Raw genomic sequence first — 54,262 nt, 5'->3', positions numbered from 1 at the left:
ACACCTGCCGTGCACACCCCAAATCTCAGCGCGTCAGCAAGCGCCGCAGCCCGTAGCTGAACGCATCGACCAGACCCACAAGCAGCAGCATCGCGATCAATATCGTGGCGGTCTTTCCCATGTGGAACAGCCCCATGTGGAAGTACAGGAGCTGCCCCAGGCCGCCCGCCCCCACGACACCCAACACCGCCGCCGCGCGGATGTTGTTTTCCCAGCGGTACAAGGTGTAGCTCGTCAGTTGCGGCAGGACTTGCGGCAACGTGGCGTACAGGAACACCTGGGCGTCGCGCGCCCCTTGTGCCCGCAGCGCCGCGCCGGGGCCGGCGGGAACGTTCTCGAGTGCCTCGGCGAATAGCCGCCCCAGAACGCCCGTGGTGTGAACCGCCAACGCCAGCGTGCCGGCGAAGGGTCCGAGGCCGGCGGCGATCAGCAGCAGGCCGGCCCAGACCAACTCCGGCACGGCGCGCAGCGCGTTGAGCAGCAGCCTTGTCGGCGTACGCGTCCAGGCAGCGTCGTCGACATGCAGCCGGCTGGCCGGCAAGGCCAGCAGCAGCCCGAACACCGCCGCCAGCAGCGTTCCGAGGGCCGACATCGCCAACGTTTCCCAGGTGGCGGCAAGCACCTGCCGCACGAAGGCGGGCTGCATGTCGGGCGGGAAGAATTCACCCGCGAATCGCGCCATGCTGCGCGCCGCCTCCACGGAGAAGAACTGCGCCCATTGCAGGTCCAGTGACCAGAAGCTGGCTACCACGAGCACGATGAGGCCGGCCACGAACCAGCAGGCCTTGCAGCGCGCGTCGAAGAGCGGTGGAGGCAGCTTGTACGGCGGGTTGGCGGCCCGGCGGCGCTGGGTTGTCGTCATGCCAGGGCCTTTCGGAGCCACGTGCTGGCGCGGTCGGCCAGCGCTACCAGGCCGAAGAACACCAGCAGCATGGTCGTCACCTCGCCGCCGGCGAACATCTTCATCGAGCTGTCGAGTTGTTGCCCCAGGCCGCCGGCACCCACGAAGCCGAGCACCACGGAGGAACGGATCGCGCATTCCCAGCGGTACACCGTGTAGGAAATCAGCTCGCCTGCGTTCTGTGGCAGCAAGCCGTAGAAAAAGGCCTGCAGCCGCCCGCAGCCATTGCGCAGCAAGGATTCCGCGGCATGCCGCTCGCCGCTTTCGAGAATCTCGCCGTAGACCTTGCCCAGCATGCCGGCGTAGGTGAGCGCAATGGCGAGCACCCCCGCGGTCGGCCCGAGGCCGACGACGCGCACGAATACCAGCGCCCACACCAGCTCCGGCACGCTGCGAAGGACGACCAGCAGCCAGCGAACGATCTGCCGCACCGCGAAGGGCAGCGGCGCCATGCGGCCACGCAGCGCCGACAGCGACAGCACCCGGGTGGACAGCAGCGTCAGCGGCAAGGCGAGGACCAGCGCGAAGCTCATGCCGGCCGTGGCAATGGCCACGGTTCGCCAGGTCTCGCGCGCGACCAGCGCGAGGAAGTCCGCCGACAGCGCCGGCGGCAGAAAGCTGCGCAGGAACTGCCCGGTGACTTCGCGGCTCCGGGCATCGAAGAGCTGCCAGGGCTTGAATTCGGTGGCCACCAGCAGCGGCCACAGCAGCACCAATACGGCGCTGGTCCAGAAGACGCGGGCCAGCCACGCCGGATCGCGCGTGGGCGGGCCAAGCGCCAGCGTCGGTCGGGCCACGTCGCTCATCGGCAGTGCATGACCACCGCAGGCGGCGCGCCCGCCTGGACGGCCACGGGCTCACCCGGCAACTCGCCCTCGTAGAGCCGATCGAGCCGCTCCTGCGTCACGTCCGCCGTCGGCAGGTCGAAGGCGATCTTGCCGTCCCGCAGGCCGACGATGCGCGGGAACTGGGCCAGCGCCGCGTCGACCTGATGCAGGCTCGTGACGAGCGTGATGCCGCGCTCCTGCGCGCAGGCCACCAGCGTGGCAAGGGCCTGGCGGGCCCGCGCCGGGTCCAGTGAGGACAGGGGCTCGTCCACCAGCCACAGGCGCGCCGGCGCGAGCAGCGCCCGCGCCAGGCCCACGCGCTGGCGTTCGCCGCCGGACAGCCGGTCGACGCGCTCGAACAGCTTGTCGTCCAGATCGAAGCGGGACAAGGCCTCGTAGGCGGCCGGGATATCGCTCGGATAGAACAGCGAACGCAGGCTGGACGCGAGGCCCATGGCCGGCAGGCGCCCGGCCAGCACGGCCGTGACCACACGCTGGCGCGGCGGCAGGGGCGGCACCTGGGGCGCCAGGAACAGCTGCCCACGCAGGCGATGCAGCGCACGGGTCGACAGGCGCCAGGGATGGTGGTCGCCGAGCGCGTAGTCGCCGCTCGCCGGCGGCAACGCGCAGGCCATCACCTGCAGCAGCGTCGTCTTGCCTGCGCCGGAAGGACCGATCACCGCCACGTGCTCGCCGGCGGCCACCTGCAGATCCACGCCGCACAGGGCGGCCGTGCTGCCCGGGCGAGACGCCGGGTGGCGCGCGGCGACCTGGTTGAGCTGCAGCCTCATCGGTCTGTGCCTTGCCCTCCGTTCAAAGAAGACCCGCGCTGTGCGCAGCGGCTTCGATGCCCTTGTAGTTGTCGGCCTTGGTCGGCACGAAGCGGGTCGCGCGCTGCAGCTCGAGGATTTCCTTTCCGGCCGGGTCGTTGCGGTTCAGCGCCAGCAGGGCCTGGGTCAGCTTCTCGCGCGTCGCGGCCGGCATGTCGGCGTGCACGGTCCAGTTGTAGTCGTAGTAGGGTGGCGTCGTGTAGAAGACGAAGACCTTGGCGGGGTCGACGCGCTTGTCGGCGACGAACTTCTCCCACACCGAAATGTTGAGCGCCCCCGCCTGCACCTTGCCGCCCGCCACCGCCGCAATGGTGGCATCGTGGGCGCCGCTGTAGGCAACGCGACGGAAGTCCTTGTCGGGGTCCACGCCGGCCTGCAGCAGGAAACTGCGCGGCATCAGATGGCCCGAGGTGGAGCTTTGCGAGCCGAAGCTCACGTCCTTGCCCTTGAGGTCGGCCAGCTGCTTGATCGCCGGGTCGCTGGTGATGAAGACCGAGCGGAACTTCTCGTCCTCTTCGCGCTGAACGATCGGAATGGCCTTGCCGCCGGAGCGGGCCTGCGCCTGCACGAAGGTGAAGCCACCGAACCAGGCCAGATCGACCTTGCGGTTGGCCAGGGCCTCGACCGCTGCCGCGTAATCGGTGACGGGTGTGAACTCGACCTTCGTGCCCAGCTTGGCCTCCAGGTACTTCATGAGCGGCGCCGCCTTGCGCGCGAGTTCTGTCGGCGACTCGTCGGGAATCGCGGTGACGCGAAAGACCGGCTGCGCGAACGACACTGCGGCGCCCATGAGCAGAGCGGCAGTCAGCAGGCGCCCGATAAGGTGTGTGAAGGTCTTGTGGTTCATGCGTCGATGCTACAGCCGACAGCTGCGAAAGCCCGCCGGCACGTCGTTGCGCTGGGCCATGAAAAAGTTGCGGTAGCGCGGATGGCGCATGCGCGGCTGCGTCATGAACGATGCGCCGCGCAAGACGCGGCGCGTGCCGAACCAGGGCGCCGAGTAGTCGCGATAGGGATGGGGCTCGAAGCCCGGATAGGGCAGGAACGGGCTGGCGGTCCACTCCCAGACCTGGCCCCACGCGAACTCGCTCGGGTGCTCGATGGCCGCGCGCTCCCACTCCGCCTCGGTGGGCAGGCGGCGGCCGGCCCAGCGGCACCAGGCCTGCGCTTCGTGCGCCGTGAGGTGGCAGGCCGGTTGGCGCAGGTCCAGCGCGCGCCAGGTTCCGTGGCGCCACTGCTGCCACGTGGCCCCGTCCCGCCGAAGGTAGCGCGGTGCCAGCGGTCGCTCGGCGGCCATCCAGGCGGCGCCCGCCTCGTCCCACCACTGGGGCTGCTGGTAGCCGCCCGACTCGACGAAGGGCAGGAACTCTGCCCAGCGCATCACCCGGCCGTCGATGGATGTCGCGGGCAGCGCGGCGGTGTGGCTGGCGAGCTCGTTGTCGAATGCGAAGCCCGGGCCCGCGTTCCCCAACTGCCATGGGCCGGCCTCGAACGACAGTTGCCGACCCTCGTCCGGCAGCGCAGCCGCCTGCCAGCGCGGGTCGTCGATCGCCACCCCGAGGCTTTGCGCCATGTACAGCGCGGCCTCGTGATGCATGTCTTCGTGAAACAGCGCGAGCCGGAAGAAGTAGAGCGCGGCGTCGCTGCCCTCGGCCTCGCGCAGCCAGGCAAGTGTGCCCTGGAGCTGCTCCGCCAGATCGCCGCGCGTGCCGTCTGCACCCGGCAGCGGGAGCGACCAGCGCGTGTCGTGCGGCACCTTGCTGGAGTCGTACAAGGCGTCGGATTGCGCGCGCACCCCCGGCAGCCGGGGGGCGTCGGGGTCGGCCGCGGGGCCCACGAAGCGCAGCGGATTGCGGCCGATCCAGAACGCCTGGAACCAGCCGATGTGCCCGAGTTCCCACAGCGGCGGGTTCAGTGTTTCGCGCTGTGGCACGGTCAACTGCGCCAGCGAGCGCTCCAGCGTGGCAAAGGTGGACAGCGTGTCTTCGCGGCTCGCCCGCAGGGCTGCGGCGAGCCAGGCGGCGTCCGTGTCGCGAGGATCCGTCGCGCCTTCGAGCAAGTCCTTCATCGCGTTAACCTTCATGGGTGCGCAAACCCGACATCGTGATCGTGACGCCAGCCTTGGCCGACGCCAACAATGGCAATTGGCAGACCGCCCGACGCTGGGCCGGTATGCTCGCCAAAGCTTACCGCGTGCGCCTGGCCTCGTCCTGGGACGGGGGCGACGAGACCCTGATGATCGCGCTGCATGCGCGCCGTTCCGCAGCCTCGGTGGCGCAGTGGCGCGCCCGCCGCGCGCCGGCGCCGCTGTTCGTTGTGCTCACCGGCACCGACCTGTACCGGGACATCGCCGCCGACGCCTCGGCCCAGGCCTCGCTGCAGAGCGCAGACCGCCTGATCGTGCTCAACCAGCTCGGTGCCCAGGCCCTGCCCCAGGACCTCCGATTCAAGGCCCGCGTCGTGCTGCAATCCTGCGCCGGCCGGCAAAGCCAGGCCAAGACCAGCCGGTACTTGCGCGCGCTGATGGTCGGCCACCTGCGCGCCGAAAAATCGCCCCGGACGTATTTCGACGCGGCGCGCCTGCTGGCCGGCCGGCCCGACATCCTGCTGGACCACGTCGGCGCGGCCCTCGATCCTGCGCTGGGGGAAGAAGCCGCATCGCTGATGGCTGCCTGCCCGCACTACCGCTGGCTGGGCGGCCTGGCGCATGCCCCAACCCGCCGGCGCATCCAGGCCGCCCACCTGCTGGTGCATCCCAGCCGGATGGAAGGCGGCGCGCATGTCGTGATCGAGGCGGTGCGTAGCGGCACCCCGGTCCTGGCTTCGCGCATCGATGGCAATGTGGGGCTGCTGGGCGCGGACTACGAGGGCTACTTTCCGGTGGACAACCCGGCCGCGCTGGCAACCCGGCTCCGGCAGCTTCAGGGCGAGCCGGCTATGCTTGAACACCTGCAGCAGCAGTGCCATGCGCGCGCTGCGCTGTTCGATCCGGCGCAGGAGTCCGCAACCCTGCATGCGCTGATTGGCGAGATCCTTGGTTCGCCGAATTCGCCGCCGCCAATGACCACACGAGACCACCCATCATGAATGCACCCGACACCCAGCTCCCAGAACCCCGCCTGACTTCGCTGTCCCACGGCGGAGGCTGCGGCTGCAAGATTGCGCCGGCGGTGTTGTCCGAGATCCTCAAGGGCACCGCGGCCATGCCCATCCCCAAGGAACTGCTGGTGGGCATCGAAACCGCCGACGACGCCGCCGTCTACAAACTCAACGACGACCAGGCGCTGATCGCCACCACCGATTTCTTCATGCCGATCGTCGACGACCCGCACGACTTCGGCCGCATCGCCGCCACCAACGCAATCAGCGACGTGTACGCGATGGGCGGGCGGCCCATCATGGCGCTGGCGCTGGTGGCCATGCCGGTCAACGTGCTGTCCACGCAGACCATCGGGCGCATCCTCGAGGGTGGCGCATCGGTCTGCCGGGCGGCGGGCATCCCGATCGCCGGCGGCCACACCATCGACTCGGTCGAAGCCATCTACGGCCTGGTGGCCCTGGGCCTGGTGCACCCCGAGCACGTCAAGCGCAACGCCGATGCCCAGCCGGGCGACCTGCTGGTGCTCGGAAAGCCCGTGGGCGTGGGCGTGATGTCCGCCGCGCTGAAGAAGGGCGAGCTCGGCGATGCGGGCTACGCCCAGATGATCGCCACCACGACCCAGCTGAACACCCCGGGCCCCGAACTGGCCGCCCTGCCCGGCGTGCACGCGCTGACCGATGTCACCGGTTTCGGCCTGGCCGGCCACGCGCTGGAGATGGCCCGTGGCGCCCGCTGCGAGCTGCGGCTCGACTGGTCGGCCGTGCCGCTGATGGCCGGCGTGCGCGCGTTGGCGGCACAAGGCTTCGTCACAGGCGCCTCGGGCCGCAACTGGGCCGGCTATGGCACCGACATCGTGTTACCGGCCGGCTTCGCTGCCGAAGACCAGGCGCTATTGACGGATCCGCAGACCAGCGGCGGCCTGCTGGTGTCCTGCGCACCGTCCGCCCTGGACGAGGTGCTGGCGGTTTTCCGCCGCCACGGCTTCGATGACGCCGCCGTGATCGGCGGCATCACCGCGACAAGCAACGCGCCCCGCGTGCTCGTCGCCTGAGGGCCGCGATCAGCTGGCCGAGCAGGTGAAGCTCTCGGCCTTGTTCGGATTGCCCGTTCCGTTGTAGCGCGGAAACTTGGGGTACTCGCAGACCGGGCGTTGCAGCGATGCCGTGGTGCTTTCGCCCTCGAACCTGGAAGCCACGAGCTGGTCGGGTGCCGCCTCCTTTTCCACCCAGGCATCCAGGGCGGCCAGCAGGTCGATCGACAGCGGGCCGGTGCCCGGGCCGTCCAGTTCATGCCCCACCGACGGCGATGTCAGCATGCGGGCGAAGCCGCGCACCTTGGACTCGCCCAGGCTCTGCTTGACCGTCTCGAAGTACTGGGCCGTGCGGTACACCGACACGCAGGCATCGGCCATTCCGTACCAGATGAGCAGCTTGCCGCCCTTGTCCGCAAACGCGGAGATGTCCGGGTCGGTCGTGTCGATCATCTGCGCCAGCCGCAGGTACTCGGCCTGGAACAGGGTGGGATCGTGCTCCAGCAGGCTGGCGTTCTGGTTGTTCTCCACCACCCGCGCCGCCTCCTGCGCGGCCATGAAGTTGAAGGAGTCACGCGCTTCGAAGCTGGAGCCGAACATGTAGACCTGCCAGTCCGACGTTGCCGCCCCGGCGCGGCCGTAGCGCGGATAGCCCCTGGCGCCGCGCGACAGGGTGACGGGGATGTCGTGCGAGGTGTAGATCAGCCGGATCGATTCGATCTGGCCGGCAGTGAGACACGCGGCGTTGTCCGCCCCCGTGCAAAGCAGATCGGTCGGCACGTAGTTGCATGCTTCGACGTTGCCAATGATGCCGTCCTCGAGCCCGTCCAGCGCATCGCACGCCGCCGTCTCGGCCCTGGCATACAGCGCGATCTTTTCCGGGCTGAGCCAGTTCTCCAGCTTGCTGAAGATGTGCTTGAGGACCGTGGGTCCCAGGTTGACCTGGTGCGCCTGCTGCGCAATCGCCGGCTCCATGGCGACGACGCCGTCGTAGTCCTGCGGATAGCGTTGCGTGGACGCCAGGGCCGAACGCCCGCCATTCGAATGGCCCACGTGATAGCGCCGGGCCGGGCGCTTGCCGTAGAACTCCGTCGCAATGGCGGTGCCCACTTCGAGCGCGAAATGGTTGGCATCGAAGGCATGGTTGCGCAAGGCCGCGTCGCTGCGCCCCCACGAGAACCCGGGCGCCTGGTGCCCTGAATCCGAGCTGATCTTGACGTAGGGATCGGCCGTCGCGCCCACGAGCTTCTGATACCACGGGTCGTCCGTGGGGATGAAGCCGTCGAAACCACCGCCGCCGATGGTGAGCGTCTTGCCGTTCCAGAGGGCGCGATCCGGCAGCTCCACCGCCCAGTGGATGGTCGACTCCGGCGAGGACACGATCTGCCCGCGCACGATGCAGACGTCCGGCATGCCTTTGCCCTTGCGCATCTCGGTCTTGTCGATCTTGGCGCCGTGGGGCAAGGTGGCCGACTTGTAGCCTGCGCAGGCGTCGGCCAAAGGCTTGACGGCCTGTGTGATATCGGCGGCACCTGTGCTCGTGCCCCCGCTGCCACCGCCGCATGCGGCGACAGCCAAGGCGGCCAAGGCGGCCAGGGCGCTCAGCGCGGCGGCGTGGAAGCGGCGCGCTGGGCGAGAAGTGGAACGGGTGCGGCCCTGATCGAGGCCCGCGGTCGCTTTTCCGTGGTACATGCGTGATGTCTCCTGCTGTTGTTGTCCGAGCGCAGGATAGGAAGCGAGACCCGCCGTGGGGCCCCTGCAAATGCAGAGGGCAAGGGAAAGCACCAGGCCTTGCGGGGCGTCTCAGGCCCGCTGCAGCGCAGCCACCAGTTCCAGTTTGTTGCGCACGCCCAGCGAGGCGTAGGCGCTGCGCAGGTAGGTGCGCACGGTGGCGGGCGTGAGGCCCAGCGCCGCGGCGATGTCCTTGTGCGAATGCCCGAGCGAATAGAGCATGGCCGCGCTGAGTTCGCGCGGGGCCAGCGCCGGCTTGTGCTGGCCCGAAGCCATGCTGATCAGCACCAGCGATCCGCAAGCCTCCAGCCTGAGCCGGCATGACTTGCCCACCACGACGCTGCCAGGCAGCTTGCCCAGGGACTGCGACAGCGCCGGCGGCAGGGCCGTGCCGGGCCATCGCGGGTAGGCATCGGCCAGGGCAAGGCCCAGGCGCAGGCCCACGAACAGCAGTTGGCCTTGCCGGTCCGCCAGGGCATGGCCATCCCAGGGCTGCCTCATGCTGGCCTTTTTCAGCCGCGCCAGGGTCTGGCGCCAGTGGAACAGAAGATGCGAAACGAACTCGCCGAACAGCACCGCATCCTGCTCGGAGAACATCGGCTGCGTCCGCGGCCGATACACCGCGGCAAAGAACATCAAGCCGCTGTCAGGCAGCTCGACGGTGATCGCCATGCAATGAAAAATGCCGTGCCGCCGGCAGAAGTCCTTGACCGCAAGCGACGCGGACGACGGGTCCGCGGCGCCGCTGTGGCGCACGACCTCGCCCAGCTTGTCGATGGACAGCTGCCCGAACTCATCGACGGTGGAAAGCTCGTTCCACTCCTGCGCAAACGCCTTGCTCAGGCCGATGCTGCCGTGCAGCCAGTTGCGCGGCGCGGCCTGGCCATGGCCGGCGGAAACCTCGCCCCACCATGCCGAATCGAAGGGGACCAGCTTGCGCAGAATCTGCAGCGCGTCGTGCAGCATGTCCTGCGGCTGCGCCTGCCAAGCCAGCTGCGCCATGTCCAGCAAGCTGGCGCTCAGGGCACGCAGCGACGAATGCACCTGCGGGTCGGCCACCCAGGCTCCGCTAGAGCAGCACGATGTCGTACTGCCCCTGCCCCATCGCCTGCTCGGCCTGCAGCGAGATCGGCTTGCCGATGAAGTCCGACAAGCCCGCCAGGTGCTGGCTCTCTTCATCCAGGAAGAGCTCGATCACCTGTGGCGACGAGACGATGCGGAACTCGCGCGGCGTGAACTGGCGCGCCTCGCGCAGGATCTCGCGCAGCACGTCGTAGGCCACGCTGCGCGCCGTCTTCAAGATGCCTTGTCCGCCGCAAGCGGCGCAGGGCTCGCACAGCACGTGGGCCAGCGATTCGCGCGTGCGCTTGCGCGTCATCTCCACCAGGCCCAGCTGCGAAAAACCGCCCGCGGTGGTCTTGACCCGGTCGCGCGCCAGCTGCTTGCGAAACTCCGCCAGCACCTGCTCGCGATGGTCCTCGCGCGACATGTCGATGAAGTCGACGATGATGATCCCGCCCAGGTTGCGCAGGCGCAGCTGCCGGGCAATGGCCTGCGCAGCTTCGAGATTGGTCTTGAAGACGGTGTCATCGAAATTGCGCGCGCCGACGTAGCCGCCGGTGTTCACGTCGATGGTGGTCAAGGCCTCGGTCTGGTCCACCACCAGGTAGCCGCCCGATTTGAGGTCCACCCTGCGGCCGAGCGCGCGCGCGATTTCCTCGTCCACGTTGTACAGGTCGAAGATCGGCCGCTCGCCCTTGTAGAGCTGCAGCTTGGAGGCGGCCGCCGGCATGAACTCGCGGCCGAATTTCTGCAGCGCCTCGAATTGTTCGCGCGAGTCGATGCGGATGTTGGTCGTGTCTTCGCCCGCCAGGTCGCGCAGCACGCGCTGCAACAGGCTCAGGTCCTGGTGCAGCAGCGACATGGGCGGCAGGCGCGTGGACAGGTCACGGATGCGCGACCAGGTCTTGCGCAAGTAGGCGATGTCCTCGGCCAGCTCGGCATCGCTGGCGTCTTCGCCGTTGGTGCGCAGAATGAAGCCGCCCGTGCTCTCCGGCACCACGCCGTTGTTCTCGGCGGCCGCGGCCGAATCGCTCAGCACCTGCATGCGGGAACGCAGCGCGTCGCGCAGGTCCGAAGGAATTTTTTGCGATACGCCGATGTGGTTGTCTTGCGGCAGGAAGACCAGCAGGCGCCCGGCAATGCTGATCTGCGTCGACAGGCGCGCGCCCTTGGTGCCGATCGGGTCCTTGATCACCTGCACCAGGAGCGCCTGGCCTTCGAACACCATGCGCTCGATGGGCACTGCACCGCCGCTGCCGCCACGGTGGTCGCGCTCCGAAGAATTATTTCCGGCCGAGGCCGCGCGCGAGCCCGGCGCAAAGGGCGCAATGATGTCGGCCACGTGCAGGAAGGCGGTGCGCTCCAGGCCGATGTCGATGAAGGCCGACTGCATGCCCGGCAGCACGCGTGACACCTTGCCCAGGTAGACGTTGCCCACCAGACCGCGCTCGAGCGTGCGCTCCACATGCAGTTCCTGCACGGCGCCGTATTCGACGAGCGCCACGCGGGTTTCCTGCGGCGACCAGTTGACCAGAATCTCTTGCATGGGAGGTTTCAAACCCGAAGACCCGCCAGCCGAAGCAGCGTGGCGGTTTCATACATGGGCAGACCCATGATGCCTGAATAGCTGCCGCTGATGTGTTCGATCATGGCCGCGGCACGGCCCTGCACCGCATACGCACCGGCCTTGCCGAGCGGCTCGCCGCTTTCCACGTAGTCATCGATCTGGCGCGCCGTGAGCGGCGCGAAGCGCACGCGCGACACGCTCAGCGCCGCATGCCGGCGCTTGCCGTGCTGCAGCGCGATGGCCGTCAGCACCCGATGCGTGCTGCCCGAAAGAAGGCGCAGCATGCGGCGCGCATCCTTGGCGTCTTCGGGCTTGCCAAGAATCTTCGCGCCCAGGGCGACGGTGGTGTCCGCGCACAGGATGGGCGCCGGCGGCAGGCTTTGTCGCGCGTGGCGTGCCACCGCCGCATCGAGCTTGAGCGCCGTCACGCGCCGCACATAGGCGGCGGGCGCTTCGCGCACGCGCGTGGCTTCCAGTGCTTCGGCGTCTTCGTCGGCGTCGGCCAGCAGCAGCCGGTGCTGCACCCCCAGTTGATCCAGTAGTTGCGCGCGCCGCGGGCTTTGCGACGCGAGGTAGACAAAAGGCAAGCTCATTCGCGGTGGTACGGATGCCCGGCATTCACGGACCAGGCGCGATAGAGCTGCTCGACCAGCAGCACGCGCACCATGGCATGGGGCAAGGTGAGATCGGAAAGGCGGATGCGTTCGTGCGCCGCGGCACGCAGCGCCGGGTCGAGGCCATCGGGCCCGCCGATCACCAGCGCCACGTCGTCGCCCTCGAGCTGCCAGGCCGAAAGGCGCGCGGCCAGTGCCTTGGTGGTCAGCGCGGTGCCGCGCTCGTCGAGCACGACCACGCGCATGCCCTTGGCAATGGCGGCCTCGATGCGCTCGCGCTCGGCGGCGTAAATGGTTTCGAGCGACTTGGAGCCGCGCGGCTCGGTCTTGACGGCGCGCAGCTCGAGCTTGAGTTCAGGAGGAAAGCGCTTGGCGTAATCGTCCCAGGCGGTCTGAGCCCAGTCGGGCACACGCTGCCCAACCGCGACCACCAGGAGCTTCATGCGCTGCGCGAAGGCGCCCTGCGCGCGGCGGTTTTCTTGGCCGGCGCCTTCTTCTTGGCAACGGGTTTGCCCACCACCAGCTTCACCGGACCGGCAGCGACCTTCTTGGCCGGGGCTTTCTTCGCCGCCGGCTTCTTGGCTGCCGCAGTCTTGCTCGCGGCCTTCTTTGCAGCCGGCTTCTTGGCCGCCTGCTCGGCCTCGCGGATCGCGGTCTTGGCCGCGCTGGAGCGGCGCAACGACGGGCTCTTGCCGGCAGCAGCAGGCGCTGCCTTGTCGGCCGAGGCAACGGCGGGCTTGGGCGCGCCCAGTTTCAGGCGCACCGGCTTCTCGCCCCAGATCTCTTCGAGGTGGTAGTACTGGCGGATGGCCGGCTGCATGATGTGCGCCACCGCGGCGCCGCAGTCGACGATGATCCACTCACCGTTCTCTTCGCCCTCGGTGCGCGGCTTGGAAAAGCCCGCCTCGCGCACGGCATCGCGCACGCTAGCGGCCAAGGCCTTGGTCTGGCGGTTGGAGGTGCCGGAGGCGACGATCACCCGCTCGAACAGCGGTGAAAGGCTCTCGGTGTCGAATACCTGGATGTCCTGCGCCTTGACGTCTTCGAGGCCATCGACAATGGCTCTCTGCAGTTTCTGGGTGTCTTTCTTGGCGGCGGATTCAGAGGTCATCAGGTAGAACGGTAGAGATGGTGTAAGTCAATATAGCGCGCAACCGCGGGCGGAACCAGATCGGAAATGTCCATTCCACGCGCCGCTTGCATCCGGATGTCAGTCGCGCTCAGGTCCATGGCCGGCAACTCGATGCGTGCAAAGCGTGCACCGGTCGGCAGGTTTGGCAAGCTCGATGGATCGAACCATGCGTCGGGTCTTGCAGGATCTAGCCGCTGTGCTAGCGAAACGATAGCAATGCCCAGGATCTCCTGCCAACCATGCCAGCTCGGCAAGGCGGCCCCCTGATCGGCGCCCAGGATGAGCAGCAATTGGGCGCCGGGGCGTTCCTGCTGCAGCTCGCGCAGGGTGTCGAGTGTATAGCTTGGGCCGGAGCGGCGGATTTCGCGCTCGTCGATTGCCGTGCCGCGCAGCTCGCCAAAGGCCAGCCGGGCCATCTCCAGCCGATGCACCGCCGGGCTCAGCACGCGCGATTTGTGCCAGGCCTGCCCGGTCGGGATCACGCGCAGCTCATCGAGCGCCAGCTGTTCCAGCGCGCAGCGCGCCAATGCCAGGTGGGCGTTGTGCGGCGGATCGAAGGCGCCGCCGAAGACGCCAATGCGCGGTGCTTTCTTGCGGGCCGGCTTCAGAGCCATTCGCGGCGCACGAGGAAGTCGCTGTACAGGCGCGCCTCGGGCGTGCCGGGCTGCGGCTCGTTGCGATAGGACCAGCTCGCCAACGGCGGCATCGACAAGAGGATCGATTCGGTGCGCCCGCCCGACTGCAGGCCGAAATGCGTGCCACGGTCCCACACCAGGTTGAACTCGACATAGCGGCCGCGCCGATAGAGCTGGAAGGCGCGCTCAGCCTCGCCGTAAGGCGTGTCGCGGCGCTTGTCGACGATGCCGAAGTAGGCCGGCACAAAGGCATCGCCCACCGATCGCAGCATGGCAAAGCTCTCTTCGAAGCCGAGCTCCGCAAAGTCGTCGAAGAAGACGCCGCCCACGCCGCGCTGCTCGTTGCGGTGCTTCAGGTAGAAATACTCGTCGCACCACTTCTTGAAGCGCGGGTACTTGTCTTCTCCAAAGGGCGTGAGCGCGTCGCGGCAGTGCTGGTGGAAATGAACCGCGTCTTCCTCGAAGCCGTAGTAGGGCGTCAAGTCCATGCCGCCGCCGAACCAGCAGACCGGCTCGCCGTCTTCAGGCAGGGCGGCCAGCATGCGCACGTTCATGTGCACCGTGGGCACGTACGGGTTGCGCGGATGAAACACCAGCGAGACACCCATGGCCTCGAAAGGCGCGCCCGCGAGCTCGGGCCGGTGCTGCGTGGCCGAGGGCGGCAGCTTGGGGCCGCGCACCTGCGAGAAGCCGCAACCGGCACGCTCGAAAAGCGGCCCGCCTTCCAGGATGCAGGTCAGGCCACTGCCCTGCAGCGGCTCATGCGCATCCTTGCGCCAGGCATCGCGCACGCAGGGCGTGCCGTCCGCGGCCTCCACGGCCGCCATGATCCGCTGCTGCAGGCCGCGCAGATAGTCGCCGACGGCCGCAGTGCGATCGAGCTGTTGCATCAGCTCCCGGAGCCGCGCGCATGCACGGCCCGATGCCCGATGTCCTTGCGGTATTGCGCGCCGTCGAAGTGGATCTTCGACGCGACCTCGTAGGCACGCTGCTGCGCCTGCTTGACGCCATCGGCCAGCACGGTGACGCACAGCACGCGGCCGCCGCTGGTGCGCAGCTCGCCGCTCTCCAGCGAAGTGCCCGCATGAAACACCACCGCGTCCGGCGTCTCGGCCGGGATGCCGATGATGCGGTCGCCCTTGCGCGGCGACAGCGGGTAGCCATGCGCGGCCATCACCACGCCCATTGCGGTGTGGCGGTCCCACTGCAGCTCGATCTGGTCCAGCGTGCCGTCGGTGGCGTGCCAGAACACCTCGAACAGGTCGGACTTGAGCCGCATCATGATGGGCTGCGTTTCCGGGTCGCCCATGCGGCAGTTGAATTCCAGCGTCTTGGGATGGCCCTGCGCGTCGATCATCAGGCCGGCGTAGAGGAAGCCGGTGAAGGGAATGCCGTCCTTTTCCATGCCGCGCACGGTCGGCAGGATGATTTCGCGCATGGCGCGCGCATGCACCTCGGCCGTCACCACCGGCGCCGGCGAGTAGGCGCCCATGCCGCCCGTGTTGGGGCCCTGGTCGCCGTCGAGCAGGCGCTTGTGGTCCTGGCTGGTGGCCAGGGCGGTGACGTTCTTGCCGTCGCACATGACGATGAAGCTGGCTTCCTCGCCTTGCAAGAATTCTTCGATGACGACGCGCGCGCCGCCATCGTTGTGCGTGACGCCCAGCTTGTTGTCCACCAGCATGAAGTCGATGGCTTCGTGCGCCTCGGTCACCGTGGTGGCCACCACCACGCCCTTGCCGGCCGCCAGGCCGTCGGCCTTGACCACGATCGGTGCGCCCTTGGCGTCCACATAAGCGTGGGCGGCAGCCGGGTCGGAGAAGGTCTCGTATTCGGCCGTGGGAATCTTGTGGCGCTTCATGAAGTCCTTGGAGAAGGCCTTCGAGCTTTCCAACTGCGCCGCCGCCTTGGTCGGGCCGAAGATGCGCAGTCCGTACGACCGGAACTCATCCACCACGCCGGCCGCCAGCGGGCCTTCGGGGCCGACCACGGTGAGCGCGATCTTTTCCTTCTGGGCCCAGGCGCGCAGCGCCGCGGGCTCGGTGATGTCGATGCATTCGTAGCGCGAATCGGCGGCCGTGCCGCCGTTGCCGGGCGCCACGTAGACGCGGCTCACCCGGTTGCCCTGTGCCAGGCGCCACGCCAGCGCGTGCTCCCGGCCCCCTCCCCCAATGACGAGTACCTTCATGTGCGGGCCTTCATGCGTCCAGGGATGCGTTGTGATAAACGTCCTGGACGTCGTCCAGGTCCTCCAGCGCATCGAGGAGCTTTTGCATCTTCGCGGCATCTTCGCCCGCGATGTCGATGGTGTTCTCGGCGCGCATGGTCACTTCGGCCACTTCGGGTTGCAGGCCGGCTGCCTGCAGGGCGTTCTTGACGGCTTCGAAATCGCCGACCGCGGTCAGCACTTCGATGGCGCCGTCGTCATCGGTGATCACGTCTTCGGCGCCGGCTTCCAGCGCCACTTCCATCACCTTGTCTTCGTCGGTGCCCGGGGCAAAGATCAGCTGGCCGCAGTGCTTGAACTGGAAGGCCACCGAACCCTCGGTGCCCATGTTGCCGCCATGCTTGGAGAAGGCATGCCGAACTTCGGCCACGGTACGCACCCGGTTGTCGGTCATGGTGTCGACGATGATGGCGGCACCACCGATGCCGTAGCCCTCGTAGCGGATTTCCTCGTAGGTCACGCCTTCGAGGTTGCCGGTGGCCTTGTCGATGTTGCGCTTGATGGTGTCGGCCGGCAGGTTCACTGCCTTGGCCTTGTCGACCGCCAGCCGAAGCCGGGGGTTGGAACTCAGGTCGCCGCCGCCCGCGCGGGCCGCCACCATGATTTCACGGATGGCGCGGGTCCAGAGCTTGCCGCGCTTTTCGTCCTGACGGCCTTTTCGGTGCTGGATGTTCGCCCATTTACTGTGTCCGGCCATAGGTCCTTCTCTCGATCTCTCACAAAGTCAAAGCAGACCGCGATCTTACTTGGCGGCGCCCATCGCAAGCGGCGCCAGCTTGCGATTTTCACAATGCGCTTTTGAGCATAATCCGCCGATGACGTCCTCGCCCGCCGACGCAAGTCGCAGCCCCAACGCGCTCGCACCCCATACCCCCTTGCCGGGCTACTACAAAGACGAAGCCGAGCACCGCGCCTTCCTCCAGAAGATCTTCGACGACACCGCCCCGGATTACGAACGCATCGAAAGCGTCCTGGCTTTCGGCTCGGGCCGCTGGTATCGCCGCCAGGCACTGCTGCGCGCCGGGCTCGCCGCCGGCGCGCAGGTGCTGGACGTGGGCATCGGCACCGGCATGGTGGCCACCGAGGCATTGGGCATCATTGGGCCCAAGGGAAAACTCGTCGGCGTGGACCCCAGCCCCGGCATGATGGGCCAGGTGCACCTGCCGGGCGTGGAGCTGGTGCAGGGCATGGCCGAAGCACTGCCGCGCCCCGATGCCAGCAGTGACTTTCTCAGCATGGGCTACGCGCTGCGCCACATCGGCGACGTCAGCGCCGCCTTTGCCGAATTTCATCGCGTGCTGCGCCCGGGCGGGCGGCTCGTCATCCTGGAAATCACGAAGCCACGCGGCGCCCTCGGCACCGCCATGCTCAAGACCTACATGCGCAGCGTGGTGCCCGTCATTGCGCTGATTGCCGCGCGTGGCCGCACGACGCCGCGGCTGTGGCGCTATTACTGGGACACCATCGAGGCCTGTATCGCACCTGAGACAGTGCTGCAGGCGCTGCGCCATGCCGGCTTCGTGGACGTGAAGCAACGCCTCGAGCTCGGCATCTTTTCCGAGTACACCGCGAGCAAGGCCCAGTGAGGATCGGCACGCCTGTCGCAGCATCGGCGCTGAGCGTGCAGCGCGCTCCTCTGGCCGGCATTTCGGGCGAGCTCGTCGACGGGCGCTCGCCCCTGGGCGCAATGGGCTATGGCGGCCGCGCCGGTGTGGCGTGGATGAGCGGCGTGAACGCACCCGTGCTGCTGCCGGATGAGGCAGGTGCCACGGCCGACCTGTGGCTGGCGGGCGATCGCGTCGATGCCGGCCGCTCGGGCGGCGTGCACTGGCGCAGCGACGGCCACTGGATGCTGGGCAGCATCGACCTCGAGGAAGGCAGCGAAGGCCTGGAGCAACTGGCCCACAACGCCTACCGCGACCTGTTCCAGGCCCTGCAGGACACCGGCTGCCCGCACCTGCTGCGCATATGGAACTACCTGCCGCGCATCAATGACGATGGCGGCGGCCTGGAGCGCTATCGCCAGTTCAATCTGGGCCGGCAGCAGGCCTTCATCGACGCCGGCCACGGCATCTACGAAGGCTCGCCGGCGGCCTGCGCGCTGGGCGTGCAACGCGGCGCGCTCGGCATCCGCTTCCTGGCGGGCCAGCGCGCGCCGCTGGCGATCGAGAACCCGCGGCAGGTTTCGGCCTACCGCTACCCCAGCGCCTACGGGCCGCGCCCGCCCACCTTCTCGCGCGCTGCGCTGGCCGACATCGGCGGCGGTCAGCTGGCCCTGTTCATCTCGGGCACCGCCAGCATCGTCGGCCACGCCACGGTGCATGCCGGCGACGTGGCCGAGCAGACCCGCGAAACGCTGCGCAACCTGGACGCGGTGATTGCAGCCGCCAACGCGCGCTGCAGCGCCCAGTTCGCGCTGGACGCGCTGGACGCCGTGGCCTACGTGCGTCATCCGGCCCATGCACCGCTGGTGCGCCAGCTGCTCGAAGACGCGCTGGGCTCCGCCGCGCCGACACTGCAGCGCGCCGTCTACCTGGAGGCGGACATTTGCCGCCATGACCTGCTGGTCGAAATAGAGGCACACGCGATTGCCCCCGGCGTGCTGCGCCAATGACAACCCGACCATCCCATGAAGTGTTTGATCCGCAGGGCCCTGTCCCCTTTTCTGGCCCTGGCGCTCTATGCCTTGCTGCTCCTGCTCGGCCTGGTGTCGCTGCTCTGGAACCTGCTCGCCCTGCCCCTTCACCTGCTGCTGCCTGAGCCGACCGGGCGCGCCCTGGGCCGCGCCGTCATCGCGCGCTCCTATCGCCTGTTCTGGGCGGTGGCCTCGGCCAGCGGCATGATGCGCGTGGATGGCGCCTGCCTGGACACTTTGAAGGATGAGCGCGGCCTGATCGTCGTGGCCAACCACCCCACCATGCTCGACGCGCTGCTGCTGGTGGCCCGGCTGCCGCGCAGCGCCTGCATCATGAAGGCCGACCTGATGCGCAACGTCTTCCTGGGCTCGGGCGCACGGCTGGCACGCTACATCCGCAACGATTCGGCACGCGCCATGATCCGGCTGGCGGTGCAGGACCTGCGGCGCGGCGGCCAGCTGGTGATCTTTCCGGAAGGCACGCGCACCATGGAGGCGCCCCTGGATGCCTTCCGTCCCGGCTTCACCTTGATCGCCAAGCTGGCCAAGGCGCCGATCCAGACCGTCTTCATCGACACCGACACGCCCTACCTGCGCAAGGGCTGGCCGATCTGGCGCGTGCCGCCGCTGCCCATCCGCGTGCGGCTGCGGCTGGGCGAGCGCTTCGAGCCGTGCGCCCACAGCGACATGCTGCTGCATGAGCTGGAACAGTACTATCGACGCCATTTGCAAAAGGAAGAGCGCGCGACCGGCGCGACCGCCGCATGCACGAGCCCTCGCGCACCCACCTTGTCCTGATTCCCAGCTACAACACCGGCGATCGCCTGTTTTCCACTGTTGCCGCGGCACGCACGCAATGGAATCCGGTGTGGGTGGTGATCGACGGCAGCACGGACGGCACCGGCGAGCGGCTGCAGGCCATGGCAGCCAGCGACCCGGGCCTTCGCGTTTTCTTGCTGCCCGCCAACCAGGGCAAGGGGGCCGCCGTGCTGCACGGACTGCGCGCGGCGCGCGATGCGGGCTTCTCCCATGCATTGACCATGGATTCGGACGGCCAGCACCCGGCCGAGCTCATTCCCGCCTTCATGGCCCGCTCAGAGGCGCAGCCCGAGGCCATGGTGCTGGGCAAGCCCGTGTTCGACGCCAGCGCACCGCTGCTTCGCGTACGCGGCCGGCGCATCTCCAACGGCTGGACCCAGCTGGAGACACTGTTTGCAGGTATCGGCGATTCGCTCTACGGCTTTCGCGTCTATCCGGTGCTGCCGCTCATCGCATTGATGGAACGCCAGCCCTGGATGCGCCGCTTTGACTTCGACACCGAGGCGGTGGTGCGCCTGGCTTGGCACGGCGTGAAGCCGCTCAACATCGACGCGCCGGTGAAATATCTCAGCGCCGAAGAGGGCGGCGTCTCGCACTTCAACTATGTGCGCGACAACGCCCTGCTCTCCTGGATGCACGCCCGGTTGATGTTCGAGTTCGTGCTGCGCCTGCCGAGCCTGGTCCGGCGGCGCCTGCGCAAGCTGCCGCCCTTTCAGCCCTGAACCTGCGCGCTCAGATCATCCCGCCGTTGATGGAGATCACCTGCCCGGTGATGTAGGCCGCCTCGTCGCTGGCCAGGAAGGCTGCCAGCGCCGCCACTTCTTCCGGCGTGCCGGCGCGCTTGGCTGGAACCAGCTGGTCGATCAGCGCCTTGCCGAAGGCGGCGTCGGCCATGGGCGAGGCGATGATGCCGGGTGCGATGGCATTGACGGTGACGCCGCGCGCCGCCACTTCCAGCGACAGTGCCTTGGTGGCGCTGTTGAGCGCGCCCTTGGCCGCGGCATAGTTGACCTGCCCGCGATTGCCGGTGAGCGCCGCCACCGACGAAATGTTGAGGATGCGGCCCCAGCGGGTGCGCAGCATCGGCAGCAGCAAGGGCTGCGTGACGCGGAAGAAGCCGTTGAGCGACACGTCGATCACCTTGTGCCACTGCTCGGCGCGCATGCCGGGCAGCACCGCGTCGTCGTGCACGCCGGCGTTGTTGACGATGATCTGCACGGGCCCCTCGGTCAGCATCTTTTCGCAGGCCTGGGCGCAGGCCTCGTCGCTGCGCAGGTCGAACACGTGGCACTGCGCCTGCCCGCCTTCCGCGGCAATCGTCGCGGCCAGCGCCTGCACCGCATCGGGCCGCGAATTGGCATGCAGCAGCACGGTTGCGCCACCTTGGGCCAGCCTGCGTGCCATCGCTTGGCCGAGCGCGCCGCTGGCGCCGGTGACGAGTGCGCGTTTTCCATTCCAGCTCATGTTGCGGCTTCCTTCCTGGCAAGGGGCGTGTTGAGGACGACCACGGCGCGGCCCCGCGCCAGGCTGCGGTCGCTGGCGTCGGCCACGCGAAATTCGTAAAGCACCTGGCGCTCGTCGCCCGACAGCCGGGTGGCGTGCACTTGCAATGCGCCTTGCACGTCGTCGAGCCGATCGACGCCGAAGCGCACCTGGCGCACGCTGGCGAGGAAGCCGGCCGAAGGTGCCTGCCCGGCACTGGCCGTGAGGCCGCCGTGCAGGGCCATGGCCTGGGCCGCGTATTCGATGGCATTGGGTGCCAAGAGGCCGCTGGCGGTGCGCAAGGGGTTGCCGGGTGCGCGATGCGTTTGCGTGCTGCAGTGGATGCGCTGCGCGTCCCAGCTTTCCAGCTGCTCGAGCAGGCACATGCTGCCGCGGTGCGGAATGCGCGCCTCGATGCCGGCACGGTCCAGGGTTGCGGGACTGGTCATTTCAGATCGGCCACGAGCAGCACGTTGGCAAAGGGCGTGCCCTGGCTCATCGGCAGGCTGCGCACGACAAAGCCCAGGCGCTCCAGCAGTGCCGTCCAGTCGGCCAGCGGCCGGCCCCAGGTGGGCGGCACACGGTGGCCGCGCACGCGGGTCACGGTGCGGTCGACCCACTGGCTGATGCGGTAGCCGCGTCGGCTGGCGGCGTCGCCCACGCGCAGCAACAGGCGGGCCGGCGTGGCATGGTCGCGCTCGGCGGCGCCTTGCAGCAACGCATGGCGCACGCGTGCCAGCACGCCTTCCTGCGCCTGCAGGTGCACGTAGTGCAGCACGTCCAGGATCACCACCAGGTCGCTGGCGGGCAAGGTGGCGCTGCACATGTCGGCGCAGACGAAAGCCGGCGTCGGCTGCAGATGGCCGACCGCCCGGGTCGCGCGCTCGATGTCGCGCGGCATCAGTTCGACGCCGGTGTAGTGCGCCTGCGCTGGTGTGGCCGACCAGGCAGGCGGCCAATGCAGGCTCGCCTGCATCTCGCTCATGGACGCCAGCAGGCTCGCAAACAAGCCCTGCCCGCAGCCGATGTCGAGCACGCGCCGTTGGCCCGGCGCAATCAGCCCTTGTTCGATCAAACCGCGGAAGACCGGATCGCGGCCCAGCTTGCCGCGCGCGAAATGCCAGGCAAAGCGGCCGGCCTGCCGATAGGGCTGGGTGGCTGCGTCATGCAGCCGCCGCCAGGCGGCGTCCTGTTGGCGGTGCGCTGTCATCATGCGCTCAAGGCCTGCGGCAGGGTGACCGATCGCAGCCCCAGGCCGCGCAGCTGCTCGATCAGGGGCGGCAGCACCTCGAGCACCACCGGGCGCCCCTGGGCCGAGCGCGCCGAGTTGCCGTCATGCAGCAGCAGGATGTCGCCGCCGGCCAGGCCGCGCGTCAGGCGCTCCAGCACCCGCTGCGCATCGGCTTCGCGGGTGTCGTAGCCGCGCCGCGTCCAGCTCACCAGGGCGAGGCCCATGCAATTCAGCACCGGCGCGAGGAAGGGGTTGCGAAAGCCGGCCGGTGCCCGAAAGCAGCTGGGCAGTTGGCCCGTGACCTGCGCCAGGATCGTCTGCGCACGGCCCAGTTCCGCCGCATAGGCACGGGGCCCGAGCAGCGAGAAGTCGTGCCGGTGCCGCGCCGTGTGGTTCTGGATGCTGTGGCCGCGCGCCATGATTTCGCGCGCCAGCGCCGGATGGGCCGCCACGCGATCGGCAATGCAGAAGAAGGTGGCTTTCTGGCCGGCGGCATCCAGCAGATCCAGCACGGCCGGCGTGACCTCGGGGTCAGGACCATCGTCGATGGTGATGGCCACCTCGCCGCGGCCCGCCGCCGCCGCGGGCAGGCGCGAGATATTGCGCCCCAGCAAGGTGCTGCGCGGCATCAGGCCGGCGATGGTGATCACCAGTTGGTTGATCACGATGGCGCCCAGGGCCCAGGGCGCCGCACCCGGCACCAGCAAGGCGCTGCCCAGTGCCAGCACGTGCCAGGCGATGCTGGCGCGCACGAAGGGCGCGACGGGCCGGAGAGTGGCGAAGGCAGCAATATCGGACATGCGGGTGAGGGCGTGTGGCGTGAGGTCGAAACGTGACAGGCGTGATTTTCCCTCAGCCGCGGGCCACCTTTGGCGCACGCACGAATGCGGCCGACAGCAGCAAGGCCAGCAGTGCCCCCGGCGCCACCACGCGGCCGATGGCCGAAAGCGAAGGGATCTGCGACAGCGCGATCAGCCCGAAGGACACGACGGTGGTCAGGTTGGCCAACAGCAGCGAGGCCAGGGTGTCCTCATCGGCCCGGCCGGTCTCGCGCAGCTGGTCGAAAAAGAGCGCGTAGTTGGAGCCCACCGCCACCACCAGCAAAAGCCCCACCAGGTGCAGGATGCCCAGCGGCACGTCGAAGGCCGCCAGCCCGCCCAGGGTGAGCAAGACCGCGAAGGCCAGGGGCTCGCACACCGCCAGCAGGCGACGCCAGGAGCGCAGGTACAGGCCCAGCAGAACCACCACGGCCAGCGCACCCAGCAGCACCTGCACGAAGGCTTCGTTCAGGTAGCGGGCATAGAGGCTGTCCAGTTCCACCTTGACGTCGACCACCTGCGCCGAAGGCAGGTCGGCCAGCGCCTGGCGCAAGCGCTGCGCATCGAAGCTCGCTCCCGAGTGCAGGGAGATCACCGCGCTCCATCCGCCGCCCTCGCGCTGCAGCAGCATCGAATTGACGATGGGCGCCAGCGGCCCGCCCTGCAGATCGGCTCGGCGGATCGGCGGCAGCGACTTGGCCTTGCCAGCTTCCTCGATGAAGGGTTCGAGCCGGGCCGGCGCCAGCGGCAGTCCGCGCAGCGCCTCGGGCAGGCGGGCCCGCAGATCCTGCGCATCGGGTAGGCTGGCCTGGCGCAAGCGCTGCGCCGCCAGGCTGGGCAGCACCCGAGTGACGGCGTCGAAGCCGGCCAGCCCGCCGCTGTCGACCAGGTCCTGCAGTCGCTGGCCGGCCGCTTCCACGGCCTGCAGGGTCGACTCTTCGTCCGCCCCCTGCACGATCACCAAGGTGCGCGCATCGCTGGCGCCCAGGTCGGCGCGCAGTTGTGCATCGAGCGCCTGCGCGCTGGCCGGAACCGGGCTCATGGCACCCAGCCCGGCGCGCCACAGGTGGCCGCGCTGCCAGGCCAAAAGGGCCGCCGCGGCCACGCACAGCGCCAGCAGCAGCCAGCGAAGACGCGGCAGCGCGTGCACCACCCAGCCGGCGATCTGCGCCATGTGCCGGCGCAGCCCCTTGCCGGCGGCGCCGTCGGGGGCGAACACCGGCAGCACGTAGCGGGTGGCCAATGCCGCCGCAACGAGGCCGGCCAGGGAGAACACGCCCAGTTGCGCGAGGCCCGGAAAACCGGAGAACACCAGCGCCGCAAAGCCGCACACCGAGGTCAAGAGCCCCAGCCGAACGGTGGGCCAATGCACGTCACGCCAATGCCGCCAGCCACTGCCAACCGGCGCGCCCGGCACGCTCTGGCGCGCCTGGATCAGGTAGTAGATGGCGTAGTCGATGGTCTCGCCGATCAGGGTGCTGCCAAAGGCGATGGTCAGGCCATGCACATGGCCGAACACCAGGCCGACGGTGGCGGTGCCGGCCACCACGCCGGTTGCCACCGGCAACAGGGCGATCAGCAATGCGCGCGGCGAAGCGAAAGCCAGCAGCAGCAGGCAGCCCACCACGACGCCGCCGACGGCCGCCAGATGGTGGGCCTCGCTTTTGATCTGCGCGCGGCTTTGCACCGAGAAAACCGGCGCCCCGCTGATCAGCAGGTGCGGCGCGTCGACCTTTGAATCCCGCACACCCTGCAGCGCCTGCGCGAACGCCGCGTGCACGCGCGCGATGGCCTGCTCCTGCGCATCGAGGTCGCTGCCGGACGCCTTGGTGGTGGCCAGCACGATCGCGCGCGGCGCATCGCGCGAAGCCCAGACGCCTTGCTCAGTGCGCGGCGCACTGGCCGGGATCAGGCCCTCGGCGATGCGCGCCATTTCGCCCGTGGGGTCGCGCTCCAGCAACGGCTTGAAGGCGTTGCCGGCCGGCGTTCCCAGGAGCGACAAGGTGTCGAGGATGGCGTCGCGCAAACCGGCCGGACTGAAGCGCTCGGGGTTCACGTCGGGCGCCAGCTGGTAGCGGTGCTCGAACAGCCAGCCGCCGGCCGTCGCCCAATCGGCGCTCTCTCCGTTCTGCACCTGCTCGAACAGGCCGCTGGCACGCAGGTCCTTGGCCAGGGCGCGCGAGAGATCGGCCCGCTGCCTGGCGTCGGCGCCTCCCTCGATGCCCACCAGCAGGCTGCGCGACGCGACGCCGCTTTGCAACTGCTCGATCAGCAACTGCTGGCGCGCGTCCGGCTCACCCGGCAGAAAGGCCGACAGGTCGGCGGAAAAACGGGTCTGCGCAATCACCAGCACGCCGGCCAGCAGCAGCGCCAGCCAGACCAGCAAGGTGGCGACGCGGTGGGGGGGCGCGGCAGCGGCCGCGGCGCTCTTGTCCATGCGCGCTCGTGCCTCTATTGCGAAGGCAGCTTGGCGCCGCCGCGCGCCGGCGTGATGGTCATGACGGAACGGTCGCCGCCGACGAACTCCATCTCCACGCCCAGCACCTCGCCCTGGCGCCCCGTCAGGCGCACGCTCTTGACCTGGGCGGCCAGCCGCTCGTCGTTGGGCTGCAGTTCCAGCGACCAATTGGCAGCGCTGCCGCCCAGCTTGCTGCGAAAGTGCCGCTGCAACAGTTGTGCATCGCCGGTCAGGGTGCCGCGCAATGCGTCCACCATGCCCTGCAGCTCCGGCATGCTGTCCAGCGCCAGGGTGCGCGTGCGGCCGGCGCGCGACAGGGTCAGGCTGTTGCCCTCCACCACCATCGATTCGGGTCGCGGCGACACGGTGCGGCGCGCCAGCTTGTCGGGCGCGGTGAAGCTCAAGGTGCCGGCCGAGTCCAGCGGGCCGTCCATGCCGCGCACGAAGCGCTGCTCCACAAAGTTGGCCTCGCCACTCTTCTGGCGCGCCAGCTGCGCCATCAGCTCGGGCAGGTCGAAGGCCCAGGCTGGCATGGCAAACAGCAAGGCCAGGACCAGCAGGGCATGCTCAAGAAAACGCCGGGCCGCCCCAAGTTTTCTTGCGCCCCCCGGGGGCCGGCGCCGGCTCGCCGGGGCCTGGGGGCTCTCACCTCTTGTCTTCAAGCCAGAAATCATGGAAGTTGAACCAGTTGTGCGGATGCTCGCGGCACAGCGCCTCCAGCCGCCGGGCGTAGGCCTCGAGCGCTTCGCGGATCTGCGCCTCGCGCCCGCAGCCAGCCGGGCCTTGGCTGAAGTCCGCCAGCGGCTCGAAACGCACTTCGTAGCGCGCCCCGCCCAGGTACAGCCCGACCATGAAGAACACCTTGCGCTGCAGCAGCGCCGCCAGCCGGAACGGGCCGTCATTGAAGACCGCCTTGCGCCCCAGAAAGGACAGTTCCAGGCTGTCGCCGCGCTGCGTGCCGGCGCCGCCCTCGTCCTGGGCCTGGCGCGGCAGGGTGCGGTCGGCCAGCAGGCCGGCCATGCCGCCCGCGTCCAGCCAGTCGCGCAGCGCAAGCATGGCGCCGGGGCGACCCAGCGCGATCACTTCGGGGCGAAAGCGCGGCTCGCTGATGGCGCCCAGCACCGCGTTGATCTGCTGCGCGTTGTCCGGATACATGAGCATGGCCAAGCGCAGTTGGTCCGGGTCGGCGCTGGTGTAACGGCTGGCGCCCACCGCCTCGAAGCTGCCCATGTGCGCGCCGACGAGAAAGGCGCCGTGCCCCTTGGCGGCTTCCGCATCCAGCGCGGCAGCGCCGGTGACCTGCAGGTCGAACAGCGCCATGCGTCCACGCAGGAAGAACACGCGGTCCAGGATGGTGGAGGCAAAGTAGTGGATCAGCCGATAGCCATCGCGCCAGCTCATCCGCTCCTGGCCGATGGCGCGCTCGAGATAGCGCTTGATGTGGCGGCGCGGCCCCGGCGAGAACAGGAAAAAGTAGAGGACGACGGGGTGCAGTACCAGCCGCGCCACGCGTCGCCCGCAGCGCAGCGCCATCCAGCTGAAGAAGCGCAGCACCAGCATGTTGCTGCGCTCGGGCGTGTTGGCCCAACTGGTGGCGCCAGGCGATGCGTCGACGCCAGCGGGCAGATGCAACGGTGGCCGGCTCATTGCGCGGCCTCCCCGGACGCCACCCAGCGTCCGCTGGCCGCCATCACCTCGCCTTGGCGCACCTCGAAGCGCACGCCGGCGGCGGCGCCCGGCTCGGGCACCAGTTCGATCGTCAGGTGCGCGCCCGGCCCGACCGGCGCCAGGAACTTGGCCGCGGCCAGGCTCGGATGGCGGCCCAGCCGCGCCATCAGCGCCGGCACCTGGGACATGGCTTCCTGCACTTCGGCCAGGATCAGGGCGCCCGGGAGCAAAGGCTGGCCGGGGAAGTGGCCGGCAAAGCTGGGGTGGTCATGCGGCACCTCGCGCGTCAGCCGCACGGTGTCGCCGTCGGCCGCCAACTGGGCCAGCGCGAATTCGCGCAAGGTGCGCACGACCAGCTTGCCGGTAGCCTCGCGCGGCAGTGCCTGCACGTGGACAATGCGCCGCGGCACGAACACAGCCTCCAGCCGCTGGCGCAGGCCGGCGATGATGGCCTCGGAAGTGAGGCCGGGCGCCACCACGAAGGCCACCGGCCGCACCACGGCGTCGGCCACCTCGTCGGGCAGCCAGAAGGCGCCATCCTGCACGCCGGCAATGCTGTTGAGGTGGTAGTTCAGATGCCCCAGCGAGCTGCGCCGGCCGGCCACGTGGATCAGGTCGTTGGCCCGGCCCAGCAGGCGAAAGTGGCGCGCGTCGATCAGCTCCAGCACGTCGGCCATGGCCGTGGGCTCGGGCACGAAGTCGCCTTCGAAAATGAAGCGCTCGCCGGCACCGTCATCCGGTTGCGGCTCACGGTGCACGCGGATCTGGCCGAAGGTCTCCCAGACATCGGTTTGCGTGGTGCGGCGGGTGGCAACCTGGCCGGTCTCCGTGCTGCCGTAGATCTCGATCATCGGGCCGCCCAGCGCCTCTTCGGCCTGCGCCGCCAGCTGCGGCGACAAGGGTGCGGTGGCCGAGAGCATGAAGTCGACCTGGGGCAGCTCGACCCCCGACAGCAGCAGCGTCTTCAGATGAAAAGGCGTGGTCACCAGCGCACGCGGCCGCGGCACCGAGGCCAGCGCGCCCGCGATGTCGGCCGGGAAGAAGGGACGCGCGCTGTCGAAGGCGGCGCCGCCCAGCATCGCCAGCAGCACCGAGGACTCCAGCCCGTAGCTGTGCTGCACCGGCACCGTCGCCACCAGGGTCAAGCCGCCCAGCGAAGGCCGCCCCAGCAGCGCCGACAGGCGCGGCACTGCCGCTGCCACGTCACCGACCAGGGTGCTCCAGCGCTTGGCATGCGCTTGCGGCACGCCGGTCGAGCCGGAGGTGAGCAGGCTCACCGCATGGTGTGATGCCTCGACGGCCGGCACCGGGCACGGGTCGACGGCTTCACCGGCCGGCGCCGACAGGTCGACCAGCAGGCGCTCCAGGCCCGGGGTGGCCAGTGACGGATCGTCCGTCAGCGCATAGCTGCCGCTGCCGGCCTCGTGCAGGCGGGCCAGGGTGTCGGGCCGCGCATCAGGCGGCAGCAGGCTGGCCTGGCCGCGCAGCAGCGCCGCCGCCAGTCCCACGGCAAAGGCGTAACGGTCGGCGCACAGGTTGATGGCCGGCCCCGCGGCCGGCAGCTCGGCGGCCAGGCGATGCACATCGGCAAGGAAGCGGCGCGCGCTCAGGGGCACGCCGCCGCGCCAGGCCAGGGGCGCATCCAGGTCGCGGGGGGCGAGAAGCGGCAGGACCGCCTGGTCCGCCGTGATGTGCGTGGCGCTCATCGGCGAACGGCTTCGTCGGAAGAATGCCGGCCCATGGCGACCCGCACCACGTCGATCAGGCGGGAGCGCTCGAACTCCGGATGCAACCGGTAACGCATGAAGTGCTCGCCCACGAAGAGCGCGACGACGCACACCGGCGTCAGCACGTTGGCCAGCAGCGACCAGGCACCGAAGGGCAGGCTCAGGTAGACCACAACCGAAGCCAGCGCCATCAGCGCGAAGTAGCCCGCCCACAAGGCGGTCACCTTGGCGGTGTAGCGCCGCATGTCGTCGGACAGCGGATGAATGCGCCGGGCGAATTCGCCGATCAGCGACAGGCGGCCTGGCCGCAAGGTGCTGGCGAACCAGGCACACAGCACGGCATTGATGCCCACGTGCTGCAGCACGTACAGGCGGTTCGGGTCACCGGCCTCGCCGCGCGCCACCAGCGCAATGGCCAGTGCGCCCACCGCCAGCGCGCCCACCCCGCCCACGAGGCCAAAACGGCTGGCTGCCAAGCCGAGCACGGCCAGCCACAGCGGCGCGAACAGGGCGGCCAGCGCCCACGGCGCAGCCGCATGATGGAGCATCATCCAGTGCGAAAGGCCGGCGTAGGCCACGCCGGCCACCAGACAGAGGGCCAGGCGCCATTGCGACATGGCGGGTTGCGGCGCGCTCAGGGCGCGCTGCGGTTCTGTGCGACGTGCGCGGCCAGGCTGCGCAGCGACGCGAAGATCTGCTGGTTGCGTTCGTCGTCCGAACGCAACTGGAAGCCGTAGCGGCGCGACACCTCGAGCGCCACCTCCAGGATGTCGATCGAATCCAGACCCAGGCCTTCGCCGTACAGGGGCGCCTCGGGCTCGATATCGGCGGCGGCCACTTCGAGGTTGAGCGCCTCCACCAACAGCACGGCCAGCTCGCGCTCAAGCGGCGTTTGCTGCGGAGCGTTGCCGGAGGCGGACGTAGAAGACTCTGCGGTCAGTGACAAAGGGAAACTCCAACAATATTGAGCGCGCTCGGCGCGACGGATTGCAAATTATAGGGAGGGGCCTTTGGATAGACTGCGACCTTGTCTGAACCCACCATTTCTTCGGAGCTCCCATGGCTGACCCACTCCTGATTGCCCGGCACGGCGAAATCGAATGCGCCCTGCTTCCCGGGCTGGCCAACCGGCACGGGCTGATCACCGGCGCCACGGGCACCGGCAAGACCGTGACCCTGCAAACCATCGCGCAGCAGCTCTCGGGCATCGGCGTGCCGGTCTTCATGGCCGACGTCAAGGGCGACCTCACCGGCATGAGCCAGGCCGGCAGCATCGGCGAGAAGATGGCCGCCACCCTGAAGGAGCGCGGCATCGAGATTCCAGCCTCGCAGGCCTGCCCGGTCACGCTGTGGGACGTGTTCGGCGAACAGGGGCATCCGGTGCGTGCGACCGTCTCCGACATGGGGCCGCTGCTGCTGGGCCGCATGCTGGACCTGAACGAAACGCAGTCCGGCGTGCTCAACCTGGTCTTCAAGATTGCCGACGACAACGGCATGCTGCTGCTGGACCTGAAGGACCTGCGCGCCATGCTGCAGTACGTGGGCGACAACGCCAAGGACTTCACCACGCAGTACGGCAACATCAGCGCCGCCAGCGTGGGCGCGATCCAGCGCGGACTGCTGCAGATCGAGTCGCAAGGCGGCGACAAGTTCTTCGGCGAGCCGATGCTGTCCATCGACGACTTCATGCAGACAACGTCGGGCAAGGGTGTGATCAACATCCTGGCGGCCGACAAGCTGATGAATTCGCCGCGCCTGTACGCCACCTTCCTTCTGTGGATGCTGTCGGAGCTGTTCGAGCAACTGCCGGAAATCGGCGATCCGGACAAGCCCAAGCTGGTGTTCTTTTTCGACGAGGCGCACCTCTTGTTCAACGACGCACCCAAGGCGCTCATCGAGCGCATCGAGCTGGTCGTGCGGCTGGTGCGCTCCAAAGGCGTTGGTGTGTACTTTGTCACACAAAACCCATTGGATATTCCCGACACGGTGCTGGCCCAGCTCGGCAACCGGGTGCAGCACGCGCTGCGCGCCTTTACCCCACGCGACCAGAAAGCGGTAAAGGCCACCGCCACCACCATGCGGCAAAAGCCCGGGCTGGACATCGAGACCGCCATCACCGAGCTGGCGGTGGGCGAGGCGCTGGTGAGTTTCCTCGACGCCAAGGGCCGGCCCAGCGTGACCGAGCGCGTCTACGTGCTGCCGCCGGGCAGCCAGATCGGCCCGATCACGCCGCCACAGCGCCAGCAGCTGATCGCCGGCTCGCTGGTCGCCGGCGTGTACGAAAAGGTGGTGGACCGCGAATCCGCCTACGAAAAACTCAAGAGCCGGGCCGACAGCGCACCAGACGCCCCCGTGGCCGTCGGCGGCAAGCCCGGCGCGGCAGCGTCGGAAGACAGCGGCCTGATGGGTGGCCTGAACGACCTGCTGTTCGGCTCCACCGGCCCGCGCGGCGGCAAGCGCGACGGCCTGGTGCAGACCATGGCCAAGTCGGCCGTGCGCACCATGGGCACCACGGCGGGCCGCGAGATCCTGCGCGGCGTGCTGGGCGGCATCTTCGGCGCCAAGAAGGGGCGCTGAAAGGCCTCGCCCCGGTGCCCCGCCAGCAGCGTCCCCAGCAACTGCCCTGGCTGGCCCCGGGCGAGGCGCTGCCCGACGCGGCCCAGGCCTGGGGACCGCAAGACCCGGTTCCCGGCCTGCTGGCCGCCGGCGGCGCGCTGGACGTGCCCAGCCTGCTGGCGGCCTACCGCGGCGGCATCTTTCCCTGGTTCAGCGAGGGCCAGCCCATCCTGTGGTGGAGTCCCGACCCGCGCATGGTGTTGCAGGTGGCGAAGTTTCGGCTGCACCGCTCGCTGGCCAGGACACTGCGCCGATTTGCTTCGGACGCGCGCTGCGAGATTCGCATCGATCATGACTTCGAGACGGTGATCCATGCTTGTTCGCGGGTGCCGCGCGCGGGCCAGGCGGGCACCTGGATCCTGCCCGAGATGATCGAGGCCTACACCCGGCTGCACCATGCCGGCCATGCGCACAGCGTCGAGACCTGGGTCGACGGCCAACTGGCCGGCGGCCTGTACTGCGTGGGCATCGGACGCGCGGTGTTCGGCGAATCGATGTTTGCGCTGCGCCCCGACGCCTCCAAGATCGCGCTGGCCGCGCTGGTGGCGTTCTGCCGCCACCACGGCGCCCCGCAGATCGACTGCCAGCAGAACACCGCCCATCTGGCCAGCCTGGGGGCGGCCGAAATGCCGCGCGATGCCTTTCTTTCGCGGGTGGCGCGGGCCATCCAAATGCCACCGCCCAAGTGGGAATTTGCGCCCGTATACTGGAACGAACTTTCCTTAGCGCGAGCCTCATAAACGACGTGACGCACCTCAAGGATCTCCCCCTCCAGACCTTGCAGTTCTATGCAACGGCGCCCTACCCTTGCAGCTACCTGCCGGACCGCCTGGCCCGATCGCAGGTTGCAACGCCCAGCCACCTGATCCACAGCGACGCCTATTCCGACCTGGTGCTGAGTGGCTTTCGGCGCAGCGGCATGTTCACCTACCGTCCCTACTGCGATGGCTGCCAGGCCTGCGTGCCGCTGCGGGTGAAGGCGAACGAATTCCAGCCCAGCCGCAGCCAGCGGCGCGCACGCGCCAAGCACGCCAATCTGCAGGCCCGGGTGCTCAAGTTGTGCTTCGTGCCGGAGCACTATCAGCTCTATTTGCGCTACCAGAACGGCCGCCATGCCGGCGGTGGCATGGACCACGACAGCATCGACCAGTACACGCAGTTCCTGCTGCAAAGCCGCGTCAACTCTCGGCTGGTGGAGTTTCGCGAAAGCCTGCCGGACGGCAGCCCGGGCGCGCTGAAGATGGTGTCGATCCTGGACGTGCTGAACGACGGCCTGTCGGCCGTCTACACCTTCTACGAACCCGATTCGGGCGCCGGCTACGGCAACTACAGCGTGCTGTGGCAGATCGAGCAGGCCCGACAACTAGGACTGCCGCACGTGTACCTGGGCTACTGGATCGCAGGCAGCCCCAAGATGAATTACAAGGCGCGCTTTCGCCCCAACGAAGTGCTGATCGGCGGGCGCTGGCAAGCGCATCCCGATTTCACCAAGTAAAATGGCCAGCAGAATTCAGCCTGCTGAGCCATGAAAAAAACACAATCCGACGTCCCCGCCACGCCAGTCATCCAGGTCATCGAGCGCATGTTCTCGCTGATCGACGTGCTGGCATCGCGCGAAGAAGCCATCTCGCTGAAGGAAATCAGCGAAAAGACCGGCTTGCACCCCTCTACCGCGCACCGCATCCTGAATGACCTGGCGGTCGGCCGCTTCGTCGACCGGCCCGAGGCCGGCAGCTATCGCCTGGGCATGCGCCTCCTGGAACTGGGCAACCTGGTGAAGGGGCGCCTGAACGTGCGCGACGCCGCCCTGGCGCCCATGCGCGAACTGCACAAGCTGACGCAGCAGCCGGTCAACCTGAGCATGCGGCAGGGCGACGAGATCGTCTACATCGAGCGCGCCTACAGCGAGCGATCGGGCATGCAGGTGGTGCGCGCCATCGGCGGCCGCGCGCCGCTGCACCTCACCTCCACCGGCAAGCTGTTCCTGGCGTTGGATGATCCCCAGCGGGTGCGCAGCTACGCCACCCGCACCGGCTTGGCCGGCCATACGCGCAACAGCATCACGCAGTTGCCGCTGCTCGAGCGCGAGCTGTCGAAGGCGCGCCAGTACGGCATCGCACGCGACAACGAAGAGCTGGAGCTGGGGGTGCGTTGCATGGCCGCCGGCATCTACGACGACCAGGGCAAGCTGGTGGCCGGCCTGTCGATCTCTGCGCCAGCCGACCGCCTGGACGACGGCTGGCTGCCCAAGCTGCAAGCCACGGCCAACGAGATTTCGGGAGCGCTGGGCTTCAAGTCCAGCGCGGGAATGCCGGCGGCAGCGCCTGCCGCCAGCCCGGCAGCCTGATCAGCCGTTGATGTGCGCGCTGGCCACCGGGGTGTGGCTGGCGGCCGGCGCCATCATGTGGGTGGCTTCCACCCAGCGGCGCACCCGCTCGGCGTCTCCCAGGCGGCTGAGCTTGCCGGCCGAATCCAGGAACACCATGATGACCTTGCGGCCGGCGATCCGCGCCTGCATCACCAGGCACTGGCCCGCTTCCGAGATGTAGCCGGTCTTTTGCAGGCCGATGTCCCAGTCCGGGTTCTTCACCAGGCGGTTGGTGGTGTTGAATTGCAAGGTGCGGCTGCCGACCTCGACCACGCGCTCGGGCGAGGTGGTGAGCTGACGCAGCACGGGATCGCCATAGGCATGGTTCACCAGCAGGGCCAGGTCGCGCGCGCTCGACTGGTTGCCGCTGGACAGGCCGGTGGGCTCGACATAACGAGTGTCGTGCATGCCGATCGAACGCGCCTTGGCGTTCATCATGGCAACGAAGGTGTCGATGCCGCCCGGATAGGTGCGGCCCAGCGCATGGGCGGCGCGGTTCTCGCTGGACATCAGCGCCAAGTGCAGCAGTTCGCCGCGGGTGAGCGAACTGCCGACGCGCAGGCGCGAGCTGCTGTGCTTCTCGGTGTCGACGTCATCCTGGGTGATGGTGATCACCTCTTCGGTGGGCAGATGCGCCTCGCTGATGAGCACGCCTGTCATGAGCTTGGTGATCGAGGCGATGGGCAGCACCGCCTGGTCGTTCTTGCTGAACAGCACCTCGCGCGTGTCCTGATCGACCACCAGGGCGACGCTGGACTTCAGGTCGAGCACGTCGTCGGTGCCGCGCAGGCCCGCCATCTGGCCATAGGACGGGCGCGCTGGCTCGGCCAGCCGCACCACGGAACGGCGCTGCACCGCAACCACCGACTTGCCGCCGCGCTTGCTATAGGTCGCCACAACGTTGCGGCCGCCGCGCGCGCTCTTCACGACGGCGGGCGCCTTGGCGCTCTTGACGACGGTCTTGGACTTGGCAGAAGACGCCTGCTTCTTGGCCGGCACGTCCTTCTTGGACGTTGCGGCCTGGGCAGCAGACAACAAAAAAGCCGCCGCACAAAAGGCGACGGCAAGGGTACGCAGGATCCGCTGGCTTGAAACTCGGCCGGGACTGGCTTCGGGCATTGATGACTCTCCAGCGGCGAAAAACAAGGACCGCAGTTTAACTATCTATAAAAAAACACGCAATATCAGTCACTTGCAACCCCTTCTTCGATCGAATACCAAGGACTACATTTGGTAACTTAACCTTGTGCGGCCACCCGCTCCGCCTGGCTTTGCAGCTTGTTGAGCGCACTTAGGTAGGCCTTGGCCGAAGCCACCACGATGTCGGGATCGGCCCCGACGCCATTGACAACCCGGCCCGCGTTCTGCAGCCGGACGGTGACTTCACCCTGGCTTTCGGTCGAGCCGCTGATGGCATTGACCGAATAGAGCACCATCTCCGCGCCGCTCTTCACGTGCGACTCGATCGCCTTCAAGGACGCATCGACTGGACCGTTGCCATCGGACTCGCCGGTGACCTCCTTGCCTTCCACCGTGAACACGATGCGCGCATGGGGGCGCTCACCGGTTTCGCTGCGCTGGGACAAGGACACGAATGCAAACCGATCACCAACGTGCGAACCGTCCTCGTCGCTGACAAGCGCAAGGATGTCCTCGTCGAAAATTTCGCTCTTGCGGTCGGCCAGCTCCTTGAAGTGGGCGAAGGCGGTGTTGATGTCGGCTTCGCTTTCCATCACCACGCCCAGTTCCTGCAGACGCTGCTTGAAGGCGTTGCGGCCGCTCAGCTTGCCCAGCACGATCTTGTTGTTGCTCCAGCCCACGTCCTCGGCACGCATGATCTCGTAGGTGTCGCGCGCCTTGAGCACGCCATCCTGATGGATGCCCGAGGCATGGGCGAAGGCGTTGGCCCCCACCACCGCCTTGTTGGGCTGCACCACGAAGCCGGTGGTCTGGCTCACCATGCGGCTGGCGGCCAGGATGTGCGAGGTGTCGATGTTCAGGTCCAGCCCGAAGTAGTCGCGCCGGGTCTTCACCGCCATCACGATTTCTTCCAGCGAGCAGTTGCCCGCGCGCTCGCCCAGGCCGTTGATGGTGCACTCCACCTGGCGCGCACCGCCGATCTTCACGCCGGCCAGGGAATTGGCCACCGCCATGCCCAGGTCGTTGTGGCAATGCACCGACCAGATGGCCTTGTCGCTGTTGGGAATGCGCTCGCGCAGCGTCTTGATGAAGTTGCCGTAGAGCTCGGGAATGGCGTAGCCGACGGTGTCGGGGACGTTGATGGTGGTGGCGCCCTCCTGGATCACCGCCTCCAGCACGCGGCACAGGAAATCGACGTCGCTGCGATAGCCGTCTTCCGGGCTGAACTCGATGTCGCCCATCAGGTTGCGGGCAAAGCGTACCGACAGCTTGGCCTGCTCCAGCACCTCCTCGGGCGTCATGCGCAGCTTCTTTTCCATGTGCAGCGGCGAGGTCGCAATGAAGGTGTGGATGCGCCCGCGCGCCGCGCCTTTCAGGGCCTCGGCGGCGCGCGAGATGTCGCGGTCGTTGGCGCGCGAGAGGCCGCACACGGTGGCGTCCTTGATGGCGTTGGCGATCGCCTGCACGGCTTCGAAGTCGCCATTCGAGCTGGCGGGAAAGCCCGCCTCGATCACGTCGACCTTCAGCCGCTCCAACTGGCGGGCGATGCGCAGCTTTTCGTCGCGCGTCATGGAAGCACCGGGCGACTGCTCGCCGTCGCGCAAGGTGGTGTCGAAAATGATCAGCTTGTCGGTCATCGTGTTCTCCTTTGTGGGGCCGCCCGCTCGCACTCGATCAGGCAGATTCGAGGGCGGATTGTGCGCCGTGCGCAGGCTCGGACCGGCCGCGCGTGAGGCCCGAAACGATCGCCTTCAACGAGGCGGAAATGATGTCGGCATCGACAGCCACCCCGAACAGGGTGCGCGATTCATCCACGCGCAGCTCCATGTAGGCCACGGCGCGCGCATCGGCGCCGGTGCCGATCGCATGCTGGTGATAGTCGATCACGCGGATGGCGTGGCCGGTGGCTTGCGACAGCGCACGGATGAAGGCATCGACCGGTCCGTTGCCGCGGCCTTCGATGGCGCGAATTTCACCACCCCAGTCCAGGTCGCCGCGCAGGACCACCGAAGCGCTCTCGCCTTCGCCCTGCTCTTCCAGCACGCGATGCTTGAGTGCGTGCGCCGTCGCCAGGCCGTACTCGCGCTGGAAGATATCCCACAGGTCGGCTGCCGTCATTTCCTTGCCGGCCACGTCCATTTCGCGCTGCACCACCTGGCTGAATTCGATCTGCAGCCGGCGCGGCAACTCGAGGCCGTACTCGCTCTCGAGCAGGTAGGCGATGCCGCCCTTGCCCGACTGGCTGTTGACGCGGATCACCGCCTCGTAGCTGCGGCCCACGTCCTTCGGATCGATCGGCAGGTAGGGCATGTCCCAGATGTCGTCGTCCTTGCGGGCAGAGAAAGCCTTCTTGATGGCGTCCTGGTGCGAGCCCGAGAAGGACGTGTAGACCAGGTCGCCCGCATAGGGGTGGCGCGGATGCACCGGCAACTGGTTGCAGTGCTCGACCGTGGCGCGGATCTCGTCGATGCTGGAGAAGTCGAGTTCGGGCGAGACGCCTTGCGTGTAGAGGTTGAGCGCGACGTTGACCAGGTCAAGGTTGCCGGTGCGCTCGCCGTTGCCAAAGAGGCACCCTTCGATGCGATCGGCCCCGGCCATCAGGGCGAACTCGCCGGCTGCCGTGCCGGTGCCGCGGTCGTTGTGCGGATGCACCGACAGGATGATGCTGTCGCGGCGCGCCAGGTTGCGATGCATCCACTCGATCATGTCGGCGAAGATGTTCGGCGTGGAATGCTCCACCGTCGAAGGCAGGTTGACAATGCACTTGCGCTTCGGCGTCGGCGCCCACACGTCGGTGACCGCGTCGACCACCCGCTTGGAGAAAGCCAGGTCGGTGCCCGAGAACATTTCAGGCGAATACTGGAAGGTCCACTGTGTGGCTGGCTGCCTGGCGGCCATCTCCTGGAACATGCGCGCGTGACTGGCGGCCAGTTCGACGATGCCATCCTCGTCCATGCCCAGCACCACGCGGCGCATGACCGGCGCTACTGCGTTGTACAGGTGAACGATGGCGCGCGGAGCGCCTTGCAAGGCTTCGAACGTGCGTTCGATGAGGTGGTCGCGGGCCTGCGTCAGCACCTGGATCGTGACGTCGTCGGGAATGCGGTCTTCTTCGATCAGCTTGCGCACGAAATCGAACTCGACCTGGGAGGCCGAGGGAAAGCCGACCTCGATCTCCTTGAAGCCGATCTTCACCAGCATCTCGAACATGCGCATCTTGCGCGCCAGATCCATCGGCTCCACCAGCGCCTGGTTGCCGTCGCGCAGGTCGGTCGACAGCCAGATCGGCGCACGGGTCAGGACGGCATCGGGCCAGGTGCGGTCCTTGAGGCCGACCGGAGCGAAGGCGCGGTACTTGCGGCTGGGTTGCTTCAACATCATGTTTCTCTTGGCTGGTGAGGGTGGTGAAACCAGCAACCCCAAAACAAACGGCCCGTTGCTGGTGCTAACGGGCCGTTGGTCGAAAGATTTGCGCGCGCGCTACCGACTCCGCCCGAAGGGGATGATTAGTAGGGCCAGCGAAATCTTTTGCATGGTGGCCGCAACTCTAGCACAAGTTCAGTTATGCAAACCGCGCTCGTCCGGCTCGTCGGTCGAGACGCTGATCACGCTGGTCTGCTGCCCCTTGGCCTTGCGCCAGGCGTAGACCACATAGCCGCTCAGGCCGTAGGCCACGAACAGGCTGAACAGCACCGTGGGCGGATGGATGTTGATGACGGCAATGCCCAGCGCGATCAGCACGATGGCTGCGAAGGGCACGCTGCGCTTCATCTGTATGTCCTTGAAGCTGTAGAAGGGTGCGTTGGTCACCATGGTCAGGCCCGCGTACAGCGTGAAGCCGAAGGTGATCCAGGTGATCTGCTGCCAGCTCAGGTAGAGCACGTCGCTGCCGCGCCGGCCCCACTCGGTCATGAGCCAGATGAAACCCGCCACCAGCGCGGCCGCCGCCGGCGACGGCAGGCCCTGGAACCAGCGCTTGTCGATCACCGCGGTGTTGACGTTGAAGCGTGCCAGCCGCAGCGCGGCGCAGGCGCAGTAGACGAAGGCAGCGATCCAGCCCCAGCGCCCCAGCCCCTTGAGCGACCACTCGTAGGCGATCAGCGCCGGCGCGGCACCGAAGGACACCATGTCGGACAGCGAATCCATCTGCTCGCCGAAGGCACTCTGCGTGTTGGTCATGCGCGCGACGCGGCCGTCCAGGCTGTCGAGCACCATGGCGGCGAACACGCCCAGCGCGGCCTGGTCGAAGCGCCCGTTCATTGCCATCACGATCGCGTAGAAGCCGCCGAAGAGCGCCGCCAGGGTGAACAGGTTCGGCAGGATGTAGATGCCCTTGCGCCGCTTGCGCGGCTCGGGCATCGAGGGGTCGTCCACGTGGGTGTCGTCATGCATGAGGCGGCAAGTGTAGTGCAGCACCAGAACGAAAAAAGGGCCACCGCAGGCGGTGGCCCCTGTGTCGCCGCACCGCCCGCGGGACGGCGCCAGGCGCGATCAGTTGCGGGTCTGGTCGACCAGCTTGTTCTTCTTGATCCAGGGCATCATGGCGCGCAGCTTCTCGCCCACCACCTCGATCTGGTGCTCGGCATTCAGGCGGCGGCGGCTGATCAGCGCGGGCTGACCGGCAGCGGCTTCGAGCACGAAGCTCTTGGCGTATTCGCCGGTCTGGATGTCCTTGAGCACCTGCTTCATGACCTTCTTGGTCTCGTCGGTCACGATGCGAGGGCCGGTGACGTACTCGCCGTATTCGGCGTTGTTCGAGATCGAGTAGTTCATGTTGGCGATGCCGCCTTCATAGATCAGGTCGACGATCAGCTTGAGCTCGTGCAGGCACTCGAAGTAGGCCATCTCGGGCGCGTAGCCGGCTTCCACCAGCGTCTCGAAGCCGGCCTTGATCAGCTCGACGGTGCCGCCGCACAGCACGGCCTGCTCGCCGAACAGGTCGGTCTCGGTTTCTTCGCGGAAGTTGGTCTCGATGATGCCGGCCTTGCCGCCGCCGTTGGCCACGGCATAGGACAGGGCCAGGTCACGCGCCTTGCCGCTCTTGTCCTGGTACACCGCCACCAGGTGGGGCACGCCGCCGCCCTGGGTGTAGGTGTTGCGCACGGTGTGGCCGGGGGCCTTGGGCGCGACCATCCAGACATCGAGGTCGGCGCGCGGCTGCACGAAGCCGTAGTGCACGTTGAAGCCGTGCGCGAAGACCAGCGATGCGCCTTCCTTGATGTTGGGCGCCACGTCGTTCTTGTAGACGCTGGCGATCTGCTCGTCGGGCAAGAGGATCATGACGACGTCGGCCGACTTCACGGCGTCCGCCACCTCGGCGACCTTCAGGCCAGCCTTCTCGACCTTGGGCCAGGAAGCGCCGCCCTTGCGAAGGCCGACGACGACCTTCACGCCACTGTCGTTCAAGTTCTGCGCGTGCGCGTGGCCCTGCGAGCCGTAGCCGATGATCGCGACCGTCTTGCCCTTGATCAGGCTCAGATCCGCGTCCTTGTCGTAGTAAACCTTCATGATTGCTCCTTCGTAATTGCAGTGAATGGCACGAATGCCCTTTAGACGCGCAGGATGCGCTCGCCGCGGCCGATGCCGCTCGGCCCGGTGCGCACGGTTTCGAGAATGGCGGCGCGCTCGATCGCGTCCAGGAACGCGTCGTTCTTGCCCATGTCGCCAGTGAGTTCGATGGTGTAGCTCTTGTCGGTCACGTCGATGATGCGGCCGCGGAAGATGTCCGCCATGCGCTTCATCTCTTCGCGCTCCTTGCCCACCGCACGCACCTTCACCATCATGAGCTCGCGCTCGGTGTAGGCGCCTTCGGTGAGATCGACCACCTTGACCACTTCGATCAAACGATTCAGGTGCTTGGTGATCTGCTCGATGACGTCGTCCGACCCGGTGGTCTGGATCGTCATGCGCGACAGGCTCGGGTCTTCCGTTGGGGCGACGGTGAGCGATTCGATGTTGTAGCCGCGGGCCGAAAACAGGCCCACCACGCGGGAAAGAGCGCCAGGCTCGTTTTCCAGCAGGACAGCGATGATGTGTTTCATGTTTCTCGTGACTCCTCTTTTCGCCGCCCTCCCCCGCGCACGGTAATGCGCGGGCTCGACAAGCAATAGATTCGTCAACCGGTGCGTTGAAGAAAAAAGAAGGAACCGTCCTCGCGCCAGCGAGGCGGCTTATCGTCCGTTACAGGTCCTCGGACCCCATCAGCATTTCCGTGATGCCCTTGCCGGCCTGCACCATCGGGAACACGTTCTCGGTGGGGTCGGTGCGGAAGTCCATGAACACCGTGCGGTCCTTGAGCTTGCGCGCCTCGCGCAGCGCCGGCTCCACGTCCTGAGGACGCTCGATCAGCATGCCGACATGGCCGTAGGCTTCGGCCAGCTTCACGAAGTTGGGCAGCGCGTCCATGTAGCTGTGGCTGTAGCGGCCGGAGTACTCGATCTCCTGCCACTGGCGCACCATGCCCAGGTAGCGGTTGTTCAGCGAGACGATCTTGATCGGCGTGTTGTATTGCAGGCAGGTGGAGAGTTCCTGGATGCACATCTGCACCGAGCCTTCGCCGGTGATGCAGAACACTTCCGAATCTGGCTTTGCGAGCTTGATGCCCATGGCATAGGGAATGCCCACGCCCATGGTGCCCAGGCCGCCCGAATTGATCCAGCGGCGCGGCTCGTCGAAACGGTAGTACTGCGCCGCCCACATCTGGTGCTGGCCCACGTCCGACGTGATGTAGGTGTCGGCATCCTTGGTCATGTTCCACAGCGTCTCGACCACGTGCTGCGGCTTGATGACGTCGGTGTTGCCACGGTCGTACTTCAGGCAGTCGCGGCTGCGCCAGCCTTCGATCGCCTTCCACCAGCCGGACAAAGCCTCGCCGTCGGGACGCATGTCGCTCTCGCGGATCATGGCGATGAGCTCGGTCAGCACGTCCTTCACGTCGCCCACGATCGGGATGTCGACCTTCACGCGCTTGGAAATGCTCGACGGATCGATGTCGACGTGGATGATCTTGCGTTCGTTCTGCGCGAAGTGCTTGGGGTTGCCGATGACGCGGTCATCGAAGCGCGCGCCCACGGCCAGCAGCACGTCGCAGTTCTGCATGGCGTTGTTGGCTTCCAGCGTGCCGTGCATGCCCAGCATGCCCAGAAATTTGCGGTCGCTCGCCGGATAGGCGCCCAGGCCCATCAGCGTGTTGGTCACCGGGTAGCCCAGCATGTCCACCAGCGTGCGCAGCTCCTGCGTGGCATTGCCCAGCAGCACGCCGCCGCCGCTATAGATGTAGGGACGCTTGGCCGTCAACAGCAGTTGCAGGGCCTTGCGGATCTGCCCGCCGTGGCCCTTGCGCACCGGGTTGTACGAGCGCATCTCGACCTTGTCCGGATAGCCGTGGTAGGCCACCTTCTTGAAGGACACGTCCTTGGGCACGTCCACCACCACCGGACCGGGGCGCCCGGTGCGCGCGATGTGGAAGGCCTTTTTCATCGTCAGGGCCAGGTCCTTGGGGTCCTTGACAAGAAAGTTGTGCTTGACGATCGGGCGTGTGATGCCGACGGTGTCGCACTCCTGGAAGGCGTCCAGGCCGATGGCCGGGGTCGGCACCTGGCCCGAGATGATCACCATCGGGATCGAATCCATGTACGCCGTGGCGATGCCGGTCACTGCATTGGTGAGGCCGGGGCCGGAAGTGACCAGCGCCACGCCGACGTCGCCGGTGGCGCGGGCATAGCCGTCCGCTGCGTGCACGGCCGCCTGCTCGTGGCGCACCAGCACGTGCTGAATGGTGTCCTGCTTGTAGAACGCGTCGTAGATGTAGAGCACGGCGCCGCCGGGGTAGCCCCAGACGTACTTGACGCCTTCGGCCTGAAGTGCCTTGATCAGCACTTCGGCGCCCATGAGTTCTTCGCTTTGACTGCCCATTCCGGAGGATGCGGCTGCTGCGGAAGCGAGTTCCGCCTTGGAGATTTCCATGATGAACCTTTGCGTTTTTTCGGGAACGAAAAACCTTGGGTGCCCCTTCGCCAGCTCTTGTGGAGCCGCGTCGAGACTTAAGACCAGAGCCATGGGCGAACCAGATTTTTCGCCGGACTGTGATCCGTTTGCCTTTTGACTTGCAGGGCGGATTATGACACCGTCCGCGCCGCCGGCCGCAGCAAAGGCGTCCACGAACGGCCCTCGGGGCATAATCCGCCGCTGCAAGAAGAGGCCCGCCACCGAGCGCGCGCCAAACAGACAAGACACCACGAGCGCCCCGCGCAACTTTCCCGCTTGGCCACCGAAAAAGAACTTTCCGACTTCCTCAAGAGTGTCGAGCGACGCGCATTCAAGCGTTCGGTCTACCACGTGCGGGACGAAGAAGCAGCGCTCGACATCGTGCAGGACAGCATGATGAAACTGTCCGAGCACTACGGCGACAAGCCGATCGACGAACTGCCGATGCTGTTCCAGCGCATCCTGTCCAACTGCACCCTGGACTGGTTCCGGCGCCAGAAGACCCGGCGGGCTCTCTTCTCCAACATGAGCGATTTCGAGTCGGCGGACGCCGATGGCGAATTCGACCTGCTGGAGAGCCTGGCCACCAACGTCGACACGCGGGTAACCGAGAGCGCTGAAGACACCACCCGCCGGGCCCAGATCCTGCGAGAGATCGAAGTGGAGATCGAGGCGCTGCCGGGCCGTCAACGCGAAGCGTTCCTGTTACGTTACTGGGAGGAGCTGGACGTCGCCGAAACGGCGGCCGCCATGGGCTGTTCAGAGGGCAGCGTCAAGACCCATTGTTCACGCGCCGTTCATGCGTTGAGCCGCGCGCTCAAGGCCAAGGGAATCCAACTGTGAGCACGTTTCAATCATCCGTCTCCCCCGCCGGGGCTGCCGACCAGGAGGCGCGTTTTGGCGCCCGCGTCGCCGCGCGCCTGACGGCCGGCAGCCAGGATCTGCCGCACGACATCGCCGAGCGCCTGCGTGCCGGATGCGTGCAGGCGCTTGCGCGTCGCAAGCTGGTGCAGGCACGCACCGATACGACAACCGTCGGCCGCAGCGGCGCCCTGGTCCTGGGCGGCGGCTGGTGGGGCCGGATCGCCTCCGCCCTGCCCCTGATCGCCCTGGCCGCCGGACTGGTGGCCATCAGCGCGCTGCAGGACGACAACCGCGCCAGCGAGGTGGCTGAGGTCGACGCCGCGCTGCTCACCGGCGACTTGCCGCCCGCCGCCTACACCGACCCCGGGTTTGCCCAGTTCCTCAAGAGCGACGACGGCCTTGCCAACTGACCCCTTGAGCATTCGCCGAGAGCGCCGCGCCGCCGGGAGTTCGTCCACGTTTGGCGCGGCTCTGGCCTGCCTGCTGCTTCTCTCGGGCGCTCTGGCGTCCGGCCCCACGCATTCACAACCCGTTACAGCGCAGGCCGGGTCCAACGGCAACGCAGCGTCGGCTGCCAAGGCTCCCACCGTCTCGCGCCCCCTGTGGAACGAGCTCAGCCCTGACCAGCAGCAGTCGCTGAGCCCGCTGGCCCCGCACTGGAACGGCCTGCATGCGGCGCAAAAGCGCAAGTGGATCGCCCTGTCGCGCAACTACGACAGCATGAGCCCGGACGACCAGGCGCTGCTGCACAGCCGGATGACCGAGTGGGCTGCCCTCAGCCCGCAAGACCGCACCCGGGCCCGGCTGAACTTCGCCGAGGTCAAGCGTCTGGCGCCGCAGGAAGAGCGCAAGGCCAAGTGGGAGGCCTACCAGGCCTTGAGCGACGAAGAAAGGCGCAAGCTCGCCGAGCGCGCCGGCAGCCGGCCGCCCAGCGCCGCCGCGCCCGTGCGCCCTGTTCCAGCCCAGAAGTTGGCGCCGGTGCCCAGCGTGGCCGCAAGCAGCAGCAAGCTGCCACGCATCCAGCTGGCGCCGCCTCCCGCGGCGACATCGTCCGCGCCCGCGAGCGCGACGCCTGCGGCCCTCAAGCCGGTCGAGGCTCCCTGAGCCACTGAACGCCTCGGCAACGATGAATCCCACACTCCCCGAGTCGCCGGCCCAAGGCGCCGCCCGGCCTGAAGCCTTTGCACAGGCACCCGCCCCCGTCACGCTGCAGGCACCCGGCCTGGGGCGCCGCATGGCCTGCTGGCTTTATGAAGGCATGCTGCTCTTTGCCGTGGTCTTCATGGCAGGCTGGCTTTTCAGCACCCTCACGCAGATGCGCAATGCGGTCGACGGCAGCCGCCATCCGATGCTGCAGGGCTTTCTCTTCCTGGTGCTGGGCGTCTACTTCACCTGGTTCTGGTCCAGGGGGCAGACCCTGGCCATGAAGACCTGGGGCATCCGCGTGGTCGACCGCCAGGGGCGTCCACTGAGCCAGCCCAGGGCGCTGCTGCGCTATCTGCTCAGCTGGCTCTGGTTCCTGCCGCCGCTGGCGGGGCTGTCCTTCTTCGAGCTTGGCGCCGGCGAATCGACGGTGATCGTCCTCGGCTGGGTGGCCGTCTGGGCCGTACTCTCGCGCTTCCATCCGCTGCAGCAGTTTTGGCACGACGCCTGGGCCGGCACCCGGCTGGTGCGCGCTGAGCCCGTCGGGCGACATGGCTGAGCGGAAAAGCGCAGCCAACACCCAGCTCGGCCGCGCCGGCCTGGGGCGCATCTGGCATGCCATGCTGATCTCGCTGCACGGCCTGCGCGCGGGCTGGGGCGAGACGGCCTTCCGCCAAGAGACGATCCTGGCGATCCTGATGATCCCCCTGGCCTTCTGGCTGGGCCGCAACTGGGTCGAGACGGCGATCCTGGCCGGCAGTGTGCTGCTGGTCATGATCGTGGAACTGCTCAACACCGCGGTGGAATCCGCCATCGACCGCATCGGTCCCGAGTGGCACGACCTGTCCAAGCAGGCCAAGGACATGGGCAGCGCCGCCGTGCTCCTGGCGCTGCTGCTCGCTGGCGGCGTCTGGCTGGCCGCGTTCTGGCATCGATTCGTCGTCTGAACTTGGCATGATGGGGGCATGAATTCCCCCTCTTCCCCTACCTTCTCGATTTGCGTCTACTGCGGCTCGCGTCCTGGCGCGCGCCCGGAATTTGCCGACAGCGCCCGGGCCGTGGGCCAATGGATCGGCCGGCAAGGCGGCCAGCTGGTCTACGGCGGCGGCCGCACCGGGCTGATGGGCCTGGTGGCCGAGAGCACGCGGGCCGCCGGCGGCCGTGTGGTCGGCGTGATCCCCAAGGCGCTGGTCGACAAGGAACTGGCCAATCCGTTGTGCGACGAGCTGCACGTGGTCGACACCATGCACGAGCGCAAGGCCATGATGGCGCACCGCTCCGACGCCTTCCTGGCCCTGCCCGGCGGCATCGGCACCTTCGAGGAATTGTTCGAGATCTGGACTTGGCGCCAACTCGGCTACCACGACAAGCCGGTCGGCCTGCTCAACGTGGCCGGCTACTACGACGGCATGCTCGGCTTCCTGCGCGACAGCGTGCGCGAAGCTTTCATGGGCGAGTGGCAGATGGACCTGATCCGCACCGGCGAAGAGCCACATGCACTGCTGGAGGCCCTGCGCGAAGACGTCCCGCGCCACGCCAAGGACGACCGACTCGCCGAGAACATCTAGAAAAAGAACCGGGGTGCGGGGCACGCGCCGGTGCGCCTGCTCCCAAACCAGCACACATCGCGGAACCGGCTTTGCCGGGCCGCTGATGGGGTCTCCCCCTCGGGGGGTGGCGAATTACACGCAGCGAAGCGAAGTGAAAAGCCGGGGGGCTGGCCTAAACCGCGGCCTCGTCCTGCTCACCGGTACGGATGCGCACCACGCGCTCCACGTTGGTGACGAAGATCTTGCCGTCGCCGATCTTGCCGGTGCGCGCGGCCCCGACGATGGCATCGACACAGCGCTCGACGTCGCCCTCGTTCACGACGACCTCGATCTTCATCTTGGGCAGGAAATCGACCACGTACTCGGCGCCGCGATAGAGCTCGGTGTGGCCCTTCTGGCGGCCGAAACCCTTGACCTCGGTCACCGTGAGGCCAGTGACGCCGACCTCGGCGAGCGCTTCGCGCACGTCGTCGAGCTTGAAGGGTTTGACGATGGCGGTGATCTGCTTCATTGCGGTGTGCTCCCGGCGGTTTCGTTGAATTTGCTGGTGATAGGGTAACGCCAATCCTTGCCGAAGCTGCGGTGCGTGACCCGAATCCCGACGGGCGCCTGGCGGCGCTTGTACTCGTTGATCTTGATCAGGCGCACCACGCGCTCGACCACGGCGCGCTCGTAGCCCGCGGCAATGATCGCGTCGACGCTCTCGTCGTCTTGCATATAGCGCGCCAGGATGCCGTCCAGGATGTCGTAGGGGGGCAGGCTGTCCTGGTCGGTCTGGTCGGGGCGCAGCTCGGCGCTGGGCGGGCGGGTGATGATGCGTTCGGGAATCGGCTGTGCCCCGGTGCCGTAAGGATCGTTCTCGTTGCGCCAGCGCGCCAGCTCGAACACCGTGGTCTTCAGCAGGTCCTTGATGACGGCAAAGCCACCCGCCATGTCGCCATACAGCGTGCAGTAGCCGGTGGCCATTTCGCTCTTGTTGCCGGTGGTGAGCACGATCGAGCCGAACTTGTTGGACAGGGCCATCAGCAAGGTGCCGCGGATGCGTGCCTGGATGTTCTCTTCCGTCGCGTCCTCGGGCAGGCCCTGGAACTCGCCGGCCAGCGCGCTCTTGAAGGATTCGAAGGTGCCCTTGATGGAGATCTCGTCGTAGCGCACGCCCAGTCGGCTTGCCATCTCGCGGGCGTCGATCCAGCTGATGTCGGCCGTGTAGGGCGAAGGCATCATGACGGCGCGCACCTTGTCCTTGCCCAGCGCGTCCACGGCCACCGCCAGCACCAGCGCGGAATCGATGCCGCCAGACAGGCCCAGGATGGCACCGGGAAAGCCGTTCTTTCCAATGTAGTCGCGCACGCCCAGCACCAGTGCGTCCCACAGCTGCGCCGGCGCGCTGCGGGCCGCAGGCACCTGTTGCGCAACGACGCGCATAAAATCGCCTTGGCGCTCCAGTTCGAGGCAGGCGATTTCTTCCTTGAAGCTTGCGGCTTGCGCGGCCGTCGTACCGTCAGCCTGCAGGGCGAACGAAGCGCCATCGAAGATGACCTCGTCCTGCCCACCCACCAGGTGCGCGTAGATCAGCGGCAAGCCGGCGGCCTGCGCGCGCTCGGCCATGCGCGCCATCCGCTCGCCTTCCTTGCCCACGTGGTAGGGGGAGGCATTGATGACCGCCAGCACCTCGGCACCGGCCCGCTTGGCCAGCTGGGCCGGTTCGTCGAACCAGGCGTCTTCGCAGATCAGGAGGCCTACCGAGACACCGCCCACCTCGAACACGCAGCTGCCCTCGCCCGGCGTGAAGTAGCGCCGCTCGTCGAACACCTGGTAGTTGGGCAGCTCGCGCTTGGCGTAGGTCTCGAGGATGCGGCCCTCGCGGATCACGCTCGCCGCGTTATGGCGCATCTGCACCGCAACGGAGCGGCTACGCACGCTGTGGCCGCTTGGATGGCCGACCACCACCGTCATGCCTTCCAGTTGGGCCAGCTCGCGCGCCACCGTGCGCACCGCTTCGTCGCAGCCGGCGATGAAGGCGGGGCGCAGGAACAGGTCTTCGGCGGCGTAGCCGCAGATCGAAAGTTCGGGCGTGAGCAGCAGACGCGCCCCTTGCGCGTGCGCCGTGCGGGCCGCGTCGATGATCTTGCGGGCGTTGCCGGCAAGATCACCCACCACGAAATTGAGCTGCGCGATGGCGATCTTGAGAGTCATAGACGGGGAAGTGAAGGCTGCAACGATTATGTCATTCGCCCCTTGACCCAAGGCTTTGCGCGGGCACCGGCCACGCGCTCGCGCATGGGCTGCTACGCTTTGCGGCAATGCGCACCGGCCCTTCCGTTTCCCCCAGCCTGCTCGACGCCAAGGCTGCCCGTCCCGCCACCCAGGCCTACCTGCTGCTGGTCTTCACCACCTTGATCTGGGGCGCCAATGCCGTGGCGGCGCGGCTGGCGGTGGGCGAGGTCTCGCCGATGTTCCTGACCTTCATGCGCTGGGGCATCTCCTGCGCGGCGCTGCTGCTTTTCGCGCGCGCACCGATCCAGGCACATTGGCGTGCGCTGCTGCCGCATTGGCGCGCCATCGCGCTGATGGGTGCGTTGGGCTTCACCGGTTTCAACGCGCTGTTCTACGCGGCGGCTCACCACACCACGGCCATCAACATCGCCATCCTGCAGGGCGCCATTCCCGTGCTGGTGCTGATGGGCAGCGTGCTCTTCTACGCCACCCGGGTCGGCGCACTGCAGTGGTTCGGCGTGCTGGTGACGCTGGCGGGCATCGTGGTGGTGGCCTCGCACGGCCAGCTGGCGCAGCTGGCCCGGCTGGACTTCAACATCGGCGACGTCTGGATGATCGTTGCCTGCGTGCTCTATGCGGGCTACACGCTGGGCTTGCGCCGTCGCCCCGAGGTGCCGGCCATCGTGTTCTTTGCCGCCACCGCGCTGGTGGCCTGCCTGGTGTCGCTGCCGCTGGTGGCCACCGAAGTGGCCACGGGCCGGTTTTTCTGGCCCAGCGCCAAGGGATGGGTGCTGATCGCCTTTGTCGGGCTCTTGCCATCTTTCGTGTCGCAAGTGACCTTCATCCAGGCGGTGGGACTGATCGGCCCGGCGCGCGCCGGCGTGTTCCTCAACCTGGTTCCGATCTTCGGGCCGCTGCTGGCGCTTGTGGTGCTCGGCGAGCCTATTTCGCTCTACCACGGCGCGGCATTGGCCCTGGTGCTGGGCGGCATCTACATTGCGGAGCGCCTGGGCGCGCGACGGGTTTGAACATGGCAAAGGCACGCGCAAGCGATCAGGTGGCGCGCGTCCACGCCTCGCCCAACGAGATCGACGCGGCCGCCTGGGACGCCCTGTTGGCCGCACAGGCGTCCCCCTCGCCCTTCATGCGCCATGCCTACCTGAGCGCGCTGGACCAAAGCCTGAGCGCGGTGCCGGCCAGCGGCTGGACGCCGCGCTTCATCACCTTGTGGCAGGGCAGCGCGCTGATGGCTGCCTGCCCGCTCTACATCAAGGACCACTCCTACGGCGAGTACGTGTTCGACTGGGCCTGGGCCAACGCCTACCAGGAGCATGGCCTGGCGTACTACCCCAAGGGCCTGGTCGCGGTGCCCTTCACCCCGGTCCCCGGCACGCGCCTGCTGGCACGCGACGCGGCCAGCCGCGCTGCTCTGGTGCAGGCCCTGCTCGCCTGGTGCGGCCAACAGAAGTTGTCGTCCCTGCACCTGCTGTTCGGTGCCGACGAGGACATCGCCGCCTGCGACGACGCCGGCCTCATGCTGCGCCACACGGTGCAGTTTCACTGGCTCAACCAGGGCTGGGCCGATTTCGACGCCTTCCTGGCCGGCCTGTCGCACGACAAGCGCAAGAAGATCCGGCAGGAGCGCCGCAAGGTGCACGATGCCGGCGTCAACTTCCGCTGGGCGCGTGGCGCGGACATCACGGCGACCGACTGGGCTTTCTTCTATCGCTGCTACGCCCGCACCTATCGCGAGCACGGTAATCCGCCCTACCTGACGCCTGACTTCTTCTTGCGCATGGCCGCGCAGATGCCCGAGGCCTGGTTGCTCTTCATTGCCGAACGCGAGGGACGGCCGATCGCCAGCAGCCTGATCGCACTGTCGCACGACGCGACGGGCGGCACAGCGCCCGAGGCCGCCTATGGCCGCTACTGGGGCGCGCTCGAGCGGGTCGACTGCCTGCATTTCGAGGCCTGCTACTACCAACCGCTGCAATGGTGCATCGAGCACGGGGTCCCGCGCTTCGAAGGCGGCGCCCAGGGCGAGCACAAGATGGCGCGCGCCTTGATGCCGGTACGCACCACCAGCGCGCACTGGCTGGCACATCCGGCCTTTGCCGATGCAGTCGAGCGTTTTCTCGCGCGCGAGGGCGCTGGCATCGACAACTACCTCGACCACCTGAACGAACGCAGTCCCTTCCGGGGCGAAGCCTGAAAGCCAACGAAAAACGCCTCGCGGCAGGAGCCGGCGAGGCGTCGTCTCTTGCGAGCGAAGACTGGCGCGCGCGAACTTACTTCTTGTACGCCGCCACGCCGTCCAGGATCTCCTTCTTGGCAGCCTCGATGCCTTCCCAGCCAAGCACTTTGACCCACTTGCCCTCTTCCAGGTCCTTGTAGTGCTCGAAGAAGTGGCTGATGGCCTTCAGGCGCATCTGGTTCACGTCTTCCACCGATTTCCAGTGGCTGTAGATGGGCAGCACTTTGTCGGTGGGCACGGCCAGCACCTTGCCGTCCACGCCGGCTTCGTCTTCCATCATGAGGATGCCCAGCGGACGGCAGGGCACGACCACGCCGGGATGCAGCGGATAGGGGGTGATCACCAGCACGTCCACCGGATCGCCGTCGCCCGACAGGGTTTGCGGCACGTAGCCGTAGTTGGCCGGGTAGTACATGGCGGTGGTCATGAAGCGGTCGACGAAGATCGCGCCGGATTCCTTGTCCACTTCGTACTTGATGGGGTCAGCGTTCATCGGGATTTCGATGACGACGTTGAAGTTCTCGGGGAGGTTTTTACCGGGGGAGACTTTGTCGAAGGCCATGCTTTTTTCGAGTAGTGGAAAGTGCTAGGGAACTGGGGAGAAACCCGAATTTTACTTTCCGCGTCACGGCAGATTCACACGGTTTCTGTCTTTTGCCTGTAAATTGCCCACGTTGGCCAATCGGCCACCCCTCCAGCGCGAAGGGTGGCTTCGAGGAAGCAACGCGGCGAAGGCTCTGACCCCGTACGCGTTGCGCACCGGAAATTCCGAGCCTTCGTCTCCGTAAGTCACAACGAACTACTGGAGAAGCAAGGCATGACTGGCAACACCCCTCTCGTCCTTGCCATCGTGTGCGGCCTCGCGGCCGTCGCATATGGCATCTGGGCCCGCAGTTGGATTCTCGCCAAGGACCCCGGCAACGCGCGCATGCAGGAGATCGCGGCGGCGATCCAGACCGGCGCGGCGGCCTACCTGGCCAAGCAGTACCGCACCATCGCGATCGTCGGCGTGGTGCTGGCCATCCTGATCGGCATCTTTCTTCATGTGACGACCGCGGTCGGCTTCGTGGTCGGTGCGGTGCTGTCGGGCGCTTGCGGCTTCATCGGCATGAACGTGTCGGTGCGGGCCAACGTGCGCACCGCCCAAGCTGCGACCAAGGGCATCGGGCCGGCATTGGACGTGGCCTTCCGCGGCGGCGCCATCACCGGCATGCTGGTGGTGGGCCTGGGCCTCTTGGGCGTCACGGTTTTTTTCTGGTTCCTGGTGGGCAACGGGCAACTCACGCCGGACAAGAGCCTGGCCAAGCTGCTCGATCCGTTGATCGGCTTTGCCTTCGGCGCCTCGCTCATTTCCATCTTCGCCCGCCTGGGCGGCGGCATCTTCACCAAGGGCGCTGATGTCGGCGCCGACCTGGTGGGCAAGGTCGAGGCCGGCATTCCGGAAGACGACCCGCGCAATCCGGCAGTGATTGCCGACAACGTGGGTGACAACGTCGGCGACTGCGCCGGCATGGCGGCCGACCTGTTCGAAACCTACGCCGTGACCCTGATTGCCACCATGGTGCTGGGCGCCCTGATGGTGGCGGCGGCGCCGATGAATGCGGTGCTCTATCCGCTGGCGCTCGGCGCCGTGTCGATCATTGCCTCGATCATCGGCTGCTTCTTCGTCAAGGCCTCGCCCGGCATGGTCAACGTTATGCCGGCGCTCTACAAGGGCCTGGCGGTGTCGGGCGTGCTGTCGCTGATCGCCTTCTGGTTCGTCACTGCCTGGCTCATTCCCGATCACGCCATCCGCGAGACCGGCAGCCAGCTGCGCCTGTTCGGCGCCTGCTTCGTCGGACTGGCGCTGACAGCCGCGCTGGTATGGATCACCGAGTACTACACCGGCACGCAATTCAAGCCGGTGCAGCATGTGGCCAAGGCCTCCACCACCGGCCACGGCACCAACATCATTGCCGGCCTGGGCGTGTCGATGCGCTCCACCGCCTGGCCGGTGATCTGCGTGTGCATCGCCATCATTGCCTCGTACACGCTGGGTGGCCTGTACGGCATCGCGGTGGCCGCTACCGCGATGCTGAGCATGGCCGGCATCATCGTGGCGCTGGACGCCTACGGTCCGATTACCGACAACGCCGGCGGCATCGCCGAGATGAGCGAGCTGCCCTCCTCCGTGCGCGACATCACCGATCCGCTCGACGCCGTGGGCAACACCACCAAGGCGGTGACCAAGGGCTATGCCATCGGTTCGGCCGGCTTGGCCGCGCTGGTTCTGTTTGCCGACTACACCCACAAGCTGGAGTCCTACGGCAGCGCGATCAGCTTCAACCTGTCCGACCCGCTGGTGATCGTCGGCCTGTTCATCGGCGGCCTGATCCCCTACCTGTTCGGCGCCATGGCCATGGAAGCCGTGGGCCGCGCCGCCGGCGCGGTGGTGGAGGAAGTGCGCCGCCAGTTCCGCGAGATCCCCGGCATCATGGAAGGCACCGGCAAGCCCGAGTACGGCCGCGCGGTGAGCATGCTTACCGGCGCTGCCATCAAGGAAATGATGATTCCCTCGTTGTTGCCGGTGCTGGTGCCGATCGTCGTCGGCCTCGTGCTGGGGCCGAAGGCGCTGGGCGGCTTGCTGATGGGCACCATCGTCACGGGCCTCTTCGTTGCCATCTCCATGTGCACCGGCGGCGGCGCCTGGGACAACGCCAAGAAGTACATCGAGGACGGTAACTTCGGCGGCAAGGGCAGCGAGGCGCACAAGGCGGCCGTCACTGGCGACACGGTGGGCGACCCCTACAAGGACACCGCCGGCCCGGCCGTCAACCCGCTGATCAAGATCATCAACATCGTCGCGCTGCTGATCGTGCCGCTGGTGGTGAAGTTCCATGGCGGCGAGGTCGCCGCCGCGCCGGCTGTCCCTGCGCCCGCCACGATCACCGCGCCCGCCGCAGGCCCCGGCCCGGCCGACACCGGCGCCTCGATCAAGAACGAAGGCGGCGTGGTCAAGATCTACTTCGCCACCGGCAGTGCCGAGGTGGCCAGTGGCGCCAATACCGCGCTGGCCGACATCGTGAAGGCCGTGCAAGGCGGATCGCGCGCCATGGTCAGCGGCTACCACGACGCCAGCGGCGACCCGGCCAAGAATGCCGAACTGGCCAGACAGCGCGCCGTCTCGGTCGTCGCCGTGCTCAAGGCCGCCGGCGTGGCGGAAGACAGGATCGAGCTGGCCAAGCCGCAGCAGACCAGCGCCGACGGCCCGCCGGCCGAGGCCCGGCGTGTCGAAGTCAAGCTGCAGTAAGAAGGAAAAGCCCCATGCCCAGCGCCGCCACGCTTCAGGCCTTCATTGCCGCGGTGGAGAGCGGCGCGCATGCGCAGGCCATCGAGGACTACTACACCGAAGGCGCCACGATGCGCGAGAACCAGGGCGAGCCGCGACGCGGCCGCGATGTCCTGGTCGCGCACGAAAAGGCGGTGCTGGCGCGCACCGCCAAGGTGGTGTCGGAGTGCGTGCAGCCCGTGTTCGTCAACGGCGACCACGTGGTGATCCGATGGATCTTCACCTTCACCGGACTGGACGGCAGCACCCGCCGCATGGAAGAGCTGGCCTGGCAACGCTGGGAAGGCGAGCGCATTGCCCAGGAA

55 protein-coding genes (1 of these 55 only partly in view) are annotated in these 54,262 nt (G+C 67.6%); 20 read left to right on the top strand and 35 right to left on the bottom strand.

Annotated features, from left to right (window positions below; translation table 11 throughout):
* Positions 1–25: 25 nt before the first annotated feature.
* From phnE to senA, 5 genes are read right to left on the bottom strand one after another with little or no spacing between them, the layout of a single operon-like run.
* Positions 26–862, bottom strand: coding sequence for a phosphonate ABC transporter, permease protein PhnE (gene phnE / locus ACIPRI_RS15045; protein ID WP_446622263.1), 837 nt, complete (start codon positions 860–862; stop codon positions 26–28).
* Complete coding sequence (locus ACIPRI_RS15040) at positions 859–1,707, bottom strand: PhnE/PtxC family ABC transporter permease (protein WP_446622262.1); 849 nt, start codon at positions 1,705–1,707, stop codon at positions 859–861. Before ACIPRI_RS15040 ends, phnE begins: the two co-directional genes overlap by 4 nt.
* Positions 1,704–2,519, bottom strand: coding sequence for a phosphonate ABC transporter ATP-binding protein (locus ACIPRI_RS15035; protein WP_446622261.1), 816 nt, complete (start codon positions 2,517–2,519; stop codon positions 1,704–1,706). The genes ACIPRI_RS15040 and ACIPRI_RS15035 overlap by 4 nt, the downstream gene beginning before the upstream one ends.
* 22 nt (positions 2,520–2,541) lie before the next feature.
* Positions 2,542–3,405, bottom strand: coding sequence for a putative selenate ABC transporter substrate-binding protein (locus ACIPRI_RS15030; RefSeq protein ID WP_446622260.1), 864 nt, complete (start codon positions 3,403–3,405; stop codon positions 2,542–2,544).
* Between the two features lie 9 nt (positions 3,406–3,414).
* Positions 3,415–4,626, bottom strand: a complete 1,212-nt coding sequence (senA, locus tag ACIPRI_RS15025) for a selenoneine synthase SenA (protein ID WP_446622259.1) — start codon at positions 4,624–4,626, stop codon at positions 3,415–3,417.
* Between the two features lie 17 nt (positions 4,627–4,643).
* On the opposite strand from senA, the gene senB reads away from it, so the two are divergent.
* Positions 4,644–5,645 (top strand): selenoneine biosynthesis selenosugar synthase SenB, encoded by a 1,002-nt coding sequence (gene senB, locus ACIPRI_RS15020; RefSeq protein ID WP_446622258.1) that lies wholly within the window; start codon positions 4,644–4,646, stop codon positions 5,643–5,645.
* Positions 5,642–6,709 (top strand): selenide, water dikinase SelD, encoded by a 1,068-nt coding sequence (gene selD / locus ACIPRI_RS15015; RefSeq protein WP_446622257.1) that lies wholly within the window; start codon positions 5,642–5,644, stop codon positions 6,707–6,709. Before senB ends, selD begins: the two co-directional genes overlap by 4 nt.
* Before the next feature lie 9 nt (positions 6,710–6,718).
* Here selD and ACIPRI_RS15010 read toward each other — a convergent pair whose 3' ends face one another.
* The 10 genes from ACIPRI_RS15010 to ACIPRI_RS14965 all read right to left on the bottom strand — a co-directional run bounded on the left by ACIPRI_RS15010 (position 6,719) and on the right by ACIPRI_RS14965 (position 16,350).
* Complete coding sequence (locus ACIPRI_RS15010; protein WP_446622256.1) at positions 6,719–8,380, bottom strand: tannase/feruloyl esterase family alpha/beta hydrolase; 1,662 nt, start codon at positions 8,378–8,380, stop codon at positions 6,719–6,721.
* Between the two features lie 111 nt (positions 8,381–8,491).
* Positions 8,492–9,478, bottom strand: coding sequence for a LuxR C-terminal-related transcriptional regulator (locus ACIPRI_RS15005; protein ID WP_446622255.1), 987 nt, complete (start codon positions 9,476–9,478; stop codon positions 8,492–8,494).
* A gap of 10 nt (positions 9,479–9,488) precedes the next feature.
* Positions 9,489–11,027, bottom strand: a complete 1,539-nt coding sequence (gene rng, locus ACIPRI_RS15000; protein ID WP_446622254.1) for a ribonuclease G — start codon at positions 11,025–11,027, stop codon at positions 9,489–9,491.
* An 8-nt stretch (positions 11,028–11,035) separates the two neighbouring features.
* The gene (locus tag ACIPRI_RS14995; protein WP_446622253.1) at positions 11,036–11,641 is read right to left on the bottom strand and encodes a Maf family protein; all 606 of its coding nucleotides are present in this window, start codon (positions 11,639–11,641) and stop codon (positions 11,036–11,038) included.
* Entirely contained in the window at positions 11,638–12,105 is a 468-nt protein-coding gene (gene rlmH / locus ACIPRI_RS14990) for a 23S rRNA (pseudouridine(1915)-N(3))-methyltransferase RlmH (protein ID WP_446622252.1), read from the bottom strand. Before rlmH ends, ACIPRI_RS14995 begins: the two co-directional genes overlap by 4 nt.
* Positions 12,102–12,773 carry a ribosome silencing factor gene (gene rsfS / locus ACIPRI_RS14985; protein ID WP_446622251.1) on the bottom strand — a complete coding sequence of 224 codons (672 nt, stop codon included), beginning with the start codon at positions 12,771–12,773 and terminating at the stop codon, positions 12,102–12,104. The genes rlmH and rsfS overlap by 4 nt, the downstream gene beginning before the upstream one ends.
* The gene (gene nadD, locus ACIPRI_RS14980; RefSeq protein ID WP_446622250.1) at positions 12,773–13,408 is read right to left on the bottom strand and encodes a nicotinate (nicotinamide) nucleotide adenylyltransferase; all 636 of its coding nucleotides are present in this window, start codon (positions 13,406–13,408) and stop codon (positions 12,773–12,775) included. The genes rsfS and nadD overlap by 1 nt, the downstream gene beginning before the upstream one ends.
* On the bottom strand, positions 13,399–14,319 hold the full coding sequence (gene hemF, locus ACIPRI_RS14975; RefSeq protein ID WP_446622249.1) for an oxygen-dependent coproporphyrinogen oxidase: 921 nt from the start codon (positions 14,317–14,319) through the stop codon (positions 13,399–13,401). The genes nadD and hemF overlap by 10 nt, the downstream gene beginning before the upstream one ends.
* Positions 14,319–15,614 carry a phosphoribosylamine--glycine ligase gene (gene purD / locus ACIPRI_RS14970; protein WP_446622248.1) on the bottom strand — a complete coding sequence of 432 codons (1,296 nt, stop codon included), beginning with the start codon at positions 15,612–15,614 and terminating at the stop codon, positions 14,319–14,321. Before purD ends, hemF begins: the two co-directional genes overlap by 1 nt.
* A gap of 10 nt (positions 15,615–15,624) precedes the next feature.
* A complete protein-coding gene (locus ACIPRI_RS14965; RefSeq protein WP_446622247.1) occupies positions 15,625–16,350 on the bottom strand; it encodes a YebC/PmpR family DNA-binding transcriptional regulator in 726 nt (241 codons plus the stop codon).
* Positions 16,351–16,468: 118 nt separating this feature from the next.
* On the opposite strand from ACIPRI_RS14965, the gene ACIPRI_RS14960 reads away from it, so the two are divergent.
* From ACIPRI_RS14960 to ACIPRI_RS14945, 4 genes are read left to right on the top strand one after another with little or no spacing between them, the layout of a single operon-like run.
* Positions 16,469–17,239 (top strand): class I SAM-dependent methyltransferase, encoded by a 771-nt coding sequence (locus ACIPRI_RS14960; RefSeq protein WP_446622246.1) that lies wholly within the window; start codon positions 16,469–16,471, stop codon positions 17,237–17,239.
* Between the two features lie 35 nt (positions 17,240–17,274).
* The gene (locus ACIPRI_RS14955; protein WP_446622245.1) at positions 17,275–18,267 is read left to right on the top strand and encodes a chorismate transformation enzyme, FkbO/Hyg5 family; all 993 of its coding nucleotides are present in this window, start codon (positions 17,275–17,277) and stop codon (positions 18,265–18,267) included.
* A 15-nt stretch (positions 18,268–18,282) separates the two neighbouring features.
* Positions 18,283–19,086 carry a lysophospholipid acyltransferase family protein gene (locus ACIPRI_RS14950; protein WP_446622244.1) on the top strand — a complete coding sequence of 268 codons (804 nt, stop codon included), beginning with the start codon at positions 18,283–18,285 and terminating at the stop codon, positions 19,084–19,086.
* Complete coding sequence (locus ACIPRI_RS14945) at positions 19,053–19,829, top strand: glycosyltransferase family 2 protein (RefSeq protein ID WP_446622243.1); 777 nt, start codon at positions 19,053–19,055, stop codon at positions 19,827–19,829. The genes ACIPRI_RS14950 and ACIPRI_RS14945 overlap by 34 nt, the downstream gene beginning before the upstream one ends.
* Positions 19,830–19,839: 10 nt before the next feature.
* Here the strand turns inward: ACIPRI_RS14945 and fabG are convergent, their stop codons facing one another.
* From fabG to ACIPRI_RS14895, 10 genes are all read right to left on the bottom strand, one after another.
* Positions 19,840–20,571: a 3-oxoacyl-ACP reductase FabG gene (fabG, locus tag ACIPRI_RS14940; RefSeq protein WP_446622242.1), complete on the bottom strand. Its 732-nt coding sequence runs from the start codon at positions 20,569–20,571 to the stop codon at positions 19,840–19,842.
* Positions 20,568–21,038: a hydroxymyristoyl-ACP dehydratase gene (locus ACIPRI_RS14935; protein WP_446622241.1), complete on the bottom strand. Its 471-nt coding sequence runs from the start codon at positions 21,036–21,038 to the stop codon at positions 20,568–20,570. Before ACIPRI_RS14935 ends, fabG begins: the two co-directional genes overlap by 4 nt.
* Positions 21,035–21,799 carry a class I SAM-dependent methyltransferase gene (locus tag ACIPRI_RS14930; protein ID WP_446622452.1) on the bottom strand — a complete coding sequence of 255 codons (765 nt, stop codon included), beginning with the start codon at positions 21,797–21,799 and terminating at the stop codon, positions 21,035–21,037. The genes ACIPRI_RS14935 and ACIPRI_RS14930 overlap by 4 nt, the downstream gene beginning before the upstream one ends.
* The gene (locus ACIPRI_RS14925) at positions 21,799–22,620 is read right to left on the bottom strand and encodes a polysaccharide deacetylase family protein (RefSeq protein WP_446622240.1); all 822 of its coding nucleotides are present in this window, start codon (positions 22,618–22,620) and stop codon (positions 21,799–21,801) included. Before ACIPRI_RS14925 ends, ACIPRI_RS14930 begins: the two co-directional genes overlap by 1 nt.
* Positions 22,621–22,672: 52 nt before the next feature.
* Positions 22,673–25,075 (bottom strand): MMPL family transporter, encoded by a 2,403-nt coding sequence (locus tag ACIPRI_RS14920; RefSeq protein WP_446622239.1) that lies wholly within the window; start codon positions 25,073–25,075, stop codon positions 22,673–22,675.
* Between the two features lie 14 nt (positions 25,076–25,089).
* Positions 25,090–25,629: a LolA-related protein gene (locus ACIPRI_RS14915; RefSeq protein WP_446622238.1), complete on the bottom strand. Its 540-nt coding sequence runs from the start codon at positions 25,627–25,629 to the stop codon at positions 25,090–25,092.
* Positions 25,630–25,741: 112 nt separating this feature from the next.
* Entirely contained in the window at positions 25,742–26,743 is a 1,002-nt protein-coding gene (locus tag ACIPRI_RS14910; RefSeq protein WP_446622237.1) for an LpxL/LpxP family acyltransferase, read from the bottom strand.
* Positions 26,740–28,470, bottom strand: coding sequence for an AMP-binding protein (locus tag ACIPRI_RS14905; protein ID WP_446622236.1), 1,731 nt, complete (start codon positions 28,468–28,470; stop codon positions 26,740–26,742). Before ACIPRI_RS14905 ends, ACIPRI_RS14910 begins: the two co-directional genes overlap by 4 nt.
* A complete protein-coding gene (locus ACIPRI_RS14900) occupies positions 28,467–29,108 on the bottom strand; it encodes a hypothetical protein (RefSeq protein ID WP_446622235.1) in 642 nt (213 codons plus the stop codon). The genes ACIPRI_RS14905 and ACIPRI_RS14900 overlap by 4 nt, the downstream gene beginning before the upstream one ends.
* 17 nt (positions 29,109–29,125) lie before the next feature.
* On the bottom strand, positions 29,126–29,437 hold the full coding sequence (locus ACIPRI_RS14895) for a phosphopantetheine-binding protein (protein WP_446622234.1): 312 nt from the start codon (positions 29,435–29,437) through the stop codon (positions 29,126–29,128).
* Between the two features lie 113 nt (positions 29,438–29,550).
* On the opposite strand from ACIPRI_RS14895, the gene ACIPRI_RS14890 reads away from it, so the two are divergent.
* The 4 genes from ACIPRI_RS14890 to ACIPRI_RS14875 are packed head-to-tail and all read left to right on the top strand — an operon-like array spanning position 29,551 to position 33,454.
* The gene (locus ACIPRI_RS14890) at positions 29,551–31,068 is read left to right on the top strand and encodes a helicase HerA-like C-terminal domain-containing protein (protein ID WP_446622233.1); all 1,518 of its coding nucleotides are present in this window, start codon (positions 29,551–29,553) and stop codon (positions 31,066–31,068) included.
* 14 nt (positions 31,069–31,082) lie between these two features.
* A complete protein-coding gene (aat, locus tag ACIPRI_RS14885; protein ID WP_446622232.1) occupies positions 31,083–31,847 on the top strand; it encodes a leucyl/phenylalanyl-tRNA--protein transferase in 765 nt (254 codons plus the stop codon).
* Between the two features lie 5 nt (positions 31,848–31,852).
* Positions 31,853–32,602: an arginyltransferase gene (locus ACIPRI_RS14880; RefSeq protein ID WP_446622231.1), complete on the top strand. Its 750-nt coding sequence runs from the start codon at positions 31,853–31,855 to the stop codon at positions 32,600–32,602.
* Between the two features lie 30 nt (positions 32,603–32,632).
* Positions 32,633–33,454 carry an IclR family transcriptional regulator gene (locus ACIPRI_RS14875; protein ID WP_446622230.1) on the top strand — a complete coding sequence of 274 codons (822 nt, stop codon included), beginning with the start codon at positions 32,633–32,635 and terminating at the stop codon, positions 33,452–33,454.
* Here the strand turns inward: ACIPRI_RS14875 and ACIPRI_RS14870 are convergent, their stop codons facing one another.
* The 7 genes from ACIPRI_RS14870 to ACIPRI_RS14840 form a co-directional block, all read right to left on the bottom strand.
* Entirely contained in the window at positions 33,455–34,594 is a 1,140-nt protein-coding gene (locus ACIPRI_RS14870; protein WP_446622229.1) for a serine hydrolase, read from the bottom strand.
* Between the two features lie 119 nt (positions 34,595–34,713).
* On the bottom strand, positions 34,714–36,252 hold the full coding sequence (locus ACIPRI_RS14865; protein ID WP_446622228.1) for a 2-isopropylmalate synthase: 1,539 nt from the start codon (positions 36,250–36,252) through the stop codon (positions 34,714–34,716).
* A 37-nt stretch (positions 36,253–36,289) separates the two neighbouring features.
* The gene (leuA, locus tag ACIPRI_RS14860) at positions 36,290–37,993 is read right to left on the bottom strand and encodes a 2-isopropylmalate synthase (RefSeq protein ID WP_446622451.1); all 1,704 of its coding nucleotides are present in this window, start codon (positions 37,991–37,993) and stop codon (positions 36,290–36,292) included.
* Positions 37,994–38,173: 180 nt separating this feature from the next.
* Complete coding sequence (gene pssA / locus ACIPRI_RS14855; RefSeq protein ID WP_446622227.1) at positions 38,174–39,007, bottom strand: CDP-diacylglycerol--serine O-phosphatidyltransferase; 834 nt, start codon at positions 39,005–39,007, stop codon at positions 38,174–38,176.
* A gap of 99 nt (positions 39,008–39,106) precedes the next feature.
* On the bottom strand, positions 39,107–40,123 hold the full coding sequence (ilvC, locus tag ACIPRI_RS14850) for a ketol-acid reductoisomerase (protein ID WP_446622226.1): 1,017 nt from the start codon (positions 40,121–40,123) through the stop codon (positions 39,107–39,109).
* Positions 40,124–40,164: 41 nt separating this feature from the next.
* Entirely contained in the window at positions 40,165–40,656 is a 492-nt protein-coding gene (gene ilvN, locus ACIPRI_RS14845; RefSeq protein ID WP_446622225.1) for an acetolactate synthase small subunit, read from the bottom strand.
* A gap of 139 nt (positions 40,657–40,795) precedes the next feature.
* The gene (locus ACIPRI_RS14840) at positions 40,796–42,580 is read right to left on the bottom strand and encodes an acetolactate synthase 3 catalytic subunit (protein WP_446622224.1); all 1,785 of its coding nucleotides are present in this window, start codon (positions 42,578–42,580) and stop codon (positions 40,796–40,798) included.
* Between the two features lie 297 nt (positions 42,581–42,877).
* On the opposite strand from ACIPRI_RS14840, the gene ACIPRI_RS14835 reads away from it, so the two are divergent.
* From ACIPRI_RS14835 to ACIPRI_RS14810, 6 genes are read left to right on the top strand one after another with little or no spacing between them, the layout of a single operon-like run.
* Entirely contained in the window at positions 42,878–43,444 is a 567-nt protein-coding gene (locus tag ACIPRI_RS14835) for an RNA polymerase sigma factor (RefSeq protein ID WP_446622223.1), read from the top strand.
* On the top strand, positions 43,441–43,875 hold the full coding sequence (locus tag ACIPRI_RS14830) for a DUF3619 family protein (protein WP_446622222.1): 435 nt from the start codon (positions 43,441–43,443) through the stop codon (positions 43,873–43,875). Before ACIPRI_RS14835 ends, ACIPRI_RS14830 begins: the two co-directional genes overlap by 4 nt.
* Positions 43,876–43,879: 4 nt before the next feature.
* Positions 43,880–44,569: a DUF3106 domain-containing protein gene (locus ACIPRI_RS14825; protein ID WP_446622221.1), complete on the top strand. Its 690-nt coding sequence runs from the start codon at positions 43,880–43,882 to the stop codon at positions 44,567–44,569.
* A gap of 22 nt (positions 44,570–44,591) precedes the next feature.
* Positions 44,592–45,167 carry an RDD family protein gene (locus tag ACIPRI_RS14820; RefSeq protein ID WP_446622220.1) on the top strand — a complete coding sequence of 192 codons (576 nt, stop codon included), beginning with the start codon at positions 44,592–44,594 and terminating at the stop codon, positions 45,165–45,167.
* Positions 45,160–45,555, top strand: a complete 396-nt coding sequence (locus ACIPRI_RS14815; protein WP_446622219.1) for a diacylglycerol kinase — start codon at positions 45,160–45,162, stop codon at positions 45,553–45,555. The genes ACIPRI_RS14820 and ACIPRI_RS14815 overlap by 8 nt, the downstream gene beginning before the upstream one ends.
* A gap of 18 nt (positions 45,556–45,573) precedes the next feature.
* Positions 45,574–46,176 carry an LOG family protein gene (locus tag ACIPRI_RS14810; RefSeq protein ID WP_446622218.1) on the top strand — a complete coding sequence of 201 codons (603 nt, stop codon included), beginning with the start codon at positions 45,574–45,576 and terminating at the stop codon, positions 46,174–46,176.
* A gap of 154 nt (positions 46,177–46,330) precedes the next feature.
* On the opposite strand, the gene ACIPRI_RS14805 is transcribed toward ACIPRI_RS14810, so the two are convergent.
* Both ACIPRI_RS14805 and ACIPRI_RS14800 read right to left on the bottom strand, forming a co-directional pair.
* Positions 46,331–46,669, bottom strand: a complete 339-nt coding sequence (locus ACIPRI_RS14805) for a P-II family nitrogen regulator (protein WP_446622217.1) — start codon at positions 46,667–46,669, stop codon at positions 46,331–46,333.
* On the bottom strand, positions 46,666–48,354 hold the full coding sequence (locus ACIPRI_RS14800) for an NAD+ synthase (RefSeq protein ID WP_446622216.1): 1,689 nt from the start codon (positions 48,352–48,354) through the stop codon (positions 46,666–46,668). Before ACIPRI_RS14800 ends, ACIPRI_RS14805 begins: the two co-directional genes overlap by 4 nt.
* A 107-nt stretch (positions 48,355–48,461) precedes the next feature.
* Here ACIPRI_RS14800 and ACIPRI_RS14795 point away from each other — a divergent pair, with 107 nt between their 5' ends.
* Positions 48,462–49,403, top strand: a complete 942-nt coding sequence (locus ACIPRI_RS14795; RefSeq protein ID WP_446622215.1) for a DMT family transporter — start codon at positions 48,462–48,464, stop codon at positions 49,401–49,403.
* 2 nt (positions 49,404–49,405) lie between these two features.
* Entirely contained in the window at positions 49,406–50,587 is a 1,182-nt protein-coding gene (locus ACIPRI_RS14790) for a GNAT family N-acetyltransferase (protein WP_446622214.1), read from the top strand.
* 76 nt (positions 50,588–50,663) lie between these two features.
* Here the strand turns inward: ACIPRI_RS14790 and ppa are convergent, their stop codons facing one another.
* Positions 50,664–51,191 carry an inorganic diphosphatase gene (ppa, locus tag ACIPRI_RS14785; protein ID WP_446622213.1) on the bottom strand — a complete coding sequence of 176 codons (528 nt, stop codon included), beginning with the start codon at positions 51,189–51,191 and terminating at the stop codon, positions 50,664–50,666.
* Positions 51,192–51,446: 255 nt separating this feature from the next.
* Here ppa and ACIPRI_RS14780 point away from each other — a divergent pair, with 255 nt between their 5' ends.
* Together ACIPRI_RS14780 and ACIPRI_RS14775 are read left to right on the top strand one after the other, a co-directional pair.
* Positions 51,447–53,918 carry a sodium-translocating pyrophosphatase gene (locus tag ACIPRI_RS14780; protein ID WP_446622212.1) on the top strand — a complete coding sequence of 824 codons (2,472 nt, stop codon included), beginning with the start codon at positions 51,447–51,449 and terminating at the stop codon, positions 53,916–53,918.
* Positions 53,919–53,932: 14 nt separating this feature from the next.
* A protein-coding gene (locus ACIPRI_RS14775; RefSeq protein WP_446622211.1) for a nuclear transport factor 2 family protein crosses the window boundary here: on the top strand, positions 53,933–54,262 show its 5' portion. The gene runs 42 nt beyond the window's last position; the window shows 330 of its 372 coding nt (coding positions 1–330); the start codon lies at positions 53,933–53,935; the stop codon falls past the right edge of the window.

This window comes from Variovorax sp. LARHSF232, assembly GCF_052871435.1.
The sequence above is the reverse complement of the archived record's forward strand: the minus strand, read 5'-3'. Positions and strand labels throughout refer to the sequence as shown.

What these genes read in the sequence shown, in the direction of transcription:
- ACIPRI_RS14995 (WP_446622253.1), bottom strand. Translation starts at nt 11,641, where the DNA reads ATGAGCTTGCCTTTTGTCTACCTCGCGTCGCAAAGCCCGCGGCGCGCG.
- ACIPRI_RS14890 (WP_446622233.1), top strand. Translation starts at nt 29,551, where the DNA reads ATGGCTGACCCACTCCTGATTGCCCGGCACGGCGAAATCGAATGCGCC.
- nadD (WP_446622250.1), bottom strand. Translation starts at nt 13,408, where the DNA reads ATGGCTCTGAAGCCGGCCCGCAAGAAAGCACCGCGCATTGGCGTCTTC.
- ACIPRI_RS15030 (WP_446622260.1), bottom strand. Translation starts at nt 3,405, where the DNA reads ATGAACCACAAGACCTTCACACACCTTATCGGGCGCCTGCTGACTGCC.
- senA (WP_446622259.1), bottom strand. Translation starts at nt 4,626, where the DNA reads ATGAAGGACTTGCTCGAAGGCGCGACGGATCCTCGCGACACGGACGCC.
- ppa (WP_446622213.1), bottom strand. Translation starts at nt 51,191, where the DNA reads ATGGCCTTCGACAAAGTCTCCCCCGGTAAAAACCTCCCCGAGAACTTC.
- ACIPRI_RS14900 (WP_446622235.1), bottom strand. Translation starts at nt 29,108, where the DNA reads ATGTCGCAATGGCGCCTGGCCCTCTGTCTGGTGGCCGGCGTGGCCTAC.
- ACIPRI_RS14950 (WP_446622244.1), top strand. Translation starts at nt 18,283, where the DNA reads ATGAAGTGTTTGATCCGCAGGGCCCTGTCCCCTTTTCTGGCCCTGGCG.
- ACIPRI_RS14960 (WP_446622246.1), top strand. Translation starts at nt 16,469, where the DNA reads ATGACGTCCTCGCCCGCCGACGCAAGTCGCAGCCCCAACGCGCTCGCA.
- rng (WP_446622254.1), bottom strand. Translation starts at nt 11,027, where the DNA reads ATGCAAGAGATTCTGGTCAACTGGTCGCCGCAGGAAACCCGCGTGGCG.
- ACIPRI_RS14915 (WP_446622238.1), bottom strand. Translation starts at nt 25,629, where the DNA reads ATGCCAGCCTGGGCCTTCGACCTGCCCGAGCTGATGGCGCAGCTGGCG.
- ACIPRI_RS14875 (WP_446622230.1), top strand. Translation starts at nt 32,633, where the DNA reads ATGAAAAAAACACAATCCGACGTCCCCGCCACGCCAGTCATCCAGGTC.
- ACIPRI_RS14795 (WP_446622215.1), top strand. Translation starts at nt 48,462, where the DNA reads ATGCGCACCGGCCCTTCCGTTTCCCCCAGCCTGCTCGACGCCAAGGCT.
- ACIPRI_RS15010 (WP_446622256.1), bottom strand. Translation starts at nt 8,380, where the DNA reads ATGTACCACGGAAAAGCGACCGCGGGCCTCGATCAGGGCCGCACCCGT.
- ACIPRI_RS14790 (WP_446622214.1), top strand. Translation starts at nt 49,406, where the DNA reads ATGGCAAAGGCACGCGCAAGCGATCAGGTGGCGCGCGTCCACGCCTCG.
- ACIPRI_RS14910 (WP_446622237.1), bottom strand. Translation starts at nt 26,743, where the DNA reads ATGAGCCGGCCACCGTTGCATCTGCCCGCTGGCGTCGACGCATCGCCT.
- ACIPRI_RS14805 (WP_446622217.1), bottom strand. Translation starts at nt 46,669, where the DNA reads ATGAAGCAGATCACCGCCATCGTCAAACCCTTCAAGCTCGACGACGTG.
- ACIPRI_RS14810 (WP_446622218.1), top strand. Translation starts at nt 45,574, where the DNA reads ATGAATTCCCCCTCTTCCCCTACCTTCTCGATTTGCGTCTACTGCGGC.
- ACIPRI_RS14965 (WP_446622247.1), bottom strand. Translation starts at nt 16,350, where the DNA reads ATGGCCGGACACAGTAAATGGGCGAACATCCAGCACCGAAAAGGCCGT.
- rlmH (WP_446622252.1), bottom strand. Translation starts at nt 12,105, where the DNA reads ATGAAGCTCCTGGTGGTCGCGGTTGGGCAGCGTGTGCCCGACTGGGCT.
- ACIPRI_RS14820 (WP_446622220.1), top strand. Translation starts at nt 44,592, where the DNA reads ATGAATCCCACACTCCCCGAGTCGCCGGCCCAAGGCGCCGCCCGGCCT.
- ACIPRI_RS14800 (WP_446622216.1), bottom strand. Translation starts at nt 48,354, where the DNA reads ATGACTCTCAAGATCGCCATCGCGCAGCTCAATTTCGTGGTGGGTGAT.
- phnE (WP_446622263.1), bottom strand. Translation starts at nt 862, where the DNA reads ATGACGACAACCCAGCGCCGCCGGGCCGCCAACCCGCCGTACAAGCTG.
- leuA (WP_446622451.1), bottom strand. Translation starts at nt 37,993, where the DNA reads ATGTTGAAGCAACCCAGCCGCAAGTACCGCGCCTTCGCTCCGGTCGGC.
- ilvC (WP_446622226.1), bottom strand. Translation starts at nt 40,123, where the DNA reads ATGAAGGTTTACTACGACAAGGACGCGGATCTGAGCCTGATCAAGGGC.
- ACIPRI_RS14865 (WP_446622228.1), bottom strand. Translation starts at nt 36,252, where the DNA reads ATGACCGACAAGCTGATCATTTTCGACACCACCTTGCGCGACGGCGAG.
- ACIPRI_RS15035 (WP_446622261.1), bottom strand. Translation starts at nt 2,519, where the DNA reads ATGAGGCTGCAGCTCAACCAGGTCGCCGCGCGCCACCCGGCGTCTCGC.
- ACIPRI_RS14930 (WP_446622452.1), bottom strand. Translation starts at nt 21,799, where the DNA reads ATGACAGCGCACCGCCAACAGGACGCCGCCTGGCGGCGGCTGCATGAC.
- ACIPRI_RS14945 (WP_446622243.1), top strand. Translation starts at nt 19,053, where the DNA reads ATGCACGAGCCCTCGCGCACCCACCTTGTCCTGATTCCCAGCTACAAC.
- pssA (WP_446622227.1), bottom strand. Translation starts at nt 39,007, where the DNA reads ATGCATGACGACACCCACGTGGACGACCCCTCGATGCCCGAGCCGCGC.
- ACIPRI_RS14870 (WP_446622229.1), bottom strand. Translation starts at nt 34,594, where the DNA reads ATGCCCGAAGCCAGTCCCGGCCGAGTTTCAAGCCAGCGGATCCTGCGT.
- ACIPRI_RS15040 (WP_446622262.1), bottom strand. Translation starts at nt 1,707, where the DNA reads ATGAGCGACGTGGCCCGACCGACGCTGGCGCTTGGCCCGCCCACGCGC.
- rsfS (WP_446622251.1), bottom strand. Translation starts at nt 12,773, where the DNA reads ATGACCTCTGAATCCGCCGCCAAGAAAGACACCCAGAAACTGCAGAGA.
- ACIPRI_RS14925 (WP_446622240.1), bottom strand. Translation starts at nt 22,620, where the DNA reads ATGTCCGATATTGCTGCCTTCGCCACTCTCCGGCCCGTCGCGCCCTTC.
- hemF (WP_446622249.1), bottom strand. Translation starts at nt 14,319, where the DNA reads ATGCAACAGCTCGATCGCACTGCGGCCGTCGGCGACTATCTGCGCGGC.
- fabG (WP_446622242.1), bottom strand. Translation starts at nt 20,571, where the DNA reads ATGAGCTGGAATGGAAAACGCGCACTCGTCACCGGCGCCAGCGGCGCG.
- ilvN (WP_446622225.1), bottom strand. Translation starts at nt 40,656, where the DNA reads ATGAAACACATCATCGCTGTCCTGCTGGAAAACGAGCCTGGCGCTCTT.
- ACIPRI_RS14905 (WP_446622236.1), bottom strand. Translation starts at nt 28,470, where the DNA reads ATGAGCGCCACGCACATCACGGCGGACCAGGCGGTCCTGCCGCTTCTC.
- ACIPRI_RS14780 (WP_446622212.1), top strand. Translation starts at nt 51,447, where the DNA reads ATGACTGGCAACACCCCTCTCGTCCTTGCCATCGTGTGCGGCCTCGCG.
- ACIPRI_RS14815 (WP_446622219.1), top strand. Translation starts at nt 45,160, where the DNA reads ATGGCTGAGCGGAAAAGCGCAGCCAACACCCAGCTCGGCCGCGCCGGC.
- ACIPRI_RS14920 (WP_446622239.1), bottom strand. Translation starts at nt 25,075, where the DNA reads ATGGACAAGAGCGCCGCGGCCGCTGCCGCGCCCCCCCACCGCGTCGCC.
- selD (WP_446622257.1), top strand. Translation starts at nt 5,642, where the DNA reads ATGAATGCACCCGACACCCAGCTCCCAGAACCCCGCCTGACTTCGCTG.
- purD (WP_446622248.1), bottom strand. Translation starts at nt 15,614, where the DNA reads ATGAAGGTACTCGTCATTGGGGGAGGGGGCCGGGAGCACGCGCTGGCG.
- ACIPRI_RS14840 (WP_446622224.1), bottom strand. Translation starts at nt 42,580, where the DNA reads ATGGAAATCTCCAAGGCGGAACTCGCTTCCGCAGCAGCCGCATCCTCC.
- ACIPRI_RS14935 (WP_446622241.1), bottom strand. Translation starts at nt 21,038, where the DNA reads ATGACCAGTCCCGCAACCCTGGACCGTGCCGGCATCGAGGCGCGCATT.